Origin of the sequence: Nevskia sp., from assembly GCF_051860985.1 — a bacterium.
Taxonomy (GTDB): Bacteria; Pseudomonadota; Gammaproteobacteria; order Nevskiales; family Nevskiaceae; genus Nevskia.
Genome location: NZ_JBIMKV010000006.1, coordinates 167,491 through 214,747, shown reverse-complemented (window position 1 = coordinate 214,747; position 47,257 = coordinate 167,491). Strand labels below are relative to the sequence as shown.

The following is a 47,257-nucleotide window of genomic DNA, read 5'->3' as shown; positions in this document are numbered from 1 at the left end:
AGCGTTCAATCTGAGCCAGGATCAAACTCTCCAATTAATTTAAAGCTAACTGGAACGCCCTCGAGCGCCTAAGCAGCTCAAGAGCCTGAGAGTCATCAACTACTCATTACTGACTATTGATGCTCCGTGATACTATTGGCTTGCACCAAAGCACCCGAAAGCACCCACAAAAATCACTTGTTGTTCTGTTAAAGATCTGGCTTCAGACCGCCGCGTTTCGCGTCAGGTCGTCAGCAGGGAGGCGAATTATAGGGCCTTTTTCTGCCCTGTCAACACTTTTCGAAAACTTCCGAAAACTGCTAACCCCCGCTTCCCTCCCCCAAAGCCGGTAGCCGACTCAAGGGACGCGGAGTATAGATCCCTTTCTTGTGCAGTCAACACTGCAACTGAAATATTTTCGGCCGGGCGCCTTTAGAGCGCTTCGATGCTGCTTGGAACTCACTTTAATTTTTGTTTCGACGCATCCCAAACGCCGATCGCAGATTCCCGCATTCATTGCTAGACGCCGCAACCCAACCGTATTGCCATGTCAGAACCTGCCGACGAGCACATGCCTGAAGATGAGGACGATCTGCCGCCCCGGCGGCGCTGGGTCAGAAGCAACGAGGTCTCGATGCTGGTGAAGCATATGCAGCGCGTGATTCCCGACGGCGAATGGGTTGCCGCCATTAGCAAGGCAGCGGAGCAGCCGCCTCCGTCCGACGATTGACGCTGATCTGGCGACTGGCGTTTCGACAAGCTCGCCGCCCGTCCCGCATCATTCGCTACTGCACTTTCACGAAGCCCGCGCATGTCTGCTGTGTCCTTGACCGACTTCCTGGCCGGTTCCGTCAATCCGGGAGCGGATCACGCCGGCCCGTCCGCCGTGTCGGAGCTTGCTCAACGCGAGCGGCTGGAACGCAACAAGCTGGTCAAGCGTCTGCGCCGGCAGGTTGGTCAGGCGATCACCGATTTCGGGATGATCCGAGACGGCGATCGAGTCATGGTCTGCCTGTCCGGCGGCAAGGACAGCTACACGATGCTCGACATCCTGCTGATGCTCCGGGACGCAGCACCGGTTGATTTCGAGATTCTGGCGGTGAATCTCGACCAGAAGCAGCCGGACTTCCCGGAGCATGTGCTCCCGCAGTACCTCAAAAGCAGGGGCGTTCCGTACCACGTCATCGAGCAGGACACCTATTCGGTCGTCAAGCGGGTGATCCCGGAAGGCAAAACCATGTGCAGCCTGTGTTCGAGGCTGCGGCGCGGTTCGTTGTATTCGTTTGCCGAGGCTAACGGCTACAACAAGATCGCGCTCGGCCACCACCGCGATGACATCGTCGCGACCTTTTTCCTGAATCTGTTCTTCAACGCCAAGATGGCGTCGATGCCGCCGAAGCTGAAGAGCGACAACGGCAAGCACATCGTCATCCGGCCGCTCGCCTACGTCCGCGAAACCGACATCATCGAGTACGCCCGCCAGCAGGCGTTTCCGATCATCCCCTGCAATCTCTGTGGCTCGCAGGAGCAGCTGCAGCGGAAACAGGTCCGCAAGATGATGGAAGAGTGGGATGCGCGCTATCCGGGTCGCATCGAACACGTGTTCTCGGCGATGCAGAACATCGCGCCGTCACAGATGGCGGATCGGAACCTGTTCGACTTTGTCGGGCTCGACGGCGACGCCCCGGTTCGGCACTGGCTGAAGCCGGATCGCGACGATCACGAACCGGGTAGCGATGCGGCTTGATCGCGTGATGCTTCGCCGTGCGCTGTCGGCAGTCATGCTGCTGATCTCGAGCGCGTGCCCGGCGATCGCCGATGCGCCGGCGTCGGCCTCGCCGTTCCTCTGGCAGGTGCGCGGTGCCAGTACAACGCATTACCTGCTCGGCTCGGTTCACCTGCTTCCGAAGGCGGCGGGGCAGCTGCCGGCCGGTATCCGCCAGGTCTTCGAAGCGGCCGACACGCTGGTGTTCGAAAGCGACATCGCTGCGCTGTCCAGTCGCGACGGCACCGCCACGATGCTCGATGCCGCCCGCGCACCGGACGGACTGAAAGGCGAGATCGACGCCGCGACGCTGGCCCGCGTGCGCGCCCGCATGCAGGCGCTGAAGATGCCAGCAGCGTTGTGCGAAGAGTACCGGCCATGGTTCTGTGCACTGTCGCTGGAACTGTTCGCCTACCAGCGCGCCGGGTTTCGCGGCGAGTTCGGGCTCGACCGACAGCTGTACGAATCAGCCCGCGACGCCCGGCGGCATATCGCCTGGTTCGAGGAGCCGCGCGCCCATCTGAGCCTGTTCTCGGCGATGACGCCGCCGCTGTCGCGGCAGTTCCTCGACGCGGCATTGTCGGAACGGAACCCGAAGAGCGATGAGCCGGTCGAGATGTACCGCGCCTGGCGCGACAACGACACGGAGCGGATGACCGCCGTGATTGCCGAGCTGAAGCGCGATTTCCCCGCCATCCACGAACACCTGCTGGCCCGCCGCAACCGGGCCTGGCTGCCCGAGCTGAAACGGCGACTGGCCGAGCCGCAGCGGCAGCTGTTCATCGTGGGCGCCGCGCACTGGCTCGGGCCGGACGGCCTGATCGCCGGGCTCGAAGCCGCCGGCTACACGGTGCGGCCGTATCTCGCGTTCGATCCCGCGCAGAGGGCCGAACGCCGTCCCGGCATCCAGATTGCCCGCCACTAGCAGGCCCTTGTCGATCCACCGATGCCGCGCTTCCTTCTGCTGGTTTCCATTGCCCTGCTGATGTCGCTGCCGGCCCGCGCCGGTATCGACGTCCGGGTCAAGGGCCTGGGGCCGGACGAGCGCGACAACGCCTACGCCAAGCTGTCGATCCTCGAATTCGCCAAGCGGACCGACGCCGACAAGGGCCACTACGACCAGGCCGACGTCGAACGACTGTTCCGCCAGGGCGAGCGCGAAATCCAGGAAGCCCTGCGGCCCTACGGCTGGTACAACGCCACGGTCACGATGAAGCTCAGCGGCAGCGCACCGGACTGGGTTGCCGAATACCGCGTCGACGCCGGCCCGCTGACCGCGATCAGCACCATCGACATCGAACTCACCGGCGAAGGCGCCGAGGAAGCGGCGCTGGTCCGCTACCGCAGCCGCACCTGGCCGCTGAAGCTCGGCGAGCGGATCAAGCACGAAGACTACGAAGCGCTGAAGACGCGCATCGTGCAGACCGCCTACAGCCTGGGCCTGCTCGACGCCAAGCTGACCCGCCGCGAGCTGCGCATCGACGTGCCGAACAATGCCGCCGAAGTGCTGCTGACGCTCGACACCGGCCGCCGCTACTACTTCGGCGACGTCACCATCGTGCAGGACGGCGACAAGCTGCTGCGCGACGCCTTCCTGCGTCGTTACCTGACCTTCGAACCCGGCGAGCCCTACGATCCGGCCAAGGTGCTCAGCACCCAGTTCGCGTTCAGCGATCTCGACTACTTCCAGACCGTCGATATCGAAAGCCGGAAGGACGAAGCCACCGATGCCTCGCCGCGCATCCCGATGGTGATCTCGACCACCGAACGCGCGCCGCGCAGCTACCGCTTCGGGCTCGGCTTCGGCACTGACACCGGTCCGCGCGCCTCGGTCGGCGCCGACTTCCGCCGTCTCAACACGCTGGGCCACAAGCTGCGCACCGATCTGCGGGTCTCGCAGCGCATCTCGACCGTGGTGGCCGAATACCGCATCCCGGTCGGCATCGTGCCCAGCGATTCGGTCAGCATCACTAGCCAGGCGCTGACCCAGGACTTCAGCGACGTCAAGGAAACGCTGTACCGGATCGGCACCAGCTACAACCGGCGCGGCAAGCGCTGGCAGCGGCGCATCTATCTGGAATACACGTTCGACGAGTACACCATCAAGGACAGCCCGCGGCGGCAATCGAAGCTGCTGGTGCCCGGCATCTCGATCGACCACACCGAGGGCGACGATCCGATCTTCCCGCGCGCCGGCTGGTACGCCTTCGTCGACGCCCACGGCGGCAGCACCGCGCTGCTGTCCGATACCAACTTCGTGCAGGGCACCGTCAAGTTGCGTGGCCTTCTGGAACTGCACCGCAGCCTGCAGCTGCGGGTGCGTGCCGACCAGGGCGCCACCTGGGTCGGCAGCTTCGACAACCTGCCGCCTTCGCAGCGCTTCTTCGCTGGCGGCGACGGCAGCGTGCGCGGCTACTCGTTCCAGTCGCTGGGCCCGCGCGACGCCAACGGCCGCGTGATCGGCGGACGCTACCTGACCACCGCCAGCACCGAGCTGGACTGGTTCTTCCTGCGCGAATACGGCATTGCCGCGTTCGTCGACGCCGGCGGCGCGGATGACACGCCGCTGGTCGCGCTGAGCCTGGGTGCTGGGCTCGGCGTCCGCTACCGCGCTCCGTTCGGCGCCTTCGCGCTCGACCTCGCCCATCCTTTCGATGCCGACCAGTCGCCGGTACGGCTGCATCTCGGCGTGCAGGTGGGCCTGTGAGCAGCGCCGCCGCCGCGCAGCCGCCACCGCCGCCAGCACGGCCGCGCCGCCGCTGGGGACGGGGGCTCGCCGTGGCCCTGCTGATCCCGGTGCTGCTGGTGCTGGCCGCTGTCGGCGCCGTGCTCGGCAGCGAACGCGGCCTGCGCTTCGGACTGGACCAGCTGGCCGCGCTCACCGATGACGCGATCCACGTCGGCCGGGTCCGCGGCCGCCTGCTCGATGCCGTCGAGCTGCGCGAGGTCCGCTACACCAGCAGCGACGGCCTGCAGGTCAGCATCGGCCGGGTGTCGCTGCGCCATCGGCCGCTGGCCCTGCTCGGCCGGCGTCTGCATGTCGAATCGCTGGCGGTCGACGGCCTCGACGTGCGGCTGGCGCCGCCGCCGCCGATTCCCGAGCCGGAAACCCCGACCGACCTGCCGTCGCGGCTGCCGCTCGATATCGTCATCGACGCGCTGGCGCTGACCGATTTCACCCTGCACGGCAGCGACGACCCGGCGACGCCGATCGTGGCGCTGGCCCGCAGCACGCTGGTCGGCCGCTGGATCGGCGATGCCATCACCGTCAGCGCGCTCGACACCACCGGCCTGCCGCTGACCGGGGCCCTGCATGCCGAGACGCAGCTGTCGATGCGCGGCGCGCAGATCGATTTCGAGTCGCTCAAGCTCAGCGGCCCCGGACAGCTGCAGGCCAGCGGCCGGCTCGGGCTGGACCAGGTCGCCAGCGACCTGAAACTCGCCTGGCAGCAGCTGCACTGGCCGCTGAACCTTGCTGACGGCACGCCGCCGCTCGCCGGCGATCTGGTCGGCCACGCCACGTTCACCGGCAGCTTCGACGCCTATCGCTTCGCGCTCGACAGCACCGCCACGCTGCAGGAGTTCGCCGCCACGCTGTCGATGGCCGGCAGCGGCAGCCTGGAGCAGGTCCACCTCGATGCGCTGTCGCTCGATGCGCTGCCAGTGGCACTGGCCAGCGCCGCGACGCCGCGCAAGACGCAGCGGCAGCCCGGTTCGGTCAAGGCCAGCGGCACCGTCGCCTGGTCGCCGAAGCTGCTGGCGACGATCGAGGCGGAATTCCGCCATGTCGACCCGGCGTGGTTCGTGGCCGATATCGCTGGCGACCTGAACGGCCGGCTCAGCAGTTCGACGACGATGGTTGGCGAGGAGCCGACGATCGCCTTCGACGCGCGCTTCGAACAATCCTCGCTGCGCGGCCAGCCGTTCGAGCTGCGCGCCAACGGCGTCACCGATACCCGTTCGGCCCGTCTGGAAGCGCTGAACCTGAAGGCCGGCCAGGGCGGTATCGACGCCCGTGGCACGGTTGGCTGGCAGCCGGCGCTGAACGTCGATGTCGAAGCCACCATCGCCCGGCTCGACCCGGCGATCGTGGCAGCGGACTGGCCGGGTGATCTGAACGGCAGCCTCAAGGCGCGCAACGACGACAGCCTCGACGGCCGGCCGATCCGCTTCGAGGCGCTGATCGACAAGTCGCGGTTGCGCAACTACCGCCTGCGGCTCGATGCCGCCGGCGTCGCGCGGATCGACGACGACGGCACCACAGTGACGCTCGACCGGGCCCGGCTGGATTCCGGCGGCACCACGCTGGATCTCAAGGGCCAGGTGACGCCGCCGTTCGCAATGACCGGCCGGCTCGACAGCCCGAACCTCGGTGCGCTGCTGCCGGAGCTGGCCGGCCGGGCGGCGATGAGCTTTGCGCTCGACGGTACGGTCGAGCAGCCGCATCTGGTGACCGACGGCAACCTGCGCGATTTCGCCTACGGCGAGCAGACGCTGGCGCGCCTCGACTGGCAGGGCGACATCGACCCGAAGGTCGACAGCTCGCGGCTCAGCGTCGAGCTGCGCAATGCCCAGCTGGGCCTGCACATCGACAAGGTGTCGCTGCTGCTGACCGGACTGGAGGTCTACCACCGGGTGCTGGTCGATGCGGTGACCGAACGCGGCAACGGCAAGCTCGGCCTCATCGGCGGTTTCGACCGGACCCGTGGCGAATGGGGTGGCGAGCTGAACCAGCTTGAGCTGAGCCCGGAGCGGATGTCGGCGTGGGCGCTCGACAAGCCGGCGGGCATCCTGCTGGGCCAGAAGCGCCGGGCGCTGGAACCGGCCTGCCTGAACGGCCGCGACGGCCGCGCCTGCTTCAATCTCGAACAGAACGTGCTGGCCGACGGCGCCCGCATCGGCTGGAACATCGATCGCTTGCTGCTGGCCGCGCTGCAGCCGTTCCTGGGCCCGGACCTGAAGATCGCCGGCAGCATCGACGGCGATGGCTTCATCAATTTCTCCGGCGGCGACCTGCAGCAGGCCAAGGCGGCATTGAACCTGCGCGACACCACCATCGAGCTGCCGGATGCGCCGACCTACCGGATCGAAACCGGTTCGGTGGTAGCCGATCAGGTCGACGGCCGGCTGGCCGCCAAGGCCGACCTGAAGCTGTCCGGTGCGGCGCTGGCGGCGGACGTCACCGCCGCGCCCGGCATCAACTTCATGGAACGCGCGCTCGGCGGCACCATCCGGCTCGACATCCCGAGTCTCGGCTTCATCGAACCGCTGCTGCCGCAGGTCGACAAGCTCGGCGGCCGGCTGGCCGGCGACATCGCGCTATCCGGCACCGTGGGCGACCCGCGCTATACCGGCGACATCCGGCTCAGCGACGGCCAGGCGCGGCTGGTGGTGGCCGGCATCGATCTGACCGAGCTGAACTTGCTGCTGAAGACGCGCGGCAGCGATCCGCTGGCGCTGGAAGGCAGCGTCAAATCCGGCGGCGGCCAGCTGGCGATCAGCGGCGAGGTGAATCCGTACAGCTTGCCGCTGACCGCCGACATCAAGGTCAAGGGCAGCGGCTTCCAGGCGATGAACACGCCGCAGGCGCGTGCCTGGATCGACGCTGACCTGCAGCTGCTACGCAATGCCGAAGGCGCGCGCCTGAGCGGCGAGCTGGGCGTGCCGCGCGCCGACATCACGCCGAAAGGCCTCGGCGGCGGCGGTGTCGATGCCAGCAGCGATCAGGTACTGGTCGGCGTGACGGTGCCGGAGAAGGAACCGCCGCTGAAGGTGACCGTCGACCTGAAGCTGGCGCTCGGCGACCGGGTGATGATCGAAGGCTTCGGGCTGAAGACGCGCATCGAAGGCGGCGTCAACGTCAGCCAGCGGCCGGGCTTCGATGCGATGGGCCGCGGCGAGCTGCGGCTGGTCGATGGCCGCTACCAGGCCTATGGCCAGGACCTGAGCATCGAGACCGGCCGGCTGATCTTCAGCGGCGGCCCGGTGACTACGCCGGCCGTCGACCTGTACGCGACGCGGCAGCCGCGCGAGGACATCAAGGTCGGCGTGCGGGTGCGCGGCACCCTGGCCAAGCCGGAGCTGAGCCTGCAGTCGAGCCCGAGCCTGCCGCGCGAGCAGCAGCTGTCCTGGCTGGTGCTCGGCCGCTCGCTGGAAAACAGCTCGACGCAGGACCGCAGCATGGTGTCCAGCGCCGCCCTCAGCCTCGGTCTCGGCGGCGGCGACTACCTGGCCGGGCTGATCGGCAAGAAGGTCGGGCTCGATGAGCTGTCGGTCGGCAGCGCAGCCGCCAACAACTCCGAAGTGGCCGCCAACGCCCAGAGCATCAGCGGCGCCCAGGGTGGCGCTGGTGCGGTCGACGCCGGTGCGCAGGCCGCACAGCTGACGCTCGGCAAGTACCTGACGCCGAAACTGTTCGTCAGCTACGGCATCAGCCTGTTCCAGGAGGGCTACACGTTCCGCATGCTGTACACGCTGGGCCGCGGCTTCAAGCTGTCGACCGAGTCCGGCACCGCCAGCGGCGGCGATGTCATCTACACCACCGAGCGCGGCAAGAAGACCGCCGACACGCCATCACGGCCGAGTCGAGATGAAGTGCCCTCAGCCGGCCCCGCACCGGACCCGACGCGTAGCCCGGATGCGATTCCGGCACCGGACCCCGTGGTGGAGCCGCAACGCGAGCCGGTGGCGCCTTAAGGCTGGGCTCGAAGCGAGTGGGTGTGCTCAGGTCGTCGGCAAACCCTTATCGCCAAGGCTGCGGAGGTCGAATCACGCGAATCTGGCACACCGCGTACACGGGGAACGCCTCGCGCTTGCCAAAAGGCTCGGCAACGCTTCCTGAGCGTGCAGTACTACACACGACAGGCCGAACGCGTCGATTGTTGCGGCTTCCTTCGCCAGATTATCCTGCGGCCAACAGGCGAGAAAATTCCTGGTGAGAATCAGTCCGTTGACTGGCCTCCGCCAGAATATCCAGCACGTTTCGCCAGATTATCGTGCGTTTCGTCACGATAACGTGGCAGGTTATCGTGCATTTTTGCAGCCGAATTGTAGTTAGCTCTACACGCGCTCAGGTCAACCCATGCGACGAGTAATACGTCTCGCCAACGCCGTACTCGCAGCATTTGTCACGATTATTGTGGTCATTGCGATCGGTGCGCATTCGCCGTATGTGCCCAATAGTGATGTACTGCCGCTAGTCTTCAAACTCGCCACGCTGGCGTTTCTCGTAGGTTGTCTAGCGGTCTTCGTCGGAGCCAAGAATCCCGATGGGTCTTCTCGGGGCATATCAGTTGTCAAAGAATGGTGGGCGGCCGGCAAGCGCCTAAAGCTGATTAAAATCCTGGTTAGCATCCCAGTTTTTTGCGCCCTAATTGGGTACGTCGTGGCGGCGCTGGCAGTCACTGCTCCCGCATTGCCAACTAAGTATTTGTCTCATGTATCGGATTCGTCGCACGCATTGTGCGTTCGCAGCGGAAGGGACAAAGTCAGAGGTTCATGGTCACTTTTAAAACTCGAATCAGGAGAGCTATGGAAGGTGGCGGGTGTCGGGAGGTTTTGCGAAGCAGGAGTTACCCGCAACTGCGAGGTGTATTACAGGAGGGGAGAGTATGGAAATTATGTTGACGCTATCCATTGCTCATAACGGTAGAGCTAACCACACACTGCAGCCGACGGTTCCGCCTCCGCTTCGCTCCGGCGTAACCGCGGCTGAGCGTAAGCGTTGGGCGTCAAGACATAGCCATGTCTACTGAACGACCTGTTGTGTATCGGGCTGTAATTGATGCCTTGGTCCGGATGTGCCGAGAGGGCCAAGGCCAAATAGGGGCCGAGCGTGCGCGTCGTGGCCTATGGAACAAGAACGCCACCTCGCCAGAGTTTGATGAGGACCAGTTCGCGTTTAACGAACTCCTGTCACGGCTTAACGAGCAAGACCGGGAGGTTCTTGCTCGAATGCTCGAGCAAGAGGTAACGACTGGTGTATTTGAAACACTCAAGGCTCTTGAGGAGCACGAGATACCGCCGTTCGAGGATGGGTATGAGGGTGGTCCATATCAAGACTTCGTCGGCAGAATGAACGGGTGGGAGTGGCCAAAGTGACCTCGCCCAACCAGGCACTCCAGCCGACCCACTTGCCTTCGCTTCGCTGCGGCAAGCGGTCGGCTGAGCTAAGGCGTTAGGGGTCTCCATTGGTTTTCTTCGCCATATCTCGCGCGGCCTTCGAGAGCTACTCTGAGCACGGCATGCGTGCGCAGCTGTGGGTTTGCGCAGGTGTTATTTCGGCCGAAGAACTGGCAACCCTGCGTGCTGGCAATGTCGATGTCACGGACTTCGATTACACACTTGAGCCTGACGACTGGGTGGGGATAAGCGGCGCATTGGAAACAATCCGCGAGCACCATCCTTCGCATACGGTATGGGTCGGGCTATGAATTCTCGGGCGACGCCAAGCCCCCTAACAGGCCGCTGCATCCGAGCGCCTTCGGCGCCGGCTGAGCGGCGGCGTTACGCCTCACGATCCACTTCAGTCGCTCCCGACCAGAATGCAATCGCCAGACACGAAGCGCCGGCCTTTGCCGACCAATGACTACGAGCGCGCGCTGTTGCAGAACATTGATTCGTTTGGCTGACAATGTACAAGCGTTGCTCCTCGCGTCGCAGACGAGGGAGAGTCGTTCAGCTGCACGGTGGGTTTATATCGGTCGTATGGCACGTCTGAACTGATACTTGTAGGACTTCCGGGCAAAACTGCCCATGCCATCTTCAGTATCTACGTAGACCGGCTCCGCGCGGGAGATCCAATCTCGCTCGATGCGACGAGCGACGCCCTGCTTGAAGGCTATCCCTGCGTCTTTGTTCCGACATCCAGAGAACGGTACTGCCAGTATTTGCTTTCGGCGCTCTGGTACTACGCCGAGACTGATTTCCCAGTTCACCAACTCGTTTACCCTGACCGCGAGGGTCGGTTTCCCTGGCAGAGTGAGGCTGCTCCTGCGTTCCGTTTGCAGCAACCTGTGCTTGGCCGCGTCAGTCAAGCGTAACTCCCCGCTAACCCCCGACTCGCTACGTCAGGCGGTGCAAGTCCGGTCCGCGCCACTCGCAGCATCGTCGCAACCCGTGCACACACCACCTGCCGTCCGCGGTCAGCTCGGCTCAAACGTCAAGGCGCACCCGTGTCCGTTTGGCTACGTTCCAAATTCAGCATCGACTGCATTCTCGAGGTCCACAGCGAACGATTCCGCGTCCGCAGCCTCTCTGGCGAACTGCTGCTCGAGTTCGAGCCGATACTCGCTTTGGATCGCGAAACACGGGTGGTATCGATCGGTATGCCCATAGCGCCTGCGGCCGTGGAGACGATCGCCCCCTACGCCGCGCCAAGCCGGGTTGCCGAGCACCGTCGGGTCGCTGAACTGCTACTGCGGCACGCCTACTCCAAACTATCCTGGACAGCAGGGTTCTGGCCCGCACCGGGCGTAGTGATGCATGTCCCGCCGGACGCCAGAAATCGTGCCCGATACATCGACGACAAGACACTGGAATCCCTGTCGACAACGGCGGGTGCCAGAAAGACCGTGATCTACAGAGGAACATCGCTATCGGTAGACGAGGCCGGGCGCCTTCTCCGTGTCGCCTAGCGCCGCGTTCGAGCGGACGGGGTTGGCGCAGAGCACGGTTAGGGCGGGTCGAGACCCGCCGCGTTGCCAAACGGAATCAATCCCGCGGCGATCTTTTACCGCCTAAGGCACACACCGCGGCGTGCCACGTCGCTGCGTCTTTGGCGACAGCGGCCGTGTGCGTTAGGCGGGCAGTAGCGCATCGCTCGGGTACAGCAGCGCGATGCGGAACGAGGCTATCGCCGGGGATGAACGATCCCGGATTTCGCTGCGCTCCGTCCGGGCTACGGTCGGGCCAAGCTGCTCGCGCTTGAGCGAACGGCGGAAACGCCGAGCGGCGTCCTACGCGCCAGCGCGCTTGTTACCGACGAAGGTGCTGCGAGCGATGGGTCGCGCCGCCTCAGGCCAGTACCCGCCCGAGCCATGCGGAAATGTCGTCGATCTCCTCGGCGCAGACCGCATGGGCCATCGGGTAGTCGTGCCATTCGACGTTCATGCCCCAGCTTTTCAGGCCGTCGCGGCTGTCGGTGCCCATTTTCAGCGGCAGCACCGGATCGACCCGGCCGTGGCACATGAGCACCGGCGTGGCCTTGGCGGCGTCGGTCAGTTCCTTCGGCAGCGTGTCGTGCAGCGGCAGGTAGGTGGACAGCGCCATCGCCCCGGCCAGCGGTTCGGCCAGGCGGCAGACTGCGTGCAGGGTGATCGCGCCGCCCTGCGAGAAGCCGGCGATCACCGTGCGCTTGGCGGCGATGCCGGCCGTGCGCTGCTCGGCCACCAGCCGCATCACCGTGGCGGCCGATTCGCGGATGCCGGCGTCATCCTGCAGGTCGCTGCGGGTCAGGCTCTTGATGTCGTACCAGGCGCGCATCCGCATGCCGCCGTTCAGGGTCACCGGACGCACCGGCGCGTGCGGGAAGATGAAACGCACCTGGCGCTGGGCCGGCAAGCGCAGTTCCGGGACGATCGGCACGAAATCGTGGCCATCGGCACCGAGGCCGTGCAGCCAGATCACCACGGCGTCGGCCGGCTGGGCGGGTTCGACGATGACGGCTTCAGCGGTTTCGCGGGTCTTCAAGCGGGGCTTCCGGTGGACGGTGGATCGGCGCGGGCGATTGTGTCGGCGCCCGGGGCCTGCGGCAACGGCTGCTAAACTTCGCGCCCTGCAGTATCTCGAACCGCCCCCGAGGTGCCCCGATGTCCGCTCGCGCCCTGCCTGCCGCCCTTCTGCTTGCCGCCGCCGGGCTTTCCAGCGGCTGTGGCCAGACCGGCCCGCTGCACCTGCCGGCCGATGCGCCGAGCCGCGAGGGCTACCTGATTGGCAGCAACCCGAACGCCAAGAAGAAGGCGAACCCGGCACCGGCGGCGACGCCCGCTGCCGAGCCGCCCGCCGAAGCACCTGCCACGCCGTAATCCGTTCCGAAGCACCCCATGGATCATTTCGAATATCGCGACGGCGTGTTGTGCGCCGAAGGTGTGGCGCTGTCGGCGATTGCCGCCGAACACGGCACGCCGACCTACGTCTATTCCCGCGCGACGCTGGAGCGCCATTACCGCGCTTTCGACCGCGCACTCGACGGCCTGGCCCATCAGGTCTGCTACGCGGTCAAGGCCAATTCCAATCTCGCCGTGCTGCAGGTGCTGGCGCGCCTCGGCGCCGGTTTCGACATCGTCTCCGGCGGCGAGCTGCAGCGCGTGCTCAAGGCCGGTGGCGATCCGGCCAAGGTGGTGTTTTCCGGCGTCGGCAAGACGGCGGCGGAAATCGAGCTGGCGCTGAACGTTGGCATCTACTGTTTCAACGTCGAATCGGAAGCCGAGCTGCATCGGCTGTCGGCGATCGCCACGCGCATGGGCAAGACCGCGCGCATCGCCTTCCGGGTCAATCCGGATGTCGATGCCAAGACCCATCCGTACATCTCCACGGGCCTGAAGGAAAACAAGTTCGGCGTCGACATCGCCGAAGCCGAGCGGCTCTACGCGCTCGCCGCAACGCTGCCGGGCATCGAGATCGACGGTGTCGCCTGCCACATCGGCTCCCAGCTGCTGGAGCTGTCGCCGTTCCTCGATGCGCTGGACCGGGTGCTGGCGCTGATCGACCGGCTGGCGGCGAGCGGCATCGAGCTGCGGCATCTCGACGTCGGTGGTGGTCTGGGCGTGCGCTATGACGACGAAGTGCCGCCATCGCCGAGCGAATGGGCCGACGCGCTGAAGCCGAAGCTGGCCGGCCGCAAGCTGGTGGTGATGACCGAGCCGGGCCGGGCAATCGCCGGCAATGCCGGCGTGCTGCTGACCAAGGTCGAGCTGCTGAAGCCGGGCGCCCACAAGAACTTCGCGATCATCGACGCCGCGATGAACGACCTGATCCGGCCGAGCTTCTACGACGCCTGGCACGCCGTGCTGCCAGCCGAGCCGCGAACCGATACGGATGCGAAGACCTGGGATCTGGTCGGCCCGGTCTGCGAAACCGGCGACTGGCTGGCCCGCGACCGCGAACTGGCGCTCGCCGAAGGCGATCTGCTGGCCTTCCGCACCGCCGGCGCCTACGGCTTCACGATGAGCAGCAACTACAACACGCGCGGCCGGGCCGCCGAGGTGCTGGTCGACGGCGCCGCCGTCCATGTCGTGCGCGCGCGGGAAAGCTTCGACGATCTGGTGCGCAACGAAGCGCTGCTGCCGTGATCGCGGCGCCTGCCTGAGCCACCGGCTCAGGTAGGCTTGGCGGCCTGCTTGCCGAGGCCGATGCCATGTCCGATGTCCCGCTGAAAGCGCACCCGCTGGTCCTGATCGACGCCTCGGGCTGGCTGTTCCGCGCCTATCACGCGCTGCCGCCGCTTTCGAACATGCAGGGCGAGCCGACCGGGGCGATCTTCGGCATGGTCAACATGCTGAAACGACTGCAGAAGGACTACGCGCCGGAGCACATCGCGGTGGTGTTCGATGCGCCCGGCCGGACCTTCCGCGAAGACATCTACGCCGACTACAAGGCGAACCGCGATGCCACGCCGCCGGACCTGCTGCACCAATGGCCGATCATCGTCGAGATGGTCAAGGCAATGGGTTTGCCGACCTTGTCGGTGCCCGGGGTCGAAGCCGACGACGTGATTGGCACCTTGGCGAAGATCGGCGAGGCCGCCGGCCACGAGGTGCTGATCGTCACCAGCGACAAGGACATGGCGCAGCTGGTCAACGACCGGGTGAAGCTGGTCGACACGATGAAGAACCGGGTCATGGACCCGGCCGGCGTCATCGAGAAGTTCGGCGTGCCGCCGGCGCGGATCGTCGACTACCTCGCCTTGATCGGCGACACCAGCGACAACATTCCCGGCGTGCCGAGCGTCGGCCCGAAGACCGCAGCCAAGTGGCTGAACGAATACGGCTCGCTGGATGCGATCATCGCGAATGCCGCCGAGATCAAGGGCAAGGTCGGCGAGAAGCTGCGTGATGCCATCCCGCAGATTCCGATGTCGCACGATCTGGCGACGATCCGCTGCGATGTCGCGCTACCGCTGACCCTGGAACAGCTGGTGCCGGGGCCGGCCGACAAGCCGACGCTGGCGGCGATCTACAAGACCGCCGGCTTCCACCGCGTGCTCGAGGAACTGGGGCCGATCGACACGGCGGCGGCGGCGTCAGAAGCCGCGACGCCGACCGCAGCGGCAACGCCAGCCGGCACCGAAGATGCGCTGGTGGTACCCCCGGAATCGACGCCCGACGCGCTGCCGCCCTCGGTGCCGACCGCTGCGGTCGCCGTGCTCGACGAAGCAGGCTTCGCCGATATGCTCGCGAAGCTCGAAGCTGCCGAGCTGATCTGTGTCGACACCGAAACCGATGCCCTCGACGCCATGCAGTCCGGGCTGGTCGGTCTGGCCTTCGCCACCGAGTCCGGACATGGCTGGTACGTGCCGCTGACCCACGATTATCTCGGCGCGCCGAAGCAGCTCGATCGCGCGTCGGTACTGGCGCGGCTGAAGCCGCTGCTGGAAGACCCGAAGCGGCCGAAGGTCGGCCAGCACATCAAGTACGACCTCAACGTGCTGGCCCGGCATGGCGTCGAGGTGCAGGGCGTGGCCTACGACACGATGCTGGAAAGCTATGTGCTGGACGCCGCCGGCAATCGTCACGACATGGACACGCTGGCCGAACGCTACCTCGGCCACAAGACGATTTCGTTCACCGACGTCGCCGGCAAGGGCAAGGGGCAGCTGACCTTCAACCAGGTGGCGATCGACGAGGCGACACAGTATTCAGCCGAGGACGCCGATATCACCTTGCGGCTGCATCAGGCGCTGCACCCGAAGCTGGCCGCCGATCCGGCGCTGCAATCGGTGTTCGAGCAGATCGAGATGCCGCTGGTGCCGGTGCTGGCCGCCATGGAGCGGGCCGGTGTGAAGGTGGACGCCGCGCTGCTGGCGCGGATCAGCACCGAACTGGCCGCCCGCATGGACGAGATCCGCAGCGAGTGCTTCGCTGCCGCCGGCGGCGAGTTCAATCTCGGTTCGCCGAAGCAGCTGCAGGTGATCCTGTTCGATCAGCTGAAGCTGCGCGTGGTCAGCAAGACGCCGAAGGGCGATCCGTCGACCGCCGAGAATGTGCTGGAGGAGCTGGCCGACGAGCATCCGCTGCCACGGCTGATCCTCGAATGGCGCGGCATGTCGAAGCTGAAATCGACCTATACCGACAATCTGCCGAAGCAGATCAACCCGCAAACCGGGCGCATTCATACGTCCTATCACCAGGCGGTGGCGCAGACCGGACGGCTGTCATCGAACGATCCGAACCTGCAGAACATCCCGGTGCGCACCGCCGATGGCCGGCGCATCCGCCAGGCCTTCATCGCGGAACCCGGCAACGCGCTGCTGTCGATCGACTACTCGCAGATCGAGCTGCGGCTGATGGCGCATTTTTCCGGCGACGAACGCCTGCAGGACGCCTTCCGGCGCGGCATCGACATTCATCAGGCCACCGCCGCCGAGGTGTTCGGCCAGCCGCTGGAATCGGTCAGCGCCGAATCGCGCCGCTCGGCGAAAGCGATCAACTTCGGGCTGATCTACGGCATCTCCGCGTTCGGGCTGGCCAAGCAGCTGGGCATCGCCCGCAGCGATGCGCAGGACTACATCGACCGCTTCTTCGCCCGCTATCCCGGCGTCAAGCAGTTCATGGATGGCACCCGGGCGCAGGCGCATGCGCGGGGATATGTCGAAACCCTGTTCGGCCGCCGTCTGCATCTGCCGGACATCCACAGCCGCAATGCGGCGCAGCGGCAGTATGCGGAGCGCACCGCGATCAATGCGCCGTTGCAGGGCACGGCGGCTGATCTGATCAAGCGGGCGATGATCGACGTCGCCGCCTGGCTGCCGGCGAACGCGCCGGATCTGCGGATGATCCTGCAGGTGCACGACGAACTGGTGTTCGAAGGTCCGGCCGCTCAGCTGGAAGCCTTGGCACCGCAGATCGCGCAACGGATGTGCGCGGCAGCCACGCTGGCGGTGCCACTGGTCGCCGACTACGGCATTGGCCCGAACTGGGACGCGGCCCACACCGCCACCGGCCACGCCAGCAGCGCCTCCGCCTGATTTCGAGGCGGCGCCCGGAAACAACAAGGCCGATCCCCCCGGATCGGCCTTTTTTACCTCGCCCCGCTTACCAACCCCAGAATTCGGTGTTGCGTTCCGAAAAACAATTCCTTGTCATTCAATCGCTTGCGCTTTTTCCAGCGGCTTCCACGCGATTTTTGATGCCGGCCGTCGAACTTATTCCACGACCGATGAGTCTGATATTGCGAATGGTGACTCCCTTCCCATTCCCCGCCCCCACTCCCTGGGCGGGAAGTCCGGTTCCCCCAAGCCGGCACTCGTTGCCTGGCAGGTTCCCCCGACCTGCTAGGCATTTTTTTGCCCGTTCGTTTGGTGACCTGCCCGCATCGTAACCAGCGACGCGGGCACAGACAAACGCCTTCTGTCAGACCGAGGTGACGATCGTGCCGTCGACCGGCTCGGCAAGGCCGAGCCACTGATCCAGCTTCGCGCGCACTTCCTCAACACCGGTTCGGGCAGTCGACGAGAACGCCTGCACGGTCATGCTGGGATCGAAGTCCTGCAGTTCGCGACGAACTTTCAGCACGGTGTTCTTGCCGGCGCCGAAGCTGAGCTTGTCGGCCTTGGTCAGCAGGATGTGTGCCGACAGCAGCCGATCGCGACACCATTCCAGCATCTGCACGTCGAGCTCGGTCAGCGGATGACGGATGTCCATCACCACGATCACACCCTTGAGCGTCGTGCGCTGCTCGACGTAGCTGCCGACCAGCGCGCCCCAGGCGTTGCGAACGGCGATCGGCACCTGCGCGAAGCCGTAGCCGGGCAGGTCGACGAGCCGTGCGCGGCCGTCGAGATCAAAGACATTGAGCAGCTGCGTGCGGCCCGGGGTCTTCGACACCCGCGCCAAGCCGGTCTGCTGGCAGATCAGGTTGAGTGCGCTGGATTTGCCGGCGTTGGAACGTCCCACCAGCGCCGCTTCCGGATGCCCATCGTCCGGCAGTTGTGCCATCCGGGCAGCCGACAGCACGAAGCGCGCACGGGCGTAGAGATTGGGCGCAGCGGCTTTCGTGGTGTCCGGGGTCATCGTGTAAGATTCGCGCTCCAATCGCTCATTATGCGCGTAGTGCGGATGTCGCTACGCGCGCTTGCCTGCCGGAGTGTTTCATGAAGCGTGTTCTGCTCGCCCTTGCCCTGTCCCTGCCTGCCGCAGCGTTCGCCGAAGGCGCAGCCTCGGACCCGTTCGTCAAAGGCGATGCCGCTGCCGGCGCGGCCAAGGCCGCCGTCTGTGGCGCCTGCCACGGCGCTGGCGGCAACGGCGGCGTCAATCCGGCCTGGCCCAAGCTGGCCGCGCAGGGCTCGAAGTACATCTACACGCAGCTGGTGGCGTTCAAGTCGGGCAAGCGCAACAACGCCGTGATGGCAGGCCAGGCGGCCGCGCTGTCGGAGAAGGACATGGCGGATCTCGCCGCCTACTTCGCTGCCCAGCCGGCAGTGCCGGGCGTGGCCAGCGAATCGGCCGTGTCGGTTGCCCAGAAGCTGTACCGCGCGGGTGACGCCTCGCGCGGCCTGCCGGCCTGCGCGGCATGCCACGGCCCGAAGGGCGCGGGCAATCCGGCGTCCGCATACCCGCATGTTGCTGGCCAGAACGCCGGCTATGCGGCGTCGTCGCTGCGCGCGTATCGCGCCGGGGAACGCGGTCAGGAAGGCAATGGTCAGATGATGGCCGCCGTCGCGAAGCATCTGACCGATGCTGAGATCGACGCCCTGTCGTCCTACCTCTCGGGTCTGCAGTAAGACCCACCCAGGAGTCCCATGCGTAACCTCAAGACCCTCGTCACGGGCGGCCTGCTGGCCGTCACCGCGCTGTTCAGCGCCGCCTGCAGTGCCGCCGATACCGGCAGCGGCGGTTTCCAGGCGGGCAGGGATTACACCGAGGTTCCGTCACCGCCAACGCCGGCCGATCTGAAGCGGATCACCGTCGAGGAGTTCTTCTGGTACGGCTGCCCGCACTGCTTCTCGCTGGATCCGGCGGTCGAGCAATGGCGGGCCAGCAAGCCGGCCGATGTCGACTTCACCCGCGTGCCGAACACACTGGGCCGGCCGGAAGGGGAAGTGCATTCGCGTGCCTTCTACATCGCACAGACGCTCGGCATCCTCGACAAGACGCACAAGCCGCTGTTCGATGCCATCCATGTCCAGCATCAGCCGATGAACAGCCTGGAAGCGATCCGCGCGCTGTATGTCGCCGTTGCCGGCATCAAGCCGGTCGACTTCGACGGCATCGCCGGCAGCTTCGTCGTCGATTCCGGCATGCGCCGGGCCGAATCGCTGGCGCGGACTTACGTGATCCGCAGCGTGCCGAACGTGGTCGTCGGTGGTCGCTATGTGGTGGCCAGCCAGCCGAACACCTTCAAGATCGTCGATTTCCTGATCGACAAGGTCCGCAAGGAACGCGGCAACTGATACACCATCTGCGGCGGCCAGGGTCCCTGGCCGCGCTTCTGATCCTGCTCGCCAACGTCTCGCAGCCGTGTCACGCGGCTGCGCAGGCGTCGGCTGTGGCTGCCGAAACGATCTGCCGCGGGCTTTCGGAACGGCTGCAGAACTTCGATGCCCAGCCGTGCCGGGATGCCGAACTGGCGCCGGCCAAGCCGCTGTCGGTCGGCAAGCGGCCGCTGCTCTACCGCGACTTCCCTGCCGCTGCCGCCAACGTGGCACCGAAGCGGGTGCTGATCCTGGGCGGCATCCACGGGGACGAGCTGTCGTCGGTCGCCGTGGTGTTCCAGTGGATCGAGTTGCTGAAGTCCGGCCGCTACGACCGCTACAGCTGGCGGGTGCTGCCGCTGACCAATCCGGATGGCCTGTTCGCGCGCCCGGCGACCCGCGTCAATGCCCGCGGGGTCGACCTGAATCGCAATTTCCCGTCGCCGCAGTGGTCGTCGCAGGCGCTGAGCTACTGGAAGGACAAGACGCGTGGCGACAAACGCCGCTATCCGGGGCCGGAAGCGGCATCGGAGCCGGAGACCCGCTGGATCGTCGAGCAGATCGAGCAATACCAGCCGGACGCCATCATCACCGTGCACGCGCCCTACGGCGTGCTCGACTTCGACGGCCCGCAGGACCCGCCGAAGAAGCTCGGCTATCTGCGTCTGCAGCCGCTCGGCATCTATCCCGGCTCGCTGGGTGACTACGCCGGCCTGTCGCTGAAGCTGCCGGTGATCACGCTGGAACTGCCGCAGGCGCATCTGTCGCCTTCGGCCTCGCAATCTGGCCGCATCTGGTCCGATCTGCTCGTCTGGCTCGACAAGACCATCGCGAAGCAGCCGGCCGCGCGATAGTGCGCCGACCGGGGAGCAGGCTGGCTGCCGACCGTCGCCGCGCGTAGATTCCGATCATTGCGCGAGCGCCAGCCGGCGCCTCGCAGACCGATTGGAGGTTGCCATGCACCCAATGCGAATCCTGTCGACCGTCGCTGCAATCTCGCTGCTGGCTACCCTGCCGGTGGCTGCTGACGATCGGGACCACCCCAAGACCACCGCCGCGCCGGCACCGGCGTCACAGCAGGACGACGCGTCAGCCCTGCCGGCGGGCTGTGTCCGGGAAACGGGAAGCCGGATCAAGCCGGCCAAAGGTGCCTGCGGTACTGCGGCAGGCCGCGTTCACGATGCCGGTCAGCTGCAATCGACGGGCGCCTTGTCGGCCGGCGATGCGCTGCGCCGGCTCGATCCGACACTGTCCGGGTCGCCCGGCCGTTGACGGCCGGACAGCTCCTGTCAGTTCAGCACCCGCGGCACGGCCAGCCGGAACGGGCCGATCAGCGCATCGAACGGCTCGCCGCTGTCGGTGACCATCTGATAGCTGCCATGCATGGTGCCGACCGGCGTGCCCAGCGGGCAGCCGCTGGTGTACTGGAAGGATTCGCCGGGCGCGAGCTTCGGCTGCTCGCCGACCACGCCAGGACCACGCACTTCCTCGGTCTTGCCTTCGCCATTGGTGATGATCCAGTGGCGTGACAGCAGCTGCACCGGCTCGTCGCCCTCGTTGCGGATCGTCACCTGGTACGCGAACAGGTAGTGCGAACGCTGGGGCTCGGACTGCTCGGCGACGTAGCGCGGCGCCACGATCACCCGCACGCCGCGCGTCAGAGTGTCGGTCACAGGAAGCCCGCCTGCAGCTTGGCCGAGTCCGACATCATTTCCTGCGACCACGGCGGGTCGAAGGTCAGCTCGACCTCCGCTTCGCGCACGCCCGGCACCTGCATCGCCTTGGTCTTGACGTCGCTGACCAGCACGTCGCCCATGCCGCAGCCGGGCGCGGTCAAGGTCATCACCACGCGCAGCTTCCAGCCGTTGTCCTCGGCCGGCTCGAGGCGGCTGTCGTAGATCAAACCCAGTTCGACGATGTTGATCGGGATTTCCGGGTCATAGACGGTTTCCAGCTGGCGGCGCACGGCGGCGGCGACTTCTTCCTCGCTGGCGTCAGCGGCCAGCACCACCTCATCGGTGGGCTGGAAGCCAAGCGCGTCGGCATCCTTGCCGTCGATCCGGAACAGATGACCCTGAACTTCGACGGTGTAGCTGCCGCCGAGCGCCTGGGTGATCGTGGCATCGGCACCGGTCGGCAGTTCGACGCGGGTTCCGGCCGGGATCAGCACGCCGATCACGTCGCGCGTCAGCGAGACCGTCTGGTGGTTGTAGTACGACATGAGAACGCAATGATCCGCCTGGCGAATGAATCCGCCAGTCTAGCGGCTGCGGCGAACGCTGGATATTCGGCAGCGGCCGCCGGGCCGGGCACAGGGACCGGGTTGTCGGGACCGGGGAATGGCGGCAGGATGCCGCTCCGTCTCGCGCATGGTTCGCCTCGCCCATGAACAAGCTTCTCGTCGCCACCGCCGCCGCGCTGCTGGCCGGCAGTCTGTCCGCACCCGCCCTTGCTTCCGATCATCTGCCGGACCGTCGCTCGGTCAATGTCAGCGGTCGCGGCGAAGTGGCGGTGACGCCCGACCGCGCGCGCATCTCGATGCAGGTCGAAACCACCAAGCTGGACCTGCGCGCCGCGCAGGCCGACGTCGGCCGGATCGTCAAGGACTACCTGGCCCAGCTGAAGGCGCTCGGCATCGCTGAAGCCGACATTTCTACTGCCGGCCTGAGCATCCAGCCGGAGTACGACTACAGCGCCAAGGGCGGCCGCAAGTTTCTCGGCTACCACCTGACCCGCGGCATCGAGGTGGTGGTGCGCGATCTCGACAAGATCGGCGATGTGCTGCTGAAGGCGACCACGGCCGGCATCAACAATGTGTCGGATCCGCAGCTGGAGTCCTCGAAGGCCGAGGCGCTCGGTCGCGACGCGCTGGCCAAGGCCGCCGAAGATGCCCGTGCCAAGGCCAAGGTGCTGGCCGATGCACTCGGTGCGAAGCTGGGCGCGGTCCACACGCTGAACGCCAACGCCGAGTACGTCCCGGCGCCGCAGATGCAGAAGGCGCGCTTCGCGGTGATGGCCTCGGCCGATGCCGCGCCGGAATCCGGCAACGAGGCCCTCGGCTTTTCGGCTGGGCAGATCCGCTACAGCGCCACGGTCAACGCCGATTTCGACCTCGTGGCGCCCTGAATATCCCGGCGCAGTGCGGTTTGACGGCGCGGATGAAATAATCGCGGTCTTTTTCGCGACGTCCGCGCCTTTCACGAAGACCTTGCCGTGTCCGACTCCGCACTGAAGCCTGCGCCGCTGGTGGGCGTGATCATGGGTTCCCGCTCCGATTGGGAGACGATGGAGCACGCAGCGCGAACGCTCGGCGAGCTCGGCATTCCGTACGAAACCCGGGTGGTCTCCGCGCATCGCACGCCGGACCTGCTGTTCGACTACGCCGCCTCGGCCGCCGGTCGCGGCCTGAAGGTGATCATTGCCGGCGCCGGCGGCGCCGCTCACCTGCCGGGCATGGCGGCCTCGAAGACGCGGCTGCCGGTGCTCGGCGTGCCGGTGCAGTCGCGGATGTTGTCCGGCGTCGATTCCCTGCTGTCGATCGTGCAGATGCCGGCCGGCATTCCCGTGGCCACCCTGGCGATCGGCACCGCCGGTGCCACCAACGCCGCGTTGCTGGCCTGCGCGATGCTCGGTGCCTTCGAGCCGGCCTATGCCGCCAAGCTCGATGCTTTCCGCGCCGCGCAGACCGCCAAGGTGCTGAACGACGGCGCGCTGCCGCTGCCCTGACCGAACCCGACCATGAAGACCGGACTGAAGATCGGCGTGCTCGGCGCCGGCCAGCTGGGGCGCATGCTGGCGCTCGCCGGCTACCCGCTGGACATCGATTTCGTGTTTCTCGACCCGGCGACCGAGGCCTGCGCCGCGCCGCTTGGCGAGCACATCCACGCCGATTACGGCGATGACGCCGCGCTCGCGGAGTTCTGCTCGCGGGTGGATCTGGCGACTTTCGAATTCGAGAACGTACCGAACGCCGCCGCCGAACAGGTGGCCGCACGGGTTCCGCTGCATCCGGGCCCGAAGGCGCTGACCGCCGGCCAGGACCGGCTGTCCGAAAAGGCGCTGTTCCGCGCGCTCGGCATTCCGGTGCCGACCCACGCTGCCGTCGACAGTCGCGAGGGCCTGAGCGCCGCCGTCGCCGTCACCGGCCTCCCGGCGGTGCTCAAGACGCGGCGCATGGGTTATGACGGCAAGGGCCAGGCGGTGCTGCGCTCAGCGGGCGATCTCGATGCCGCCTGGCAGGCGATCGGCGGCCAGCCGCTGATCCTGGAAGCCTTCGTGCCGTTCGAGCGCGAGGTGTCCTGCCTTGCCGTGCGTTCGGCGAGCGGCGAAATGGTGTTTTACCCGCTGGTCGAGAACGTCCACCGCGCCGGCATCCTGCGCACTGCCACGCCGACCGTGAACGATCCGCTGCAGGCGCAGGGCGAGGATTACGCGCGCCGGGTGGCCGAGCATCTGGATTACGTCGGCGTACTGGCCTTCGAGTTCTTCGTCGCCGGCGGCCAGCTGATCGCCAACGAGATCGCGCCCCGCGTCCACAACTCCGGGCACTGGACCATCGAGGGCGCGGAGACTTCGCAGTTCGAGAACCATCTGCGCGCGATTGCCGGCCTGCCGCTGGGTTCGACCGAGCTGCGCGGCGCATCCGTGATGGTCAATTACATCGGACTGGCACCGGACACCGCAGCGGCCAGCCGGCTTCCCGGCGTGCATACCCATCTGTACGGCAAGACGCCGAAGCCGCAGCGCAAGATCGGCCACGCCACCGTGACGGCCGCCGACGCCGCCACGCTCAAGGCCCGCGTCGCGGCGCTGCTGGCAATCCTGCCAGACGGCGGCTGACGATCGGCATCGCCAGCCGCCGGTCTCCATGCGTCAGACCGGGGTGGCCAGCAGCTCGTTGAGCGCGGCGTCGATCTGCGGCGCGTAGCCCGGATCGGCGCCGAACAGCGCCAGATGGCCGTCGATCGACTGGATCGGCCGGAACACCGCCCCCGGAATCAGCGCCGCTTCGCGCTCGCAGTCGATCGGCGGGAAGAACATGTCGGTGGTGATCGGCATCACGTAGGTCTTGGCCTTGATCCGGCCCAGTGCGGCGGCCAGATCGCCGCCGGTGTGGCGGCTGACATCGCCGTTGCGCCATTTCCAGGCCATGGTCAGCAGCGCGTTCGGGTCCATCACGCCGAAGAAGCCGTTCATGAAATTGGTGACGAAGTCATCGAGCGACGAGAAGCCGAGCGCCGCCATCCGGCCCTGGGCGTAGAACTCCGTGCTCCAGCCCATCACCGCCCACAGCTTCGCGTGGCGGCGCAGGCCGTCGCGCACCTCCATGTTCGAGGCGTACCAGCCGCCGTTGAAGCCCGGATCGGAGGTGATCGCATCGGTCAGCGTGTCGGCATAGGCCTGGTCGTGCAGCGTGTTCTTGGCGGTGCCGGCCAGCGGCGCGGCGCGCTTCACCATGTCCGGATAGCGGACCGCCCATTCGTAGGTCTGCTGGGCGCCCATCGAGCCGCCAGTGACCAGCGCCAGCTCGGTGATGCCGAACTTTTCGGTCAGCAGCCGGTGCTGGGCACGGACGTCGTCGCCGATCCGCACTTTCGGGAAGTTGGCCATGCCGGCCGGGAACGGCGTGTTGTGCGGCGATGACGACAGGCCATTGCCGATCTGGTTGGCGATGACGATGAAGTACTTCGCCGGGTCCAACGCCCGGCCGGGGCCGGTATAGACCTGCTCCATGATCTTCGAGGTGCCGGAGAACCAGGTGGTGATCAGGATCGCGTTGTCCTTCGCAGCATTGAGCGTGCCGAAGGTCGCATAGGCCAGCTGGCAGCCGCGGATGGTGCCGCCTTCCTCGAGCGTGAAGTTGCCGAGGTCGTAGGTTTCATACGGGCCGTGCACGGCCTGCGAGTAGTACGGGTTGTCGATCATTGGGCGCTCCTCCTGCGGGTTCTGGTACGTGTCCCTGGTGGCTGCGAGCCTAGCCGAGTGCAGCGGCCCGTCGGTCATCATTCGCGGCGTCTAGGGTTCGCCCGCGCCCGTGGCGCGAATCGTCATCTGCTAGCGTTCCGGCCGTGAAAAAGACCATCTTCATCACCGATTACCCGTGGCCGGATCTCGACTACGAGCGCCAGCATCTCGAAGCCGCCGGTCATCGCCTGGTCGCCGGCCGTTCTGCCGCACTGCCCGGCGACGAGATCGAGGCGATCGCCGAGCGCGAACGGCCGCAGGCGATCATGACCTGCTGGGCCACGGTGTCGGCGAAGGCGATCGGCCATTGCCGCGATCTGGCCATCGTCGCCCGCTACGGCGTCGGCCTCGACAACATCGCGCTCGATGCCGCCTGGGCGGCCGGGGCAAGAGTCACCAACGTGCCGGACTACTGCGTCGAGGAAGTGTCCGACCACGCGGTGGCGATGCTGCTGGCCTGGTCGCGCGGCATCGTCGCCTGGGATCGCGAGGTCAAGCGCGGCCTCTGGGACCCGGCGCTGGCACGGCTCAAGCGCACCCGCGGGCTGACCGTGGGCCTGGTCGGCTACGGCCGCGCCGGCCGGCTGGTGGCGCGCAAGCTGAGCGGCTGGGGCCTGCGGGTGATCGCCTGCGGCCGCACGCCGCCGACCGGGGAAGACGCCGCGCGCGTCGAGTGGATGAGCCTCGATGCGCTGCTGCCGCAGGCCGATGCGGTGATCGCACTGCTGCCGCTGTCGCCAGCCACCGCCAACCTGTTCGATACCGCCCGCTTCGCGCAGATGAAGCACGGCGCGCTGTTCGTGAATGTCAGCCGCGGCGGGCTGGTCGACAACGCGGCGCTGCTCGATGCACTGGACGCTGGCCAACTCGACACCGCCGCACTCGACGTGATCGCCGGCGAGCCGGATCCGCCGGCGACGGTCACCGCTCATCCCCGCGTGATCGCCACGCCGCACATCGCGTTCTCCAGCCCGGATGCGATCCAGGAACTGCGCGAGCGCACCGTCGATGAGGTATTGCGCGCGTTCCGGGGCGAGCCGGCGCGGGTGCTGGTACCTCGCCCGGCCTGAAGGATTCAGCCGCGCCGCAGGTAGTTGGCGTTCTCAGCCCACAGTGCGCGGTAGCACTCGGCCGCGTAGCTGGACGGTTCGCTGACCTCCAGCGGCGCTCGGGCCTCGCCCATGCGCTCGACCGACGCGGCGTATGGAATCACCGCCGCGCAGACGTCCTTCATCGCCTTCGGCGGCTGCTCGATCAGGCCACGATGCAGGCCGCGACGGCGATCGGCCATCGACCAGAACGGCCGCAGGCGGGCTCTGGGCAGCTCGTTGGCCTTGAAGTAGTCGATCAGGGTCATCAGCGCGCGCAGGCTCAGATGCGTCGGCACGGTCGGCACCAGGATGCGGTCGGCAGCGGCGAAGATGTTGTCGGCGAGATGCGACAGACTCGGCGGACAGTCGAGCACGACCAGGCTGTACTGCTCCGACAACGGCTCGATCAGGGTTCGCAGGCGGTCATGGCTGTTGTCGTCCTTGCGCAGCCAGACATCGAGATGCCGGCTGTCCAGGTCGGCAGGGATCAGGTGCAGGTGGTCGTACGGCGTTTCGACGATGCGGCGGCCGATCGGCGATGTGCCGCGCCAAACGGTCTTGTCCGGCGCCCTGGCGGCCTCGCCCTGCAGATACCAGCTCGCCGCGCCCTGCGGGTCGAGATCCCACAGCAGCGTGTGCAGGCCGCTCTGAGCCGCCAGATACGCGAGGTTGACAGCGGCGGCGGTTTTGCCGACACCGCCCTTCAGGTTGTAGATCGCCAGCGTTTTCATCGGCTTCTCCCGGCCCGCAGGCCACGGGCCGGGAGAATGTCCCGCAGATCGGGCAAGCGATCAATGGCCGCGTCGGGCCGGCCGCTCAGTACTTCTGGATATGCGCGGCCACAGCGGCGACGGCCGCTTCGTCGAGCGGCGACGGGTACAGCTTGGGCATCTTGCTCGACGGGTTCTTGATCCATTCGATGGTCTTGGCGAGGCCCAGCCGGGCAGACACGCCCTTCAGCGAAGGACCGACGCCACCTTCGGCATTGGCACCATGGCAGGCCGAGCAGACGCTGCTGTAGATCGCCGCACCGGTGCCGCCGCTGCCGGACGACGCGCCGACCGACGAGGTCAGCGACGCGCCGCCCTGGCCGCCCAGCTTGTAGAGGATCAGCGTCGGCGAGCCACTGACGCCGAAGGTCAGCCGCGACACGTTGCCCGACGTCGAGGCGACGTACTGGGTGCCGCCGAGCGCGTAGGTGATGACGCCGCCGGCCACCGCGCCGCCGGTCTGCGTCTTGTACAGCAGCTTGCCTGTCGCGCTGTCCAGCGCCAGGAAATTGCCGGCCATGTCGCCCGTGAAGATCACGCCACCGGCGCTCGGCGTCACCCCGGCCACGACCGGGCCATCAGCCTTGTAGCTCCAGCGGATCTTGCCGCTGTCCGGGTCCACCGCGTGGACCCAGCCATAGGACTCGTCGTCCATCTTCCAGGAGCCGCCGAGCATGAACTGGCCGGGGATGAAATCCTGCTGCGGCTTCGGCGTGATCGTCGAACACCAGTCGACGACGCCGACCACGATCGCCTTGTTCTTCACGTCGAACGCCGGCCCGTTCCATTCAACCCCGCCCAGCACGCCAGGACAGGTGCGCAGGCCGGCGGCAGTCGGCTGCACGCCTTCGTTCTCGATGCGGGCGATCGGCGTGTCGAACACGCGCTTGCGGGTTTCGCGGTTGACGCCATATAGGTGGCCGTTCTTGGAGCCGATGGCAGCGATCGGATGGCCCTTGCTGTCGTGGTAGAGCATCGGCGCGGCACCGAGATCAAGGTCGTGGCCGTCGTTGGAGACGATCTGGTGATACCACTTCAGCGCGCCGGTGCGGGCGTCGAGCACCAGCATGCTGTCGGTGTACAGGTTCTTGCCGGGGCGATGGCCGGGCAGGATGTCCGGCGCCGGATTGCCGACCGGCACAAAGACTTCGCCGGTCGACATGTCGATCGAGTAGTGGGTCCACGAACCGCCGCCGCCGTAACGGGCGGTGCCGCGCTCGTGCCAGGTCTCCGCACCCGGCTCCTTGCCGCGCGGGATGGTGTTGAAGCGCCAGACCTCCCGGCCGCTGTCCTGTTCGTAGGCCATGATCCGGCCTCTGACGCCCCAGTCGCTGCCGGCACTGCCGATGATCAGCAGGCCCTGCCAGACGATTGGCGCAGCGCTGAAGAACTCGCCCTGCAGTGGATCGCCGACCTGCTGCTGCCACAGCGTCTTGCCGGTCGCCGCCTCTATCGCCAGCAGGCGGCCGTCAGAAGTGCCGCGAAACAGCTTGCCGTTGGCGTAGGCCACCCCGCGATTGACCGGGAACACTTCCGGTTGCTCCGGCGTGTAGTGATGACGCCAGCGCTGCGCGCAGTTGGTGGCATCGAGCGCAATCGTGTCGTGCGCGGTAGTCAGGTACAGCACGCCATCGAGCTGTACCAGGCCGGTGTGCAGAGAACCGCTGCCATCGAGCTTGATCCGGCAGTGCTCGGCCAGCTGGCCGGCATTGGCCGGCGTGATCTGGCCGACGTGGGCGTAGCGTTGTCCATCGGCGGTGCCGTTGTAGCTCAGCCAGCGAGTGTCGGCGACTTCGGCTACGCCGGCGGCGTCACCGCCTGCCGGTCCGGCGGCGGATGCCGCGAGGCCGACGATTGCGATCGGAAACAGCACAAGCGCGCGCCGCAGCGCACCGGGCACAGGGTTCATCGGTTTCTCCTCGTCTGGGTCTTGTACGCCGCAGCTTCGAGGCTGCGGTCGCCTTGACTCTAAGACGGGAGCCGGACCTGCCGTAAGCGCGGGCAGGCCCGCGCTGCGGTGGCGTGCAGTGGTGTCAGACGTCGAGATTGCCGACCAGCAAGGCGTGACGCTCGATGAAATCGCGTCGCGGTTCCACGTCTTCGCCCATCAGCGTGGTGAACATCTGGTCGGCCGAGATCAGATCCTCGACGCGCACCTGCACCAGCCGGCGAACGGCCGGATCGAGCGTGGTTTCCCAGAGCTGTTCCGGATTCATCTCGCCGAGCCCCTTGTAGCGCTGCACGTGCAGGCCGCGACGGGCTTCGCCGGTGAGCCAGACATAGGCCTCGGCAAAGCTGGCAACGGCGCGCGTGCGTTCGCCGCGCTTGACGACGGCGCCTGCGCCAATCAGCGGAACGACTTCGCTGTTGAACTTCGACACCAGCTGGAATTCGGGCGTGGCGAAGAAATCCTCGCCGAATACATAGCGATGTGCCAAACCGTGCACGAGCTGGTTGACGATCAAGGAATTTCCTTGCATTTCAACAACATATCTCTGAACGGCAGCACCGGCATTGAGGCTTTCCGCGAATGCCTGCAACCAGCCGTCGCGCGCCGCACCAGCCGGTAGCGGGGCACGCTCGAACAGCCGCTCCAGCACATGGCGATCATAGTGACGGGACAGCCGCTCGATTGCGCCCTGGATGCGTGAGGTGTCGCGGACCAGCTGGGCGAGCTTGTCGGTCGGCAAGGCCGGTGCGTCCGCCGCAGGGAGCAGCACGGCCTCGTCGAGTGCCGACTTCAGCAGCCAGTCCTCGAGCTCGTTGTTGTCCTTCACGTAGGTCTCGTGCTTGCCGCTCTTCAGCTTGTACAGCGGCGGCTGGGCGATGTAGACGTGGCCGCGTTCGACAAGCGCATACATGTGCCGGTAGAAGAAGGTCAGCAGCAGGGTTCGGATGTGGGCGCCGTCGACGTCGGCGTCGGTCATGATGATGATGCGGTGGTAGCGCAGGTTCTCCGGCTTCATGTCGTCGCGACCGATGCCGCAGCCGAGCGCGGTGATCAGGGTTCCGACTTCCTGCGACGACAGCATCTTTTCTAGCCGCGCCTTCTCGACGTTCAGGATCTTGCCCTTCAGCGGCAGGATGGCCTGGAAACGCCGGTCGCGACCCTGCTTCGCCGAGCCACCTGCCGAATCACCCTCGACTAGAAACAGTTCGGATTTGGCTGGATCCTTTTCCTGGCAGTCCGCCAGCTTGCCCGGCAAGCCGGCGATGTCGAGTGCGCCCTTGCGGCGATTGAGATCACGCGCCTTCCGCGCCGCTTCGCGAGCACGGGCTGCCTCGACGATCTTCATCGCGATCGACTTGGCTTCGCGCGGACGCTCCAGCAGGAATTCGGACAGCTTCTTGTTCACCGCGCTTTCGACAGCCGCCTTGGCTTCCGATGAAACCAGCTTTTCCTTGGTCTGCGACGAGAACTTCGGGTCGCGCAGCTTCACCGACAGTACCGCAGTGAGCCCTTCGCGCGAATCGTCACCAACCGGTTCCACCTTCTCCTTCTTGGCCAGTCCCTCGCGCTCGACATACTCGTTCAGGGTACGGGTCAGCGCGTTGCGGAAACCCGTGAGGTGGGTGCCGCCATCCTTCTGCGGGATGTTGTTGGTGAAGCAGAAGACGTTCTCCTGGTAGGAGTCGTTCCACTGCAGCGCCGCTTCGACGGCGATGCCGTCGACTTCGGTGTTGATGTACAGCACCGTCTCGTGGAGCGCGGTCTTGTTGCGGTTCAGGTAGTCAACGAACGCCTTGATGCCGCCGATGTACTCGAACACGTCCTCGCGATTGTTCAGTTCCTCGCGCAGCACGATCCGCAGCCCCGAATTCAGGAACGACAGTTCACGCAGCCGCTTGGCGAGGATGTCGTAGTGAAATTCGAGATTGGTGAACACCTTGCCGCTCGGGTAGAAGCGCACCGAGGTACCCCGCTTGTCGGATGGTCCGACGATCGCCAGCGGCGCCTGCGGCACGCCCATCCGGTACTCCTGATGGTGATGCTGGCCGTTGCGGTGAATGTCGAGCAGCAGCACTTCCGACAGCGCATTGACCACCGATACGCCGACACCATGTAGGCCGCCGGAAACCTTGTAGCCACTGCCGCCGAACTTACCGCCGGCGTGCAGGATGGTCATGATCACTTCGGCAGCCGAGCGGCCTTCTTCTTCGTGGATGTCCACCGGAATGCCACGGCCGTTGTCGGTCACGGTAACGCTGCCGTCGAGCTGCAAGGTCACGGTGATTTCCGTGCAGTGCCCAGCCAGCGCTTCATCGACCGAGTTATCGACGACTTCGAACACCATGTGATGCAGGCCAGTGCCGTCATCGGTGTCGCCGATATACATGCCCGGGCGCTGACGGACAGCGTCGAGGCCTTTCAGTACCTTGATCGCACTGGCGTCGTAGTTGCCGCTGGCGATGTGGTTCTGGGTCGGATCCGGCGTGTCGTTTTGATCAGTCATGTCGTTTTCTTCAATGTGATCTCGCCATGTTCCACGTGGAACATCGCATGGTTCGTTGCGGCCTGAAGCAGTGGGCTGTACTCCAGCGCCGTGGCGACGATCTGCCCGGGCCAGGCCTCCAGCTGGGCAAGGAGTCGCTGCTGGGACAACGGCGACAACTCGGCAGCGAAGTCGTCGAACAACAGCACTGGCGTATCGTCATGACGCTGTCGATACAACTCGCCCTGCGCCAACGCCAGACCCGCAATCAGCAGCTTCTGCTGACCCCGGCTGATCCGCTCTTTCAATAGCGAATTGTCGCTCAATATGCGCAGCTCTGCCCGATGCGGACCTTCCCGTGTATGGCCCGCATGCCGGTCGCCTTCGAGTGTTCTGAGCAGCGTTTCGGCGTAGCGCTCGCCATCTCGCCACCCGCTTACGAAAGCCAGTGACCAGGCCGACTCATCGACCAACTGTCGCCAGTACGAGGGCACCAGCTCAGACAACTTGTCGAGATATGAACGTCGAAGCGTGGTCAGTGCGTCCGCAGTCGCGACCAGTTCCGGCGTCCAGCTGGCCACTTCGCGGTCGCTCGCCTGCGCGCGCAGCGCCGCATTGCGTTGCTTCAGCGCCCGGTTGAAACGACGCCATAACGGGTGGAACGACGGTTCCATGTGGAACACCCCCCAGTCGACGAAGCGCCGCCGAATCGCAGGGCCCTCCTCGACCAGGCGATGGGCGAGCGGATCGACCAGCAGCACCGGCATTCGGCGGACCAGATCGGACAAGCTCGCGGACTGCTCGTTGATCCGCAGCTGAATGCGTCGTTCCTGCCAGCGAACGTCGATGCGATCGTCCGGACACCCTGCGGCATTGCTGACCTGCACCTCGATCTGGAACGACGATTCGCCGTCTGTCACCAGCGATGACGTTGCACCGCGATGGCTGTCACCTCGGGATGCGACGTACAGCGCCTCAAGCAGGCTGGTCTTGCCCGCCGCGTTGGCGCCAACGATGAAGTTTCGTTGCGGGTGCAGTTCGAAGCTGCAGTCATGAAAAAGGCGAAAGCGTCGCGCTTTCGCCTTGCTGAAACGCATGGCCTGGTACCACCGGCAATCGAATCAGAGCCGCATCGGCATCACCACGAACTTGCCGCTGGCCTGCGCTGCATCGTGGATCAGGCCGCTGGCGTCGGAGCTGCGCAGCTTGAAGATGAATTCCGCTCCTTCGATGGCGTCCAGCGCGTCCAGCAGGTAGCTCACGTTGAAGCCGATTTCCAGCGGCGCGCCGCCGTATTCGATTTCGACTTCTTCTTCGGCTTCTTCCTGCTCCGGGTTCTGCGTCTGAATCCGCAGCATGTCGGCTTCCAGCGTCAGCCGGACACCGCGGAACTTTTCGTTCGACAGGATTGCCGCACGCGCCAGCGCAGCCCGCACCTTGAGACGGTCGCATTTGACGATCTTGTCGGAGTCCTCCGGAATCACGCGTTCGTAGTCCGGGAATCGGCCTTCGATCAGCTTCGAGGTCAGGCGCAGATCCTCGACATCCACCTGGATCTGGTTGGCAGTCAGCGACAGCGTCACCGGCGATTCGCTGGTATCGAGCAGACGCTGCAGTTCCAGCACCGTCTTGCGCGGCAGGATGACCTGGGTGTCTTTCTTGGCGCTGTGCTCGCGGCCCAGCTCGGCCATGGCCAGACGGTGACCGTCGGTCGCCACGGTACGCAGGCGTGCCGGACGAATTTCCAGCAACAAGCCGTTCAGGTAATAGCGGACGTCCTGCTGGGCCATCGCGAACTGGGTGCGCGACAGCAGGTCCTTCAGTTCCCGGTTGCTCAGTTCCAGGCGCACGTCGGAAGGATCCGATGCGAAGACCGGGAATTCCTCGGCCGGCAGCGTGGCCAGCGAGAAACGGCTGCGGCCGGACTTCAGGGTCAACTTGTTATCGGCGTATTCCAGGCTGAGCATCGCGCCTTCTGGAAGGCCGCGGCAGATGTCGTGCAGTTTGCGGGCCGGGGCCGTGATGCGACCCGGCACCAGATTCTGGATGCGCACCTTGCGTTCGACCTGCAGCTCCAGATCGGTACCGGTCAGGCTCAGCAGATCGTCCTTCGCTTCCAGAAGCAGATTCCCGAGGACCGGCAGTGACTGTCGACGCTCGACGACGCCGATCACCGACTGCAGGGCAGAAAGAAGCTCACCTCGGGAAATCTGGATGTTCATGGGCAGACCAATTGCATAAATGGGTTTGAATCTTGAAAACCTAGTTTTAGTAGTCTGACGGTCAAGCTGGGGACAGAAGCTGAATTCCTGATGCTTATCAGCGCGTTATCGGGTTATCGAAAGACCGTGCAGAGCGCTGCTGCGGTTGTCCAAAACCTAGGATAAAGCTGTGGATAAAAAGCCGTCCCAAGGCTGCCGGGCGATTATACACAGCTTGTTCCAGCCTCTTTCCCCGGCTTTTTGCGTGCTTTTACCGGGTTTTCAGTTGGTCAGCTGGCGAAGCAGATTTTCATAATCTTCCTTCAAACGATCGTCTTCGCGGCAGAGTTCGGCAACTTTCCTGACCGCGTGCAAGACGGTGGTGTGGTCCTTGCCGAATGCGGTACCGATTTCCGGATAGCTGTGCCGGGTCAGTTCCTTCGACAGAGCCATCGCCACCTGACGCGGTCGCGCCAGCGTGCGGGTACGCCGAACCGAGGTCAGGTCTGCCAGCCGGATGTTGTAGTACGCGGCGACGGTCCGCTTGATGTTGTCGAGCGTCACGGCCCGGTCGTACGACGCCAGCATGTCCTTCAGCGTCGTCCGGGCAAATTCGGCGGTGATCGGCGCGCCGGTCAGCCGTGCAGAGGCATTCAGGCGGTGCAGCGCACCCTCGAGTTCGCGGACGTTCGAACGGATGCGCTGGGCCACCAGCACGGCGACATCTTCCGGAAGGCGAACACCCAGCACGTCGGCCTTGGCCAGCAGAATGGCGATGCGGGTCTCGAATTCCGGCGGTTCGACCGGTACCGACAGCCCCCAGGTGAAGCGAGATTTGAGACGGTCGTCCAGCGCATCGAGTTCGCGCGGATAGCGGTCGCAGGTCATCACGATCTGCCGCCGGCCGTCGATCAAGGCATTGAAGGTGTGGAAGAACTCTTCCTGCGAGTGTTCCTTGCCAGCAAGGAAGTGGATGTCGTCGATCAGCAGCGCGTCGACGGTGCGGTAGAAGTTCTTGAATTCGACCTGCCGGCCGTAGCGGATCGCCGACACCATCTGGTTGAACCACTGCTCGGCCCCGACGTAGACGATGCGCGCGTTTGCCTTCTCGGCCAGGATCGCGTTGCCGATGCCGTGCATCAGATGGGTCTTGCCGAGGCCGGACTCACCGTAGATCAGCAGGGGGTTGTAGATGCCGCCGGGGGCAGAGGCGACCTGCAGGCCTGCGGCGCGCGCCTGGGAATTCGACTTGCCTTCGATGAACGAGGCCAGCGTGTAGCGTGGATCGAGCTTGCCCCGCCCGTACGGCATGGTGTCGTCAAGCGCAGCGGCGCTGTTGCCATTGCTGCTGGCGCTGCGGATCGGATCGGCACTGGTGCCGCCGACGGCGATGTTCACCACCACGTCGTAGGCGGCGAGGCTCGACATGGTGCGCTGGATACGGCCAAGGAAATCGCTCTTGACCCGATCCATGACGATCCGGTTGGGTGCCAGCAGGGTCATCTGGTCGTCGCTCAGGATCACCCGCAACGGGCGAATCCAGGTGCTGATCTCCTTCTCGGGCAGGTCGGCCTCGAGTCGGGAGATGCAGCGGTCCCACAGGTCTTGGTTCAGCATCGGGCGAAAGCGGTCGGGATAGCAGCGAGGAACGAGAAAGCGGACCCGATCGCGTGCATGTAATGGCCGTCAGCCAGCCGCGATGGGGAAACAGTCTATCGTCTGCCCGGCATGCTTATCCACAGGCCCGCTGCCCGCTGCCGCAGCATAGGCAGTGCGCGCCAGAAGCACCGGCGCTTGAAGATTCCGATTGACAGCGGCTAGAATCGCGGTCCCCAACGAGTACACCGTCATGAGCAAGCGCACTTTTCAGCCGCACACCCTGAGCCGCAAGCGGACCCACGGCTTCCGCGCCCGCATGGCGACCGTCGGTGGCCGCGCCGTCCTGTCGCGCCGTCGCGCCAAGGGCCGTGCCCGCCTGATTCCGTAAAGCCGCTTTCCATGCCGGGTCCGGCGCGCTTTCCGCCGTCGGTCCGGTTGCACAAGCCGGCAGAGTTCAAGCTGGTTTTTGCCGAAGGAAAGAAGCTGCGCCGAGCGCCGCTCAGCGTGAGCTACCGCCGGAACACGCTGCAGGACGCCCGACTCGGCCTTGCGATCGCCAAGAAGGCGGTCGCCAAGGCGCACGACCGGAATCGCATCAAGCGTCTCATCCGCGAGGAATTCCGGCACAATCGCGCCCGGTTGCCGGCTGTGGATCTGGTGTTCTTTGCCCAGACCGGCCTCGCCGCTGTGCCGAATCCCGCGCTCCGGGGTTTGCTTTCCGACCTCTGGACCCAAGTGATCGAACGATGCGCGCGATCCTCACCGGCCCCATCCGCGCCTACCAGCGCGTCCTGAGCCCGCTGCTCGGGCCCCGTTGCCGTTTCCATCCCAGCTGTTCCCATTACGCGCTCGAAGCGATCGAACGTTTCGGTGCCGCGCGCGGCGGTTGGCTGGCCATCAAACGCATTTCCCGCTGCCACCCGCTGAACGCGGGCGGTCTTGACCCTGTTCCGGAGCGCTAGTCCCCATGGAAAGTCGCCGCATCGCACTGATCGCAGTGCTGGGCGTGATCCTGTACCTGATCTACACCGCCTGGATCACCGATCACCCGCCGCCTGCTCCGCCGATCGCGGCGGCTGCGCCATCGGCGATTCCGGCCGATCCGAATGCCGTGCCGGTGCCGTCTGCTGCTGCCGCCGACGGTAGCGCCGCCGCATCGACACCGGCCGGAGACGTTACATCGACGCCGCCGGCCGCCTCGCAGACGATCCATGTCAAGACCGATCTGGTCGATGCCGAGTTCGCTACCGCCGGCGCCGAGCTGCGTCGCGTCGAACTGAGCCAGTACGCGCTGGACAAGAAGAATCCGGACGTCAAGCTGCCGCTGCTCAACGACCGCGACGGTGTGGTGTTCACCCTGCAGAGCGGTCTGGCGGCGGTCGAGAAGGCCCTGCCCGGCAACAACGCGGTCTATGCAACGCCGCAGACCCGCTACGAACTGCCGGCCGGTGTCGACACGCTGGACGTGCCGTTCGAGTACACCGACGCCGCCGGCTTCACCTTGAAGAAAGTGTTCCGCTTCAAGCGCGGCAGCTATCAGATCGAACTGGTGCAGACGGTGGTCAACCACACCGGCGGCACGCTGAATGTCAGCCCGTACGCGCGCTGGCTGCGCAATCCGGTGTCGGCCGAGAAAGCGCAGAAGTTCATCGTCACCTTCCTTGGCCTGGGCATCTACGAACAGAAGCCGAACACCACCGACTACCGCTTCAAGAAGCTCAAGCTCGACACGCTGAACGAGAAGCCGTACGAATCCAAGCAGACCGGCGGCTGGATGGCGATGATCCAGCACTACTTCATCGCCGCGATCATTCCGCCGGCCGATGAAGCGGCGACCTACACCGGCAAGCCGGCCGGCAACGGCAACTACCTCGGCCAGTACCTCGGCGCGACCAAGGCGGTCGCCGATGGCAGCGAAGCCCGCTACAGCACCGGCCTTTACATCGGCCCGAAGCTGCAGGGCACGCTCGACGATGTCGCCAAGGGCCTCGCGCTGACCGAGGACTACGGCATCCTCACCGTCATCGCCAAGCCGCTGTTCGTGGTGATGAGCTTCTTCCACGGCATCGTCGGCAACTGGGGCTGGTCGATCATCCTGCTGACGGTGCTGGTCAAGCTGCTGTTCTATCCATTGACGGCGGCGCAGTACAAGTCGATGGCGAAGATGAAGAAGTTCACGCCGCGCATCGCCGAACTGAAGGAACGCTACGCGGACGACCGCGAAAAGCTCAGCCGCGCGATGATGGATCTGTACAAGAAGGAAGGCTTCAACCCGCTCGCGGGCTGCTGGCCGATCCTGGTGCAGATGCCGGTGTTCTTCTCGCTGTACTGGGTGCTGATCGAATCGGTCGAACTGCGCCAGGCGCCATTTGTGCTGTGGCTGCAGGACCTGTCGGCCGCCGATCCGCTGTACATCACGCCGGTGCTCTACGGCGCGTCCATGTGGCTGCAGCAGCGCCTGTCCGGCCAGCTGTCGACGATGGACCCGATGCAGGCGCGGATCATGAACGTCATGCCGATCGCCTTCACCGGCATGTTCCTGTTCTTCCCGGCCGGCCTCGTTGTCTACTGGTTCGTGTCGAACGTCATCGGCATCGCCCAGCAGCTGGTGATCACCAGGCGCATCGATGCGGCCGACGCGGCCAGCCGCGCGCTGAAGAAGGCCTGAAGCCCCTGATGCGCGCCGACCGCTCGAACCCGGGCCGGCGCGCATGACCTCGCCGCGCACCGACACCATCGCGGCGATCGCCACGGCGGCCGGGCGCGGCGCCGTCGGCATTCTTCGGATATCCGGTCCTGAAGCCGCACGCGTGGCCTGCGCGCTGTGCATCACCCTGCCGGAGCCGCGCCGCGCCCGGTTGCGCAGGCTGCGCGATGCCGACGGCCAGGTCGTCGACGAAGGCCTGGTGCTGTACTTCCCCGGCCCGGATTCCTTCACCGGCGAGGACGTGATCGAGCTGCAGGGTCACGGCGGGCCGCTGGTGCTGTCGATCCTGCTGGCGTCCGCCTGTGCGGCGGGTGCTCGGCTCGCCCGCCCCGGCGAGTTCTCCGAACGGGCCTTCCTGAACGGCCGGCTCGATCTGGCGCAGGCCGAAAGCATCGCCGACCTGATCGACGCCGGCAGCCATGCCGCCGTACGCGCGGCCAGCCGCTCGCTGCAGGGCGAGTTCTCCGCGCGCGTCGGCGCCCTCGTCGATGCGCTGATGTCGTTGCGCGCTGATCTGGAAGCGGCGCTCGATTTCGCCGACGAGGACGTGCCTTGGCTGTCGTCGTCGCAGCTGCGGCTGCGGCTCGACGGCCTGCGGCACGGGCTGGCCGATGTGCTGCGTGCCGCCGCCCAGGGCCGCCGGCTGCGCGATGGTCTGACGGTCGCGATCGGCGGCCAGCCGAATGTTGGCAAGTCGACCCTGCTGAACCGGCTGGCCGGCGCGGAAGCCGCCATCGTGTCGCCGATCGCCGGCACCACGCGCGACGTGCTGCGCGAACACCTGACCTTGGATGGCTTGCCGGTCACCGTGTTCGATACCGCCGGCCTGCGCGACAGTGACGATCCGATCGAACGGATCGGCATGGCCCGCGGCCGCAGCGCCATCGAGCAGGCCGAAGTGCTGCTGTGGCTGGTCGATGACGGCATCGGCCCGACGCCGCTCGATGCGGCGGCGCTCGACGGGCTGGCGCCCCATGCGCGGCAGATCCAGGTGCTGACCAAATGCGATCTCAGCGGCCGGCCGGCCGGCCGGATCGCGGCTGACCAGCTTCGGCTGTCGGCCGCCAGCGGGGCCGGCATCGAAGCGCTGGTGGCGCTGCTGCACGAACACGCCGGGCTCGATGCCGGAGCCGGCGATGCGCTCGGCGCCCGGGCGCGTCATCTTGATGCGCTGCGTCAGGCCGAGGTCGAAGTGAGCGCTGCCTGCGGCCTGCCGCCGGCCAATCCCGAGCTGATCGCCGAGCATCTGCGGCGGGCCCAGCAGGCACTCGAAGCGATCACCGGCCGCTATACCGCTGACGATCTGCTGGGCCGGATCTTCGCCACCTTCTGCCTCGGCAAGTAGCGCGCTCGCACGCAAAGACAGCGCTTCCGGCCATCGAGTAAGGTTCGCCGATGAGTCCCGAAGCCCTGACTGCACAGCTGCATCGCACCATTCCCCTGACCGCCGCGATGGCCACCGAAGTCCGGTCCTTCGATGGCCGCCGGCTCGAAATCAGCGCGCCGCTCGCCGCCAATCACAACCTGCACGGCACCGCCTTCGGCGGCAGCTTGGCCACGCTCGGCATCCTCGGCGGCTGGTCGCTGGTGGCCAGCGCGCTGGATGCCATCGGCGTCCGGGCCCGCATCGTCGTGCAGCACAGCGAATGCGAGTTCCGCGAACCGGTCAGCAGCGATTTCAGTGCCGTGTCCGAACTGCCGGAAGCCGAATGGCCGCGCTTCGTCGCCACCTTGCGCCGGCACCGCCGCGCCCGCATCGCGATCGACACCACCCTGGTCGCCGAACACCGGGCGATGGCCAGCCATCGCGGCCGCTTCGCCGCGTTTCTTGAAGCCGATTCCGAACCCACGCCCGATCCGCGAGCCCCCTTGCCATGAGCCGTTACAAGTACTGCCCGCAGTGCGCCAAGCCGCTGGAACTGGCACTGCACGGCGAGATGCAGCGCATCGCCTGTCCGGACCGCAGCTGCGGCTTCGTCTACTGGGACAACCCGGTGCCGGTGGTCGCGGCGATCGTCGAGCACGAGGGTGAAATCATCCTGGCCCGCAATGCCGCCTGGCCGCCGAAGATGTTCGCGCTGATCACCGGCTTCCTGGAAAAGAACGACCCGCATCCGGAATCCGGCGTGCTGCGCGAAGTCGAGGAAGAGCTGGGCCTCAAAGGGAGGATCGGCGAGTTCATCGGCTTCTATCCGTTCGAGCGGATGAACCAGATCATCATCGCCTACCACGTGATCGCCGAAGGCCGCGTGCAGCTCGGCGAGGAGCTGGTCGAGTGGAAGAAGCTGCCGCTGGAAAAGATCAAGCCGTGGCCGGCCGGCACCGGCTATGCGGTCCGCGACCTGCAGCTGCGCCGGGGCTTCACGCCGCCGCCGTTCGATCTGAACATGCTGCGCAAGCCGCGCCACTGGCACGAGATCAGCGAACGCCTGCTGACCGCCGGCCAGCCCAGTGCCGAGGAATTCCAGAGCCTGAAGGTGATCGGCGTCGACGTGGTGATCAACCTGTCGATGCCCGATTCCGATCACGCGCTGGCGGACGAGGATCAGATCGTCGCCCGCCACGGCATGCGCTACCACCACATCCCGGTGCTGTTCGATGCGCCGACCCGTGACGACTTCGAGCGCTTCTGTGCGGCGATGGCGGCATCCCGCGACAGCACGGTGTTCGTCCACTGCGCGGCCAACAAGCGGGTGTCGGCCTTCCTGTTCCTGTGGCGGGTGCTCAAGGCCGGCGTGCCGCGCGAGATCGCCGAACGCGACCTGCTGGCGGTCTGGACGCCGGACCCGGTCTGGTCGGCCTTCATCGCCGCGCAGCTGGCGTGAAGCCGCTGCCGGATCCCGGCTTCCGGCTGCTGTTGCTGCTGCCGGTGCTGGTGGCGCTCGCCGCGTCTGCGATCGATCCCTACGACCGGCTGACCTGGCTGATGGAAGTGTTGCCGGTATTGCTGGTGCTGCCGTTGCTCGCCGCCACCGGCCAGCGCTTTCCGCTGAGCCGGCTGCTGTACGCGCTGATCGCCGTTCACGCGCTGATCCTGATCGGCGGCGGCGCCTACACCTACGCGCGGATGCCGCTGGGCGAATGGGCGAAAGCGGCGTTCGAGCTGCAGCGCAATCCCTACGACAAGCTGGGCCACCTCGCCCAGGGACTGGTGCCGGCGCTGGCGGTCCGCGAGCTGCTGCTGCGTCACCGGCTGGTGGCTGACCGGGTACTCGCCGCCGCGCTGGCGGTATGCGTGGCGATGGCGATCAGCGCCGTCTACGAGCTGATCGAATGGGCGGCGGCGCTGGCGCTCGGCCAGGGGGCGGAGGAATTCCTCGGCACCCAGGGCGATCCCTGGGATACGCAGTCCGACATGTTCATGGCGCTGATCGGCAGCAGCCTGGCGGTGACGGTCCTGGCTCGCTGGCATGACCGCTCGATGGCGCGCATCCGCTGACGCGCGTCATCCCGGCGAAAGCCGGGACCCGGACACGACCGCCGGGCAAGTAGCACCGGATTGACCGGCGTCAGGGAATCGCGTCCAGACGCAGCTGGCCGGTCGCACCCAGCAGCTGCAGCGCCGCCAGCGAGCGGTCGTGGTGGCTGCCCGCCAGGTTGACGGTCGCCGCCAGCAGATCGCGCTGGGCATCGAGCAGATCCAGCGTCGTGCGGGTGCCGGCGTCGCGCTCGCGCTTGACGCTGTCCAGCGCCAGTTCGCTGGCCGTCACCTCGGCGTCATAGGCGGCGATCACCTGATCGGCAGCGCGGTACAGCGCCCAGGCCTGGGCGATCGCTTCCTGCGCGGCGCGGCGGGTGTCGTCGGCGCTGGCATCGGCGGCGGCGGCGCCGGCACGGGCAGCGGACACCCGGGCATCGACTGCGCCGCCGGCGTAGATCGGCAGGCTCGCCTTGAGCTGCACCGACCAGTAGGTCTGCCGGTCGTAGGTGAAGGTGGAATCGTCGGCGTCATTGGCCTCGCCTTCCAGGCTCAGGGTCGGCAGATGGCCGGCCCGGGCCGCGACGATCCGCGCCCGCGCCGCGCGCGCATCGGCATCGGCGGCACGCACCGCCGGTGTCGCGGTGGCCAGCGCCTGTGCCTCGGCGAGCGTCGCTGGCACGGCCGGTCGCGGCCAGTCGCCGGGCAACTCATCCGGTGGCGCGCCGACCACCCGCTCGAATGCCGCCGCGCTGACCGCCGCCGTGGCCCGCGCCCGCTCCAGCGCCGCCCGGGCCTCGGCCAGCCGCGCCTCGGCCTGGGCGACATCGGTCCTGGTCGCTTCGCCGGCCGCGAAGCGCTTGCGGGTATCGGCCAGCGCCTGGGCCAGCGTTTCGGCATTGCCTTCGTTGAGCCCGATCACTGCCCGGTCGCGCTTCACGTCCAGCCAGGCAGCGGCCGCCGCGAACAGCAGCTGCTGCTCGGTGGCGGTCTCGGTTTCGCGAGCCGCTTCGAGCCGCGAGCGGGCGTCGTCGATCTGCGCGCTCAGCCGGCCGCCGCTGTACAGCGGTTGTGTCGCGACCAGGCCCCAGCTCAGCGGATTGCGCGGCCCGGCCACCGGGAACGGCGCGTCGGTATACAGCCGCGACCGGCCGCCGATGACCTGGGCGCTGACGCTTGGCCGCAGGCCGGCACGCGCCACCTCGACGTCGGCGGCGCTGCCATCGGTGGCCCGGTGTGCGGCGGTCAGCCTCGGGTCGCGCTGCAGCGCCAGCGCGGCGGCCTCGTGCAGGCTGATCGCAGCGGCGTCGGTGGACAGCAGCAACAGGCCGGCGGCGGCCAGCGCCTTGATCGTCATCGGGAAGCGTCCTTCGGGGTGGCGGCCGGCGCGCGCGCGCAGCCGTGCAGGAACAGGTCGACCACGCCGGCGATGTGCTGCGCGGCGTCGCGGCCCGGCAGGAATGGCGACAGGCCGAGCATCGCCCGGTGCTGCGGCGCCGCCTTGACCATCTCGATGAACTGCACGGCGGCGAATTCCGGGTCCGGGCAGTGCAGGCGGCCGGCCTCGTGCTGGCGCTGGAAGTAGTCGCCGAGCAGCTTGCGGGCGCGCGCCGGGCCGTTTTCGTAGAAGCGCTGGGCCAGCGCCGGGAAGCGCGGCATCTCGGCGATCATGATCCGGAACAGCTCGCGCCGTTCGGCGTCGAGGAACAGGCTGGCGAAGCGGCGGGCGATCTCGGTGAGGGTCGCGGCGATGTCGTCGTCGGCCCCGGTCGGCACCCGGAAACGGCCCATGAACTCGCGGCAGCCGGACTCGATGATGGCGCCGAACAGGCCTTCCTTGCTGCCGAAGTAGCGATACAGGCTGGCCTTGGAGCCGCCGACCCGGCGCATCACTTCCTCGATGCTCGCGCCTTCGTAGCCGGACTCCAGGAACACCGCGCGGCCAGCGGCCAGCAGTGCCTCGCGACGGCGTTCGCCGCGTACGCCGACCGCCTTGGCAGGATCGGCCGCAGGGACGGGCCCGGCGGCTTCGGCGGTTGATGGAGCAGGTTTGACTTTGGCCATGACGACCGATCAGAATGAACTGTAACGTACAGTACACTATCAGCCGATCGCCGCCGTCGCAACACGCGCAGCCCCGGCAGGACAACCGAAATGGCCACCACCGCCACCGTTCCCGAAGCCTCTGAATCGACTTCCCCGCTGCGCCGCTGGCTGCGGATCGCCGTGCTGCTGGCGGTGCTGACCGCCGCTGCGATCTTCGGCTGGCGCTGGTGGCAGGTCGGTCGCTTCATCGAATCGACCGACAACGCCTATGTCCGTGCCGACATCACGGTGATCTCGCCGCGCGTCGGTGGCGAGATCGTGGCGCTGAAGGTACGCGACAACCAGACGGTGGCGGCCGGCGACCTGCTGCTGGAAATCGACCGCCGCGACTACGCCGCCCGCGTCGACAGCGCCCGCGCCGCAGTCGCCGAAGCGCGCGCCGCGCTGGCCGGCAACGGCCAGCAGCGCAGCCAGCAGGACGCCGCGATCAGTGAAGTCCGCGCCCAGCTGGTCGCCGCCCGCGCTAGCGAGCGGCAGACCGCGCAGGAACTGGAACGCGCGCGGACCCTGTTGCGCGATGGCGTCGCCACCCGCCAGCGGCTCGACAACGCCGAAGCCGCGCACCAGAACGCGGTGGCCGGCGTGGCCCGCGCTGCCGCTGCCGTGCAGGCCGCCGAACGGGCGCTGAGCACCTTGAGCGACTCCAGCCGTGCGCGGCTCGAAGCGGCGGTCGCCGCCGCCGAAGCACAGCTGAATCTGGCCGAGATCGACCTCGCCGCCACCGCGCTGCGGGCGCCGGTGGCCGGCACCGTCGGCGATCTGTCGGCCCGGCTCGGCGAGCGCGTGCAGCCCGGCCAGCGGCTGCTGTCGCTGGTGCCGCTGGATCAGCTCTATGTCGAGGCCAACTTCAAGGAAACCCAGCTGCGCGCGATGCAGCCCGGCCAGCCGGTGGAACTGGAACTCGACGCGTTTCCGGGTCAGCCGCTGCACGGCCGGGTCGACAGCTTCTCGCCGGCGTCCGGCGCCGAATGGGCGTTGCTGCCGGCGCAGAACGCGACCGGCAACTTCACCAAGATCGTCCAGCGGGTGCCGGTGCGGATCGCGCTGGAACCGGGCCACGCGCTGGCCGACCGCCTGCGGCCGGGGCTGTCGGTGCAAGCCAGCGTCGACACCCGCGGCGCCGCGCACTGAGTCGATCCGCGTTGCCATGAACGCCGCTGCCGTCGCCGATCCGCGTGCCCGCCTCGCCTGGTTCGGCTACCTGGCGATGATGTTCGGCAACTTCATGGCGATCCTGGATATCCAGATCGTTGCCTCGTCGATCAACCAGCTGCAGGCCGGGCTGTCGGCCAGCGCCGACGAGATCCAGTGGGTGCAGACCTCGTACCTGATCGCCGAGGTGATCGCGATTCCGCTGTCCGGCTACTTGTCCCGGCTGCTGTCGACGCGGGTCTACTTCACGATCTCGGCCATCGGCTTCACCCTGGCCAGCGCCGCCTGCGCCACCGCCTGGAACCTGGAGTCGATGATCGTCTTCCGGGTGCTGCAGGGCTTCCTCGGCGGCGGCATGATCCCGACCACCTCGGCGTCGATCTTCATCATGTTCCCGGCCGAGAAGCGGGTGCTGCCGCAGGTGCTGTTCGGCCTCACCGCAACCCTGGCGCCGTCGATCGGCCCGACCATCGGCGGCTCGCTGACCGCCTCGTTTTCCTGGCACTGGCTGTTCCTGATCAACGTGCTGCCGGGCCTCGCGGTCGGCTACGCGGTCTGGCGGCTGGTGCGCATCGACCAACCGCAGCCGGAGCTGCTGAAGACCATCGATCTGCGCGGTCTCGCCTATATGGCGGTGTTCCTCGGCTGCTTCGAGTACACGCTCGACGAAGGCCCGCGCAACGACTGGTTCGCCCAGGATTCGGTCGCCGCCTGCGCGGTGATTGCCACACTCGGCGGCCTGCTGTTCTTCCATCGCATGTTCACGGCCGCCCATCCGATCGTGAACCTGCGGGCGTTCACCAACCGCAACTTCGCGCTCGGCACGGTGCTGGCGATGGCGGTCGGCATGGGGCTCTACACGCTGGTCTATCTGACGCCGCTGTTCCTCGGCCAGGTGCGCGGCTACAACAGCCTGCAGATCGGCCACGTGATGATTGCCCAGGGCGCGGCGATGTTCCTGACCGCGCCGCTGGCCGGCCGCCTGTCGCGGGTGATCAGCCACAAGGCGATGCTCGGCATGGGCCTGGTCAACGTGATGATCGGCGCCTGGCTGAACAGCCGGCTGACCGCCGACTGGAGCGCCGTCGAGTTCATCGTGCCGCAGGTGTTTCGCGGCAGCGGCTTCCTGCTGTGCATGTTCTCGATGACCAACATCGCGCTCGGCACCTTGCCGGCGGCCGAGGTCAAGAACGCCAGCGGCCTGTTCAACGTGATGCGCAACATCGGCGGCGCGCTCGGGCTGGCGCTGGTCAACACGCTGATCAACGAACGCAGCTGGCTGCACTGGCAGATGCTCGACGAATCGCTGCGCGCCAGCCATCGGCCGGTGCAGGAGATGCTGGCCCGGGGCCAGGCGATCACCGGCAGCGAATCCGGCGCGCTGGCGCTGCTGGCCCAGCAGATGCAGCAGCAGGTTGCCGTGATGACCTTCGGCGACCTGTTCGCGCTGATCGCGATGCTGATGGCCGGCGTGCTGCTGCTGTTGCCGCTGATCCGCGCGCCGCAGGCCACGGCCCAGCCGGCCGCTGGCCATTGAAGCTGCGGTACAGTCCCGTCATTCCCTTCCCGGATTCTTCGTCGCCATGAACCAGTCCCCGCGTCAGCTCCGGCGTCCCCGCGCCCTCGTCACGCGCACGCTCGCGGCCGGCTGGCTGGCGGTCTCGCTGTCGGCCGAAGCGCAGTTCCTGCTGAAGGACGGCCAGGGTCTGGCGGGTGCGCCGCAGGCGGTGCCGGAAGCGGGCAAGGAGAAGGACGGCGAGCACACTGCGCCGATGCAGAAGCTGCCTGAAGTGAAGGTCGAGGGCGAACTCGATCCGCTCGCCGAAGGTGATCGCAAGCGCCGCAACCAGATCAAGCAGCTGCCGGGTCTGGGTACCGATCAGCAGCGCGAGCTGGATCGGCTCGAAAAGCTGCGCGCCTGGTACGACTCGCTGCCCAAGGACGCCAACAAGCTGACCAACGAGCAGAAGGCCTTCCTCGAACAGCAGAAGGATTTCGATGCCAAGCCCGACGCCCGCCCGGGCGTGCCGCCGGTGCTCGGCGAGCGCCGCAACCCGGCCGACTACCGCGATCCGATCAAGGCCGTCTCGCCCTGATCGGCGCAGCCGCCGTCAGGCGATGTCGCTGCGCTTCCAGCTGACTTCCTGGCCGCCGTCGAGGCGGGCCAGCACGCGGCAGCAGACGAACAGGTAGTCGGACAGGCGGTTCAAGTACTGCGGCACCCGATCGCTGACCGAGGCATCGTCGGCCTTCACCGACCACACCGCGCGTTCGGCGCGCCGGGCCACCGCCCGCGCCAGATGCGCGGCAGCGGCAGACGGATTGCCGCCCGGCAGCACGAATTCCTTGAGCGGCGGCAGCGCCTCGTTGAGGCGCTCGATCTCGGCATCGATGCGCGCGAGATAGCCCGGCTTGACCAGCTCGAAGCCGGGCATCGACAGCT

General features: G+C 66.6%; 43 protein-coding genes and 1 pseudogene (1 of these 44 cut by a window edge). 30 read left to right on the top strand and 14 right to left on the bottom strand.

Going from position 1 to position 47,257, the window contains the following annotated elements:
- Window positions 1-526 precede the first annotated feature (526 nt).
- The 8 genes and pseudogenes from ACTIGJ_RS08530 to ACTIGJ_RS08495 form a co-directional block, all read left to right on the top strand.
- Window positions 527-709 carry a hypothetical protein gene (locus tag ACTIGJ_RS08530; protein ID WP_439639870.1) on the top strand — a complete coding sequence of 61 codons (183 nt, stop codon included), beginning with the start codon at window positions 527-529 and terminating at the stop codon, window positions 707-709.
- 81 nt (window positions 710-790) lie between these two features.
- Window positions 791-1,726 carry a tRNA 2-thiocytidine(32) synthetase TtcA gene (ttcA, locus tag ACTIGJ_RS08525; protein ID WP_439639869.1) on the top strand — a complete coding sequence of 312 codons (936 nt, stop codon included), beginning with the start codon at window positions 791-793 and terminating at the stop codon, window positions 1,724-1,726.
- 7 nt (window positions 1,727-1,733) lie between these two features.
- The gene (locus ACTIGJ_RS08520; protein ID WP_439639876.1) at window positions 1,734-2,669 is read left to right on the top strand and encodes a TraB/GumN family protein; all 936 of its coding nucleotides are present in this window, start codon (window positions 1,734-1,736) and stop codon (window positions 2,667-2,669) included.
- Window positions 2,670-2,690: 21 nt separating this feature from the next.
- A complete protein-coding gene (locus ACTIGJ_RS08515) occupies window positions 2,691-4,451 on the top strand; it encodes an autotransporter assembly complex protein TamA (protein WP_439639868.1) in 1,761 nt (586 codons plus the stop codon).
- A 71-nt stretch (window positions 4,452-4,522) separates the two neighbouring features.
- Entirely contained in the window at window positions 4,523-8,440 is a 3,918-nt protein-coding gene (locus tag ACTIGJ_RS08510; protein ID WP_439639867.1) for a translocation/assembly module TamB domain-containing protein, read from the top strand.
- A 1,047-nt stretch (window positions 8,441-9,487) separates the two neighbouring features.
- Window positions 9,488-9,844: a DUF6547 family protein gene (locus tag ACTIGJ_RS08505; RefSeq protein ID WP_439639866.1), complete on the top strand. Its 357-nt coding sequence runs from the start codon at window positions 9,488-9,490 to the stop codon at window positions 9,842-9,844.
- Between the two features lie 143 nt (window positions 9,845-9,987).
- Window positions 9,988-10,176 (top strand): hypothetical protein, encoded by a 189-nt coding sequence (locus tag ACTIGJ_RS08500; protein ID WP_439639865.1) that lies wholly within the window; start codon window positions 9,988-9,990, stop codon window positions 10,174-10,176.
- A gap of 213 nt (window positions 10,177-10,389) precedes the next feature.
- A pseudogene (locus ACTIGJ_RS08495) lies at window positions 10,390-10,785 on the top strand (DUF4262 domain-containing protein); the annotation flags it as partial.
- Between the two features lie 973 nt (window positions 10,786-11,758).
- Here the strand turns inward: ACTIGJ_RS08495 and ACTIGJ_RS08490 are convergent.
- Window positions 11,759-12,433 (bottom strand): alpha/beta hydrolase, encoded by a 675-nt coding sequence (locus tag ACTIGJ_RS08490; RefSeq protein ID WP_439639864.1) that lies wholly within the window; start codon window positions 12,431-12,433, stop codon window positions 11,759-11,761.
- A 119-nt stretch (window positions 12,434-12,552) separates the two neighbouring features.
- Between ACTIGJ_RS08490 and lptM the strand changes: the two genes are divergently transcribed.
- The 3 genes from lptM to polA all read left to right on the top strand — a co-directional run bounded on the left by lptM (window position 12,553) and on the right by polA (window position 16,928).
- Window positions 12,553-12,768, top strand: a complete 216-nt coding sequence (gene lptM, locus ACTIGJ_RS08485; protein WP_439639863.1) for an LPS translocon maturation chaperone LptM — start codon at window positions 12,553-12,555, stop codon at window positions 12,766-12,768.
- Window positions 12,769-12,786: 18 nt separating this feature from the next.
- Window positions 12,787-14,034 carry a diaminopimelate decarboxylase gene (gene lysA / locus ACTIGJ_RS08480; RefSeq protein ID WP_439639862.1) on the top strand — a complete coding sequence of 416 codons (1,248 nt, stop codon included), beginning with the start codon at window positions 12,787-12,789 and terminating at the stop codon, window positions 14,032-14,034.
- A gap of 65 nt (window positions 14,035-14,099) precedes the next feature.
- The gene (gene polA / locus ACTIGJ_RS08475; protein WP_439639861.1) at window positions 14,100-16,928 is read left to right on the top strand and encodes a DNA polymerase I; all 2,829 of its coding nucleotides are present in this window, start codon (window positions 14,100-14,102) and stop codon (window positions 16,926-16,928) included.
- A gap of 385 nt (window positions 16,929-17,313) precedes the next feature.
- On the opposite strand, the gene yihA is transcribed toward polA, so the two are convergent.
- Window positions 17,314-17,973, bottom strand: a complete 660-nt coding sequence (gene yihA, locus ACTIGJ_RS08470; protein ID WP_439639860.1) for a ribosome biogenesis GTP-binding protein YihA/YsxC — start codon at window positions 17,971-17,973, stop codon at window positions 17,314-17,316.
- A gap of 80 nt (window positions 17,974-18,053) precedes the next feature.
- Here yihA and ACTIGJ_RS08465 point away from each other — a divergent pair, with 80 nt between their 5' ends.
- The 4 genes from ACTIGJ_RS08465 (at window position 18,054) to ACTIGJ_RS08450 (ending at window position 20,645) form a co-directional block, all read left to right on the top strand.
- Window positions 18,054-18,683 carry a c-type cytochrome gene (locus ACTIGJ_RS08465; protein ID WP_439639859.1) on the top strand — a complete coding sequence of 210 codons (630 nt, stop codon included), beginning with the start codon at window positions 18,054-18,056 and terminating at the stop codon, window positions 18,681-18,683.
- An 18-nt stretch (window positions 18,684-18,701) separates the two neighbouring features.
- A complete protein-coding gene (locus tag ACTIGJ_RS08460) occupies window positions 18,702-19,352 on the top strand; it encodes a thiol:disulfide interchange protein DsbA/DsbL (RefSeq protein ID WP_439639858.1) in 651 nt (216 codons plus the stop codon).
- A gap of 95 nt (window positions 19,353-19,447) precedes the next feature.
- The gene (locus tag ACTIGJ_RS08455) at window positions 19,448-20,227 is read left to right on the top strand and encodes a M14 family zinc carboxypeptidase (protein ID WP_439639857.1); all 780 of its coding nucleotides are present in this window, start codon (window positions 19,448-19,450) and stop codon (window positions 20,225-20,227) included.
- A 112-nt stretch (window positions 20,228-20,339) separates the two neighbouring features.
- Window positions 20,340-20,645 (top strand): hypothetical protein, encoded by a 306-nt coding sequence (locus tag ACTIGJ_RS08450; RefSeq protein WP_439639856.1) that lies wholly within the window; start codon window positions 20,340-20,342, stop codon window positions 20,643-20,645.
- Between the two features lie 17 nt (window positions 20,646-20,662).
- Here ACTIGJ_RS08450 and apaG read toward each other — a convergent pair whose 3' ends face one another.
- Window positions 20,663-21,046, bottom strand: a complete 384-nt coding sequence (gene apaG, locus ACTIGJ_RS08445; RefSeq protein WP_439639855.1) for a Co2+/Mg2+ efflux protein ApaG — start codon at window positions 21,044-21,046, stop codon at window positions 20,663-20,665.
- Window positions 21,043-21,594 (bottom strand): putative Fe-S cluster assembly protein SufT, encoded by a 552-nt coding sequence (gene sufT, locus ACTIGJ_RS08440; RefSeq protein WP_439639854.1) that lies wholly within the window; start codon window positions 21,592-21,594, stop codon window positions 21,043-21,045. Before sufT ends, apaG begins: the two co-directional genes overlap by 4 nt.
- Before the next feature lie 164 nt (window positions 21,595-21,758).
- Between sufT and ACTIGJ_RS08435 the strand changes: the two genes are divergently transcribed.
- From ACTIGJ_RS08435 to ACTIGJ_RS08425, 3 genes are all read left to right on the top strand, one after another.
- On the top strand, window positions 21,759-22,499 hold the full coding sequence (locus tag ACTIGJ_RS08435; protein ID WP_439639853.1) for an SIMPL domain-containing protein: 741 nt from the start codon (window positions 21,759-21,761) through the stop codon (window positions 22,497-22,499).
- Between the two features lie 132 nt (window positions 22,500-22,631).
- The gene (gene purE, locus ACTIGJ_RS08430; protein WP_439639875.1) at window positions 22,632-23,099 is read left to right on the top strand and encodes a 5-(carboxyamino)imidazole ribonucleotide mutase; all 468 of its coding nucleotides are present in this window, start codon (window positions 22,632-22,634) and stop codon (window positions 23,097-23,099) included.
- Window positions 23,100-23,111: 12 nt separating this feature from the next.
- Window positions 23,112-24,212: a 5-(carboxyamino)imidazole ribonucleotide synthase gene (locus ACTIGJ_RS08425; RefSeq protein WP_439639852.1), complete on the top strand. Its 1,101-nt coding sequence runs from the start codon at window positions 23,112-23,114 to the stop codon at window positions 24,210-24,212.
- A 33-nt stretch (window positions 24,213-24,245) separates the two neighbouring features.
- Here the strand turns inward: ACTIGJ_RS08425 and ACTIGJ_RS08420 are convergent, their stop codons facing one another.
- Window positions 24,246-25,298 (bottom strand): alpha/beta fold hydrolase, encoded by a 1,053-nt coding sequence (locus ACTIGJ_RS08420; protein ID WP_439639851.1) that lies wholly within the window; start codon window positions 25,296-25,298, stop codon window positions 24,246-24,248.
- A gap of 143 nt (window positions 25,299-25,441) precedes the next feature.
- Between ACTIGJ_RS08420 and ACTIGJ_RS08415 the strand changes: the two genes are divergently transcribed.
- The gene (locus ACTIGJ_RS08415; protein ID WP_439639850.1) at window positions 25,442-26,407 is read left to right on the top strand and encodes a C-terminal binding protein; all 966 of its coding nucleotides are present in this window, start codon (window positions 25,442-25,444) and stop codon (window positions 26,405-26,407) included.
- Between the two features lie 5 nt (window positions 26,408-26,412).
- On the opposite strand, the gene ACTIGJ_RS08410 is transcribed toward ACTIGJ_RS08415, so the two are convergent.
- The 6 genes from ACTIGJ_RS08410 to dnaA all read right to left on the bottom strand — a co-directional run bounded on the left by ACTIGJ_RS08410 (window position 26,413) and on the right by dnaA (window position 35,446).
- Window positions 26,413-27,159: a ParA family protein gene (locus tag ACTIGJ_RS08410; protein WP_439639849.1), complete on the bottom strand. Its 747-nt coding sequence runs from the start codon at window positions 27,157-27,159 to the stop codon at window positions 26,413-26,415.
- 85 nt (window positions 27,160-27,244) lie between these two features.
- Complete coding sequence (locus ACTIGJ_RS08405) at window positions 27,245-29,107, bottom strand: outer membrane protein assembly factor BamB family protein (RefSeq protein ID WP_439639848.1); 1,863 nt, start codon at window positions 29,105-29,107, stop codon at window positions 27,245-27,247.
- A gap of 124 nt (window positions 29,108-29,231) precedes the next feature.
- Window positions 29,232-31,652, bottom strand: coding sequence for a DNA topoisomerase (ATP-hydrolyzing) subunit B (gene gyrB, locus ACTIGJ_RS08400; protein ID WP_439639847.1), 2,421 nt, complete (start codon window positions 31,650-31,652; stop codon window positions 29,232-29,234).
- Window positions 31,649-32,728, bottom strand: a complete 1,080-nt coding sequence (recF, locus tag ACTIGJ_RS08395; protein ID WP_439639846.1) for a DNA replication/repair protein RecF — start codon at window positions 32,726-32,728, stop codon at window positions 31,649-31,651. Before recF ends, gyrB begins: the two co-directional genes overlap by 4 nt.
- Window positions 32,729-32,752: 24 nt before the next feature.
- A complete protein-coding gene (dnaN, locus tag ACTIGJ_RS08390; RefSeq protein ID WP_439639845.1) occupies window positions 32,753-33,853 on the bottom strand; it encodes a DNA polymerase III subunit beta in 1,101 nt (366 codons plus the stop codon).
- A 261-nt stretch (window positions 33,854-34,114) separates the two neighbouring features.
- A complete protein-coding gene (gene dnaA / locus ACTIGJ_RS08385) occupies window positions 34,115-35,446 on the bottom strand; it encodes a chromosomal replication initiator protein DnaA (protein ID WP_439639874.1) in 1,332 nt (443 codons plus the stop codon).
- A 235-nt stretch (window positions 35,447-35,681) separates the two neighbouring features.
- On the opposite strand from dnaA, the gene rpmH reads away from it, so the two are divergent.
- From rpmH to ACTIGJ_RS08345, 8 genes are read left to right on the top strand one after another with little or no spacing between them, the layout of a single operon-like run.
- On the top strand, window positions 35,682-35,819 hold the full coding sequence (rpmH, locus tag ACTIGJ_RS08380; protein ID WP_439639844.1) for a 50S ribosomal protein L34: 138 nt from the start codon (window positions 35,682-35,684) through the stop codon (window positions 35,817-35,819).
- A gap of 11 nt (window positions 35,820-35,830) precedes the next feature.
- The gene (gene rnpA, locus ACTIGJ_RS08375; protein WP_439639843.1) at window positions 35,831-36,226 is read left to right on the top strand and encodes a ribonuclease P protein component; all 396 of its coding nucleotides are present in this window, start codon (window positions 35,831-35,833) and stop codon (window positions 36,224-36,226) included.
- Window positions 36,178-36,393 (top strand): membrane protein insertion efficiency factor YidD, encoded by a 216-nt coding sequence (gene yidD, locus ACTIGJ_RS08370; protein WP_439639842.1) that lies wholly within the window; start codon window positions 36,178-36,180, stop codon window positions 36,391-36,393. Before rnpA ends, yidD begins: the two co-directional genes overlap by 49 nt.
- 5 nt (window positions 36,394-36,398) lie before the next feature.
- Entirely contained in the window at window positions 36,399-38,099 is a 1,701-nt protein-coding gene (gene yidC / locus ACTIGJ_RS08365; protein WP_439639841.1) for a membrane protein insertase YidC, read from the top strand.
- Between the two features lie 43 nt (window positions 38,100-38,142).
- Window positions 38,143-39,483: a tRNA uridine-5-carboxymethylaminomethyl(34) synthesis GTPase MnmE gene (gene mnmE, locus ACTIGJ_RS08360; protein ID WP_439639840.1), complete on the top strand. Its 1,341-nt coding sequence runs from the start codon at window positions 38,143-38,145 to the stop codon at window positions 39,481-39,483.
- Between the two features lie 50 nt (window positions 39,484-39,533).
- A complete protein-coding gene (locus ACTIGJ_RS08355; protein ID WP_439639839.1) occupies window positions 39,534-40,016 on the top strand; it encodes a YiiD C-terminal domain-containing protein in 483 nt (160 codons plus the stop codon).
- Window positions 40,013-40,963 (top strand): NUDIX domain-containing protein, encoded by a 951-nt coding sequence (locus ACTIGJ_RS08350; RefSeq protein WP_439639838.1) that lies wholly within the window; start codon window positions 40,013-40,015, stop codon window positions 40,961-40,963. The genes ACTIGJ_RS08355 and ACTIGJ_RS08350 overlap by 4 nt, the downstream gene beginning before the upstream one ends.
- Window positions 40,960-41,577 (top strand): DUF2238 domain-containing protein, encoded by a 618-nt coding sequence (locus ACTIGJ_RS08345; protein ID WP_439639837.1) that lies wholly within the window; start codon window positions 40,960-40,962, stop codon window positions 41,575-41,577. Before ACTIGJ_RS08350 ends, ACTIGJ_RS08345 begins: the two co-directional genes overlap by 4 nt.
- A 70-nt stretch (window positions 41,578-41,647) precedes the next feature.
- On the opposite strand, the gene ACTIGJ_RS08340 is transcribed toward ACTIGJ_RS08345, so the two are convergent.
- Both ACTIGJ_RS08340 and ACTIGJ_RS08335 read right to left on the bottom strand, forming a co-directional pair.
- Window positions 41,648-42,913 (bottom strand): TolC family outer membrane protein, encoded by a 1,266-nt coding sequence (locus ACTIGJ_RS08340; protein WP_439639836.1) that lies wholly within the window; start codon window positions 42,911-42,913, stop codon window positions 41,648-41,650.
- Window positions 42,910-43,620, bottom strand: a complete 711-nt coding sequence (locus tag ACTIGJ_RS08335) for a TetR/AcrR family transcriptional regulator (protein ID WP_439639835.1) — start codon at window positions 43,618-43,620, stop codon at window positions 42,910-42,912. The genes ACTIGJ_RS08340 and ACTIGJ_RS08335 overlap by 4 nt, the downstream gene beginning before the upstream one ends.
- Window positions 43,621-43,710: 90 nt before the next feature.
- On the opposite strand from ACTIGJ_RS08335, the gene ACTIGJ_RS08330 reads away from it, so the two are divergent.
- The 3 genes from ACTIGJ_RS08330 to ACTIGJ_RS08320 are packed head-to-tail and all read left to right on the top strand — an operon-like array spanning window position 43,711 to window position 46,910.
- Window positions 43,711-44,793, top strand: a complete 1,083-nt coding sequence (locus ACTIGJ_RS08330; protein ID WP_439639834.1) for an HlyD family secretion protein — start codon at window positions 43,711-43,713, stop codon at window positions 44,791-44,793.
- Window positions 44,794-44,809: 16 nt separating this feature from the next.
- Window positions 44,810-46,351: a DHA2 family efflux MFS transporter permease subunit gene (locus tag ACTIGJ_RS08325; protein WP_439639833.1), complete on the top strand. Its 1,542-nt coding sequence runs from the start codon at window positions 44,810-44,812 to the stop codon at window positions 46,349-46,351.
- 46 nt (window positions 46,352-46,397) lie between these two features.
- Window positions 46,398-46,910 (top strand): hypothetical protein, encoded by a 513-nt coding sequence (locus ACTIGJ_RS08320; protein WP_439639832.1) that lies wholly within the window; start codon window positions 46,398-46,400, stop codon window positions 46,908-46,910.
- A 15-nt stretch (window positions 46,911-46,925) separates the two neighbouring features.
- Here ACTIGJ_RS08320 and ACTIGJ_RS08315 read toward each other — a convergent pair whose 3' ends face one another.
- Window positions 46,926-47,257, bottom strand: the 3' portion of a protein-coding gene (locus ACTIGJ_RS08315) for a cob(I)yrinic acid a,c-diamide adenosyltransferase (RefSeq protein ID WP_439639831.1). 223 nt of this gene lie beyond the right edge of the window; 332 of the gene's 555 nt are visible here — the last part of the coding sequence; its start codon lies beyond the right edge, outside the window — the gene reads right to left on this strand; it ends in the stop codon at window positions 46,926-46,928.

What these genes read in the sequence shown, in the direction of transcription:
- lptM (WP_439639863.1), top strand. Translation starts at nt 12,553, where the DNA reads ATGTCCGCTCGCGCCCTGCCTGCCGCCCTTCTGCTTGCCGCCGCCGGG.
- ACTIGJ_RS08465 (WP_439639859.1), top strand. Translation starts at nt 18,054, where the DNA reads ATGAAGCGTGTTCTGCTCGCCCTTGCCCTGTCCCTGCCTGCCGCAGCG.
- recF (WP_439639846.1), bottom strand. Translation starts at nt 32,728, where the DNA reads ATGCGTTTCAGCAAGGCGAAAGCGCGACGCTTTCGCCTTTTTCATGAC.
- ACTIGJ_RS08330 (WP_439639834.1), top strand. Translation starts at nt 43,711, where the DNA reads ATGGCCACCACCGCCACCGTTCCCGAAGCCTCTGAATCGACTTCCCCG.
- ACTIGJ_RS08520 (WP_439639876.1), top strand. Translation starts at nt 1,734, where the DNA reads ATGCTTCGCCGTGCGCTGTCGGCAGTCATGCTGCTGATCTCGAGCGCG.
- ttcA (WP_439639869.1), top strand. Translation starts at nt 791, where the DNA reads ATGTCTGCTGTGTCCTTGACCGACTTCCTGGCCGGTTCCGTCAATCCG.
- rpmH (WP_439639844.1), top strand. Translation starts at nt 35,682, where the DNA reads ATGAGCAAGCGCACTTTTCAGCCGCACACCCTGAGCCGCAAGCGGACC.
- polA (WP_439639861.1), top strand. Translation starts at nt 14,100, where the DNA reads ATGTCCGATGTCCCGCTGAAAGCGCACCCGCTGGTCCTGATCGACGCC.
- ACTIGJ_RS08325 (WP_439639833.1), top strand. Translation starts at nt 44,810, where the DNA reads ATGAACGCCGCTGCCGTCGCCGATCCGCGTGCCCGCCTCGCCTGGTTC.
- ACTIGJ_RS08515 (WP_439639868.1), top strand. Translation starts at nt 2,691, where the DNA reads ATGCCGCGCTTCCTTCTGCTGGTTTCCATTGCCCTGCTGATGTCGCTG.
- rnpA (WP_439639843.1), top strand. Translation starts at nt 35,831, where the DNA reads ATGCCGGGTCCGGCGCGCTTTCCGCCGTCGGTCCGGTTGCACAAGCCG.
- dnaN (WP_439639845.1), bottom strand. Translation starts at nt 33,853, where the DNA reads ATGAACATCCAGATTTCCCGAGGTGAGCTTCTTTCTGCCCTGCAGTCG.
- ACTIGJ_RS08350 (WP_439639838.1), top strand. Translation starts at nt 40,013, where the DNA reads ATGAGCCGTTACAAGTACTGCCCGCAGTGCGCCAAGCCGCTGGAACTG.
- gyrB (WP_439639847.1), bottom strand. Translation starts at nt 31,652, where the DNA reads ATGACTGATCAAAACGACACGCCGGATCCGACCCAGAACCACATCGCC.
- ACTIGJ_RS08320 (WP_439639832.1), top strand. Translation starts at nt 46,398, where the DNA reads ATGAACCAGTCCCCGCGTCAGCTCCGGCGTCCCCGCGCCCTCGTCACG.
- yidC (WP_439639841.1), top strand. Translation starts at nt 36,399, where the DNA reads ATGGAAAGTCGCCGCATCGCACTGATCGCAGTGCTGGGCGTGATCCTG.
- ACTIGJ_RS08450 (WP_439639856.1), top strand. Translation starts at nt 20,340, where the DNA reads ATGCGAATCCTGTCGACCGTCGCTGCAATCTCGCTGCTGGCTACCCTG.
- ACTIGJ_RS08500 (WP_439639865.1), top strand. Translation starts at nt 9,988, where the DNA reads ATGCGTGCGCAGCTGTGGGTTTGCGCAGGTGTTATTTCGGCCGAAGAA.
- ACTIGJ_RS08505 (WP_439639866.1), top strand. Translation starts at nt 9,488, where the DNA reads ATGTCTACTGAACGACCTGTTGTGTATCGGGCTGTAATTGATGCCTTG.
- sufT (WP_439639854.1), bottom strand. Translation starts at nt 21,594, where the DNA reads ATGTCGTACTACAACCACCAGACGGTCTCGCTGACGCGCGACGTGATC.
- yidD (WP_439639842.1), top strand. Translation starts at nt 36,178, where the DNA reads ATGCGCGCGATCCTCACCGGCCCCATCCGCGCCTACCAGCGCGTCCTG.
- yihA (WP_439639860.1), bottom strand. Translation starts at nt 17,973, where the DNA reads ATGACCCCGGACACCACGAAAGCCGCTGCGCCCAATCTCTACGCCCGT.
- ACTIGJ_RS08410 (WP_439639849.1), bottom strand. Translation starts at nt 27,159, where the DNA reads ATGAAAACGCTGGCGATCTACAACCTGAAGGGCGGTGTCGGCAAAACC.
- ACTIGJ_RS08405 (WP_439639848.1), bottom strand. Translation starts at nt 29,107, where the DNA reads ATGAACCCTGTGCCCGGTGCGCTGCGGCGCGCGCTTGTGCTGTTTCCG.
- ACTIGJ_RS08420 (WP_439639851.1), bottom strand. Translation starts at nt 25,298, where the DNA reads ATGATCGACAACCCGTACTACTCGCAGGCCGTGCACGGCCCGTATGAA.
- ACTIGJ_RS08425 (WP_439639852.1), top strand. Translation starts at nt 23,112, where the DNA reads ATGAAGACCGGACTGAAGATCGGCGTGCTCGGCGCCGGCCAGCTGGGG.
- ACTIGJ_RS08530 (WP_439639870.1), top strand. Translation starts at nt 527, where the DNA reads ATGTCAGAACCTGCCGACGAGCACATGCCTGAAGATGAGGACGATCTG.
- purE (WP_439639875.1), top strand. Translation starts at nt 22,632, where the DNA reads ATGGGTTCCCGCTCCGATTGGGAGACGATGGAGCACGCAGCGCGAACG.
- ACTIGJ_RS08335 (WP_439639835.1), bottom strand. Translation starts at nt 43,620, where the DNA reads ATGGCCAAAGTCAAACCTGCTCCATCAACCGCCGAAGCCGCCGGGCCC.
- ACTIGJ_RS08355 (WP_439639839.1), top strand. Translation starts at nt 39,534, where the DNA reads ATGAGTCCCGAAGCCCTGACTGCACAGCTGCATCGCACCATTCCCCTG.
- ACTIGJ_RS08340 (WP_439639836.1), bottom strand. Translation starts at nt 42,913, where the DNA reads ATGACGATCAAGGCGCTGGCCGCCGCCGGCCTGTTGCTGCTGTCCACC.
- ACTIGJ_RS08460 (WP_439639858.1), top strand. Translation starts at nt 18,702, where the DNA reads ATGCGTAACCTCAAGACCCTCGTCACGGGCGGCCTGCTGGCCGTCACC.
- lysA (WP_439639862.1), top strand. Translation starts at nt 12,787, where the DNA reads ATGGATCATTTCGAATATCGCGACGGCGTGTTGTGCGCCGAAGGTGTG.
- mnmE (WP_439639840.1), top strand. Translation starts at nt 38,143, where the DNA reads ATGACCTCGCCGCGCACCGACACCATCGCGGCGATCGCCACGGCGGCC.
- ACTIGJ_RS08435 (WP_439639853.1), top strand. Translation starts at nt 21,759, where the DNA reads ATGAACAAGCTTCTCGTCGCCACCGCCGCCGCGCTGCTGGCCGGCAGT.